51 protein-coding genes and 1 other annotated feature (1 of these 52 running past the window's edge) are annotated in these 57671 nt (G+C 49.9%); of the genes, 21 read left to right on the top strand and 30 right to left on the bottom strand.

The genetic code is table 11. The features are described from left to right. Window positions 1–598, bottom strand: partial view of a 4-aminobutyrate--2-oxoglutarate transaminase gene (gene gabT / locus AC3Y5R_RS18760; protein WP_489922580.1) — the beginning only. 701 nt of this gene lie to the left of the window's left edge; 598 of the gene's 1299 nt are visible here — the first part of the coding sequence; its start codon is at window positions 596–598; its stop codon lies off the left edge, out of view. A gap of 15 nt (window positions 599–613) precedes the next feature. After that, a complete protein-coding gene (locus AC3Y5R_RS18755) occupies window positions 614–2032 on the bottom strand; it encodes a glutamine synthetase family protein (protein WP_199257337.1) in 1419 nt (472 codons plus the stop codon). 222 nt (window positions 2033–2254) lie between these two features. On the opposite strand from AC3Y5R_RS18755, the gene puuD reads away from it, so the two are divergent. The 5 genes from puuD to AC3Y5R_RS18730 all read left to right on the top strand — a co-directional run bounded on the left by puuD (window position 2255) and on the right by AC3Y5R_RS18730 (window position 6587). Further along, the gene (gene puuD / locus AC3Y5R_RS18750; RefSeq protein WP_489922579.1) at window positions 2255–3019 is read left to right on the top strand and encodes a gamma-glutamyl-gamma-aminobutyrate hydrolase; all 765 of its coding nucleotides are present in this window, start codon (window positions 2255–2257) and stop codon (window positions 3017–3019) included. Next, complete coding sequence (gene puuR / locus AC3Y5R_RS18745; protein ID WP_489922578.1) at window positions 3016–3573, top strand: HTH-type transcriptional regulator PuuR; 558 nt, start codon at window positions 3016–3018, stop codon at window positions 3571–3573. Before puuD ends, puuR begins: the two co-directional genes overlap by 4 nt. A gap of 26 nt (window positions 3574–3599) precedes the next feature. After that, the gene (locus tag AC3Y5R_RS18740) at window positions 3600–4877 is read left to right on the top strand and encodes an NAD(P)/FAD-dependent oxidoreductase (RefSeq protein ID WP_489922577.1); all 1278 of its coding nucleotides are present in this window, start codon (window positions 3600–3602) and stop codon (window positions 4875–4877) included. A 395-nt stretch (window positions 4878–5272) separates the two neighbouring features. After that, window positions 5273–6229 (top strand): glycosyltransferase, encoded by a 957-nt coding sequence (locus tag AC3Y5R_RS18735; RefSeq protein WP_489922576.1) that lies wholly within the window; start codon window positions 5273–5275, stop codon window positions 6227–6229. 19 nt (window positions 6230–6248) lie between these two features. Further along, on the top strand, window positions 6249–6587 hold the full coding sequence (locus AC3Y5R_RS18730) for a DMT family transporter (RefSeq protein ID WP_489922575.1): 339 nt from the start codon (window positions 6249–6251) through the stop codon (window positions 6585–6587). 85 nt (window positions 6588–6672) lie between these two features. On the opposite strand, the gene AC3Y5R_RS18725 is transcribed toward AC3Y5R_RS18730, so the two are convergent. Beyond that, complete coding sequence (locus tag AC3Y5R_RS18725; protein ID WP_489922574.1) at window positions 6673–7500, bottom strand: SDR family oxidoreductase; 828 nt, start codon at window positions 7498–7500, stop codon at window positions 6673–6675. Between the two features lie 178 nt (window positions 7501–7678). Here AC3Y5R_RS18725 and hisL point away from each other — a divergent pair, with 178 nt between their 5' ends. The 13 genes from hisL to AC3Y5R_RS18660 all read left to right on the top strand — a co-directional run bounded on the left by hisL (window position 7679) and on the right by AC3Y5R_RS18660 (window position 19500). Next, window positions 7679–7726, top strand: coding sequence for a his operon leader peptide (gene hisL, locus AC3Y5R_RS18720; RefSeq protein ID WP_100396937.1), 48 nt, complete (start codon window positions 7679–7681; stop codon window positions 7724–7726). Then, window positions 7702–7824 (top strand) — a sequence feature (His leader region). Its footprint overlaps the gene before it by 25 nt. Window positions 7825–7895: 71 nt before the next feature. Beyond that, window positions 7896–8795: an ATP phosphoribosyltransferase gene (gene hisG, locus AC3Y5R_RS18715; RefSeq protein ID WP_158783516.1), complete on the top strand. Its 900-nt coding sequence runs from the start codon at window positions 7896–7898 to the stop codon at window positions 8793–8795. A gap of 3 nt (window positions 8796–8798) precedes the next feature. Further along, on the top strand, window positions 8799–10106 hold the full coding sequence (gene hisD, locus AC3Y5R_RS18710) for a histidinol dehydrogenase (RefSeq protein ID WP_489922573.1): 1308 nt from the start codon (window positions 8799–8801) through the stop codon (window positions 10104–10106). Further along, the gene (gene hisC, locus AC3Y5R_RS18705; RefSeq protein ID WP_489922572.1) at window positions 10103–11194 is read left to right on the top strand and encodes a histidinol-phosphate transaminase; all 1092 of its coding nucleotides are present in this window, start codon (window positions 10103–10105) and stop codon (window positions 11192–11194) included. Before hisD ends, hisC begins: the two co-directional genes overlap by 4 nt. Continuing rightward, window positions 11191–12258 (top strand): bifunctional histidinol-phosphatase/imidazoleglycerol-phosphate dehydratase HisB, encoded by a 1068-nt coding sequence (gene hisB / locus AC3Y5R_RS18700; RefSeq protein WP_489922571.1) that lies wholly within the window; start codon window positions 11191–11193, stop codon window positions 12256–12258. The genes hisC and hisB overlap by 4 nt, the downstream gene beginning before the upstream one ends. Further along, on the top strand, window positions 12259–12849 hold the full coding sequence (hisH, locus tag AC3Y5R_RS18695; RefSeq protein ID WP_489922570.1) for an imidazole glycerol phosphate synthase subunit HisH: 591 nt from the start codon (window positions 12259–12261) through the stop codon (window positions 12847–12849). A 5-nt stretch (window positions 12850–12854) separates the two neighbouring features. Continuing rightward, on the top strand, window positions 12855–13592 hold the full coding sequence (gene hisA / locus AC3Y5R_RS18690) for a 1-(5-phosphoribosyl)-5-[(5-phosphoribosylamino)methylideneamino]imidazole-4-carboxamide isomerase (RefSeq protein WP_489922569.1): 738 nt from the start codon (window positions 12855–12857) through the stop codon (window positions 13590–13592). Beyond that, the gene (gene hisF, locus AC3Y5R_RS18685) at window positions 13574–14350 is read left to right on the top strand and encodes an imidazole glycerol phosphate synthase subunit HisF (protein ID WP_158783522.1); all 777 of its coding nucleotides are present in this window, start codon (window positions 13574–13576) and stop codon (window positions 14348–14350) included. The genes hisA and hisF overlap by 19 nt, the downstream gene beginning before the upstream one ends. Next, window positions 14344–14955 carry a bifunctional phosphoribosyl-AMP cyclohydrolase/phosphoribosyl-ATP diphosphatase HisIE gene (hisIE, locus tag AC3Y5R_RS18680; RefSeq protein ID WP_489922568.1) on the top strand — a complete coding sequence of 204 codons (612 nt, stop codon included), beginning with the start codon at window positions 14344–14346 and terminating at the stop codon, window positions 14953–14955. The genes hisF and hisIE overlap by 7 nt, the downstream gene beginning before the upstream one ends. Window positions 14956–15049: 94 nt before the next feature. Next, window positions 15050–15526, top strand: a complete 477-nt coding sequence (locus AC3Y5R_RS18675) for a YbaK/prolyl-tRNA synthetase associated domain-containing protein (protein WP_489922567.1) — start codon at window positions 15050–15052, stop codon at window positions 15524–15526. A gap of 68 nt (window positions 15527–15594) precedes the next feature. Then, window positions 15595–16392 carry an ABC transporter substrate-binding protein gene (locus AC3Y5R_RS18670; RefSeq protein ID WP_489922566.1) on the top strand — a complete coding sequence of 266 codons (798 nt, stop codon included), beginning with the start codon at window positions 15595–15597 and terminating at the stop codon, window positions 16390–16392. A gap of 58 nt (window positions 16393–16450) precedes the next feature. Next, a complete protein-coding gene (locus AC3Y5R_RS18665) occupies window positions 16451–17566 on the top strand; it encodes a succinylglutamate desuccinylase/aspartoacylase family protein (RefSeq protein WP_489922565.1) in 1116 nt (371 codons plus the stop codon). A gap of 134 nt (window positions 17567–17700) precedes the next feature. Beyond that, the gene (locus AC3Y5R_RS18660; RefSeq protein ID WP_489922564.1) at window positions 17701–19500 is read left to right on the top strand and encodes a DUF2142 domain-containing protein; all 1800 of its coding nucleotides are present in this window, start codon (window positions 17701–17703) and stop codon (window positions 19498–19500) included. Between the two features lie 99 nt (window positions 19501–19599). Here AC3Y5R_RS18660 and gndA read toward each other — a convergent pair whose 3' ends face one another. The 24 genes from gndA to wbaP all read right to left on the bottom strand — a co-directional run bounded on the left by gndA (window position 19600) and on the right by wbaP (window position 50743). Next, a complete protein-coding gene (gndA, locus tag AC3Y5R_RS18655; protein WP_489922563.1) occupies window positions 19600–21006 on the bottom strand; it encodes an NADP-dependent phosphogluconate dehydrogenase in 1407 nt (468 codons plus the stop codon). Window positions 21007–21161: 155 nt separating this feature from the next. Beyond that, entirely contained in the window at window positions 21162–21968 is an 807-nt protein-coding gene (locus tag AC3Y5R_RS18650) for a glycosyltransferase (RefSeq protein ID WP_489922562.1), read from the bottom strand. A 26-nt stretch (window positions 21969–21994) separates the two neighbouring features. Continuing rightward, window positions 21995–22891 (bottom strand): glycosyltransferase family 2 protein, encoded by an 897-nt coding sequence (locus tag AC3Y5R_RS18645; RefSeq protein WP_489922561.1) that lies wholly within the window; start codon window positions 22889–22891, stop codon window positions 21995–21997. Between the two features lie 41 nt (window positions 22892–22932). Next, window positions 22933–26478: a glycosyltransferase gene (locus AC3Y5R_RS18640; RefSeq protein WP_489922560.1), complete on the bottom strand. Its 3546-nt coding sequence runs from the start codon at window positions 26476–26478 to the stop codon at window positions 22933–22935. Further along, window positions 26475–27815 (bottom strand): ABC transporter ATP-binding protein, encoded by a 1341-nt coding sequence (locus AC3Y5R_RS18635; protein WP_489922559.1) that lies wholly within the window; start codon window positions 27813–27815, stop codon window positions 26475–26477. Before AC3Y5R_RS18635 ends, AC3Y5R_RS18640 begins: the two co-directional genes overlap by 4 nt. Beyond that, window positions 27805–28623: an ABC transporter permease gene (locus tag AC3Y5R_RS18630; protein ID WP_158783532.1), complete on the bottom strand. Its 819-nt coding sequence runs from the start codon at window positions 28621–28623 to the stop codon at window positions 27805–27807. Before AC3Y5R_RS18630 ends, AC3Y5R_RS18635 begins: the two co-directional genes overlap by 11 nt. After that, the gene (gene rfbC / locus AC3Y5R_RS18625) at window positions 28620–29165 is read right to left on the bottom strand and encodes a dTDP-4-dehydrorhamnose 3,5-epimerase (protein WP_489922558.1); all 546 of its coding nucleotides are present in this window, start codon (window positions 29163–29165) and stop codon (window positions 28620–28622) included. The genes AC3Y5R_RS18630 and rfbC overlap by 4 nt, the downstream gene beginning before the upstream one ends. Window positions 29166–29196: 31 nt before the next feature. After that, a complete protein-coding gene (gene rfbA, locus AC3Y5R_RS18620; protein WP_489922557.1) occupies window positions 29197–30072 on the bottom strand; it encodes a glucose-1-phosphate thymidylyltransferase RfbA in 876 nt (291 codons plus the stop codon). A gap of 49 nt (window positions 30073–30121) precedes the next feature. Continuing rightward, window positions 30122–31009 (bottom strand): dTDP-4-dehydrorhamnose reductase, encoded by an 888-nt coding sequence (gene rfbD / locus AC3Y5R_RS18615; RefSeq protein ID WP_489922556.1) that lies wholly within the window; start codon window positions 31007–31009, stop codon window positions 30122–30124. Then, window positions 31009–32088 (bottom strand): dTDP-glucose 4,6-dehydratase, encoded by a 1080-nt coding sequence (gene rfbB, locus AC3Y5R_RS18610; RefSeq protein WP_489922555.1) that lies wholly within the window; start codon window positions 32086–32088, stop codon window positions 31009–31011. Before rfbB ends, rfbD begins: the two co-directional genes overlap by 1 nt. Window positions 32089–32646: 558 nt before the next feature. Then, on the bottom strand, window positions 32647–33660 hold the full coding sequence (gene galE / locus AC3Y5R_RS18605; RefSeq protein WP_158783537.1) for a UDP-glucose 4-epimerase GalE: 1014 nt from the start codon (window positions 33658–33660) through the stop codon (window positions 32647–32649). Window positions 33661–33711: 51 nt separating this feature from the next. Then, window positions 33712–34608 (bottom strand): UTP--glucose-1-phosphate uridylyltransferase GalF, encoded by an 897-nt coding sequence (galF, locus tag AC3Y5R_RS18600; protein ID WP_489922554.1) that lies wholly within the window; start codon window positions 34606–34608, stop codon window positions 33712–33714. Between the two features lie 208 nt (window positions 34609–34816). Beyond that, window positions 34817–36157 (bottom strand): lipopolysaccharide biosynthesis protein, encoded by a 1341-nt coding sequence (locus AC3Y5R_RS18595; protein WP_489922553.1) that lies wholly within the window; start codon window positions 36155–36157, stop codon window positions 34817–34819. After that, the gene (locus AC3Y5R_RS18590; RefSeq protein ID WP_489922552.1) at window positions 36154–37377 is read right to left on the bottom strand and encodes a glycosyltransferase; all 1224 of its coding nucleotides are present in this window, start codon (window positions 37375–37377) and stop codon (window positions 36154–36156) included. The genes AC3Y5R_RS18595 and AC3Y5R_RS18590 overlap by 4 nt, the downstream gene beginning before the upstream one ends. A gap of 9 nt (window positions 37378–37386) precedes the next feature. Continuing rightward, a complete protein-coding gene (wcaK, locus tag AC3Y5R_RS18585) occupies window positions 37387–38631 on the bottom strand; it encodes a colanic acid biosynthesis pyruvyl transferase WcaK (protein ID WP_489922551.1) in 1245 nt (414 codons plus the stop codon). Window positions 38632–38817: 186 nt separating this feature from the next. Further along, the gene (locus AC3Y5R_RS18580) at window positions 38818–41034 is read right to left on the bottom strand and encodes a phage tailspike protein (protein ID WP_489922550.1); all 2217 of its coding nucleotides are present in this window, start codon (window positions 41032–41034) and stop codon (window positions 38818–38820) included. Window positions 41035–41091: 57 nt separating this feature from the next. Further along, window positions 41092–42126, bottom strand: coding sequence for a glycosyltransferase (locus AC3Y5R_RS18575; RefSeq protein WP_489922549.1), 1035 nt, complete (start codon window positions 42124–42126; stop codon window positions 41092–41094). Between the two features lie 123 nt (window positions 42127–42249). After that, window positions 42250–43002, bottom strand: coding sequence for a glycosyltransferase family 2 protein (locus AC3Y5R_RS18570; protein WP_489922548.1), 753 nt, complete (start codon window positions 43000–43002; stop codon window positions 42250–42252). 72 nt (window positions 43003–43074) lie between these two features. Beyond that, the gene (locus AC3Y5R_RS18565; protein WP_489922547.1) at window positions 43075–44199 is read right to left on the bottom strand and encodes an EpsG family protein; all 1125 of its coding nucleotides are present in this window, start codon (window positions 44197–44199) and stop codon (window positions 43075–43077) included. A 42-nt stretch (window positions 44200–44241) separates the two neighbouring features. Beyond that, a complete protein-coding gene (locus AC3Y5R_RS18560) occupies window positions 44242–45141 on the bottom strand; it encodes a glycosyltransferase family 2 protein (protein ID WP_489922546.1) in 900 nt (299 codons plus the stop codon). Window positions 45142–45249: 108 nt separating this feature from the next. Then, window positions 45250–47433, bottom strand: a complete 2184-nt coding sequence (gene wzc / locus AC3Y5R_RS18555; protein ID WP_489922545.1) for a tyrosine-protein kinase Wzc — start codon at window positions 47431–47433, stop codon at window positions 45250–45252. A 12-nt stretch (window positions 47434–47445) separates the two neighbouring features. After that, window positions 47446–47880 (bottom strand): arsenate reductase/protein-tyrosine-phosphatase family protein, encoded by a 435-nt coding sequence (locus AC3Y5R_RS18550; RefSeq protein WP_489922544.1) that lies wholly within the window; start codon window positions 47878–47880, stop codon window positions 47446–47448. Between the two features lie 15 nt (window positions 47881–47895). Then, on the bottom strand, window positions 47896–49029 hold the full coding sequence (locus tag AC3Y5R_RS18545; protein ID WP_489922543.1) for a polysaccharide export protein: 1134 nt from the start codon (window positions 49027–49029) through the stop codon (window positions 47896–47898). Between the two features lie 280 nt (window positions 49030–49309). Further along, a complete protein-coding gene (wbaP, locus tag AC3Y5R_RS18540) occupies window positions 49310–50743 on the bottom strand; it encodes an undecaprenyl-phosphate galactose phosphotransferase WbaP (protein WP_489922542.1) in 1434 nt (477 codons plus the stop codon). 803 nt (window positions 50744–51546) lie between these two features. Between wbaP and AC3Y5R_RS18535 the strand changes: the two genes are divergently transcribed. Further along, the gene (locus AC3Y5R_RS18535) at window positions 51547–53127 is read left to right on the top strand and encodes a TerC family protein (protein WP_489922541.1); all 1581 of its coding nucleotides are present in this window, start codon (window positions 51547–51549) and stop codon (window positions 53125–53127) included. 42 nt (window positions 53128–53169) lie between these two features. On the opposite strand, the gene asmA is transcribed toward AC3Y5R_RS18535, so the two are convergent. From asmA to udk, 3 genes are all read right to left on the bottom strand, one after another. Then, window positions 53170–55011, bottom strand: coding sequence for an outer membrane assembly protein AsmA (gene asmA, locus AC3Y5R_RS18530; RefSeq protein ID WP_489922540.1), 1842 nt, complete (start codon window positions 55009–55011; stop codon window positions 53170–53172). A 13-nt stretch (window positions 55012–55024) separates the two neighbouring features. After that, window positions 55025–55606, bottom strand: coding sequence for a dCTP deaminase (dcd, locus tag AC3Y5R_RS18525; protein ID WP_158783552.1), 582 nt, complete (start codon window positions 55604–55606; stop codon window positions 55025–55027). A gap of 103 nt (window positions 55607–55709) precedes the next feature. Continuing rightward, on the bottom strand, window positions 55710–56351 hold the full coding sequence (gene udk / locus AC3Y5R_RS18520) for a uridine kinase (protein ID WP_158783553.1): 642 nt from the start codon (window positions 56349–56351) through the stop codon (window positions 55710–55712). 199 nt (window positions 56352–56550) lie between these two features. On the opposite strand from udk, the gene AC3Y5R_RS18515 reads away from it, so the two are divergent. Continuing rightward, window positions 56551–57171 (top strand): phosphatase PAP2 family protein, encoded by a 621-nt coding sequence (locus AC3Y5R_RS18515; protein WP_489922539.1) that lies wholly within the window; start codon window positions 56551–56553, stop codon window positions 57169–57171. A gap of 146 nt (window positions 57172–57317) precedes the next feature. Continuing rightward, window positions 57318–57578 carry a hypothetical protein gene (locus AC3Y5R_RS18510; RefSeq protein ID WP_489922538.1) on the top strand — a complete coding sequence of 87 codons (261 nt, stop codon included), beginning with the start codon at window positions 57318–57320 and terminating at the stop codon, window positions 57576–57578. Window positions 57579–57671: the final 93 nt, after the last annotated feature.

The raw sequence follows: 57671 nt of genomic DNA, 5'->3' as shown, positions 1-57671 counted from the left end.
CATCGGGTGCCACATCAGCTGCAAAGATCCCCTGTAGCGCAGCGATTGACTGCGTTTCAGTGATGCCGAGGTAAGCTGAAGGATAAGGCGCGTGGAAAATCCCGCCGGGAAACGGCCCGTAGCCTTTTTTATAAGGCTGCACTTTTCCGGTTAGCGCCATCCCCAACAGCGTGCGGCCATGAAAGCCGCCGCGAAAGGCGATAACCGCACTCCGGCCGGTCGCAATCCTCGCGACCTTGATGGCGTTCTCCACGGCTTCCGCACCTGTGGACATCAGCAGCGTCTGAGTGGCCTCCTTAATCGGCACCAGCGCATTTAATTTCTCAGCCAGTTCGACGTAGCTGCCATAAGGCGTGACCTGAAAGCAGGGATGCGTAAAGCATTCGAGCTGGGCCGCCACGGCCTGAATGACTTTGGGATGATTATGCCCGGTATTGACCACCGCAATCCCTGAGGCGAAATCGATGTAGCGCTTCCCTTCCACATCCCAAAGCTCAGCATTTAATGCCTTCTGAACATAAACTTGCAGGGAGTTCCCCACGCCGGGCGTAACCGCTGCTTCCCGTCTTGCCTGCCACTGCTGGTTCGATTGCGTCATGAGTCTTCTCCGGGATCAGGCGTTTTTCAGCATCCAGTCGATTTCCGTGGCGGTGATCAGCCGTTCAAAATGCATCAGCTCATGATGCTTGCAGCTGTGCCAGACAAAACCGAAACGCTCACCCAGTAACTTTTGCATCGGGTAGCTCTGCTCAAATTCATAAAGAGCATCGCTCTGGCGGATCGGTAGAGGATTGCCATCAGCTTCATGTCCATTGCCTTTCACCGCAGGTGGAAGAGGCAGCTGGTTGTCGATACCATGCAGAATACCTGCAAGAATAGCCGCCACCACCAGATAGGGGTTTGCATCCGCTCCCGCCACACGATACTCAACACGATGATTATCAAAATCACCACAGGGAATGCGCAGCGCCACAGTACGGTTGTTATGCCCCCAGGAAGCCTGCAATGGCACAAAAGCCTCCGGCAGGAAACGGCGGTAAGCATTAACGTTTGGCGCCAGCAGCGCCATTGAGGCAGGCATCAGATCAATCATCCCGGCCAGCGCCCTTTTCAGCAACGGGGAATCGCTGCCGTCATCAGTGATAAAAGCGTTGTGGTCCGCCGCATCCAGCATGCTGACATGCACGTGCATCCCGCTACCGGCATACTCCTCGTAAGGCTTGGCCATAAACGTGGCGTTCATGCCGTGGTTCTCAGCAACCTGACGGACAAGACGTTTAAGCTGAATGGCGTGATCGCAGGCGCTGAGCACATTACGGGTATGATGCAGGTTGATTTCGAACTGTCCGGGAGAGGCTTCCGCCAGCGCACCATCAGCAGGAATGCCCTGCTTCCTTGCCAGCGCGTCGATATCACTCAGCACGTCGGCAAAGTGGTCAAGATTATCGACGGAATAAACCTGGCTCTGCATGTTTCGCTCGTCGCTACCCGGCGCGCACGGAGGCTGAATATAGCCCTCCGGATCACGCTTTTTATCGACCAGATAGAACTCCAGCTCTACCGCTACCACCGGAAACAGTCCCCTGTTGCGCAATTGCTGCCACAGGTGATTCAGCACGTTCCGGGGTTCAACGTCAAAGGGAGTACCATCTTGATTGCGCATGGTCAGCAAGACCTGCGCCAGATGTTGAGGGTCGGCGGCAGAAGGGATAAGCGTGCCTTCGACGGGAATACAAATATTATCAGGTTCCCCCAGCGCCTGGCCTAAACCGGCTTCTTCTACGGTATTGCCGAGGATATCCATGGCGAACACTGAGGCGGGGAAATAGCAGCCTTTTTCCAGCTTGAGGAGACTAGCGACAGGAATGCGCTTACCGCGAAAGACACCGTTTAAATCGTTAAGAAGGATATCGACATACTGCGTTTCAGGGTGGCGTTCCAGATAAGCGTGCACTTCATGCTGGAACGCGCTGGTTCGTTTCTCTTCACTGTGCCTCGTGAAGTCTTCTACTTCTACAAGATTAGTCATGATCTCACCCGCTTCGTTAGTCGTTGTGCGTTGCTCAAAATAACAGCCACATTTCTAACATAGCGCCAACACAAAAAGGGATCAAATGTTACATTCAAGTTTATTTTGCCACCAAATCCGTTTGAATATTAAGCGGACCGTTGGTAGATTGAAAATAAATTGCACAAAATTGCGTCTCTGGCATCTTTTCTGGTTGATATATTGAACAACGCGGGGAGTAAATGAATGGGCAATATTTTTAACAAGCCCTTGATTGGCGTAGTAATGTGTCAGATTGACAAGGGTGGTCATCCTACACAGATGGTGCACGATAAGTACCTTGAAGCCATTCTGCTGGCAGGTGGTGTTCCTCTCGCTTTACCTCAGGGTTTGATGTCCTCACCCGAACTATTGGAAATTGCTATGACTCCGCTGGACGGCATTCTGCTGACCGGCAGTCCGAGCAATATCGAACCGCATCACTACGGTGAAGAAGGCGTTGAGGACTATGCCGATCCCGGGCGTGACACTCTGGCGTTTGCCTTAATAAAGGCGGCCACCGAAAAGAGAATGCCTGTTCTGGCCATCTGCCGCGGCTTACAGGAACTTGTGGTAGCCACGGGCGGCACCCTTCACCGCCAGTTGCATACCGTTCCCGGTTTTCAGGAGCATCGGGAAGATGAGGAACTCCCCCTCGACCAGCAGTACGCCCCTTCCCATGAGGTCTATGTTGAACCAGATGGCCTGCTGTCCGAACTGGTCGAAGGATGCAAGAAGTTCTGGGTTAATTCGCTTCACCAACAGGGGATCCGCTCACTAGGCTCTCCACTACGTATCGAAGCTCGCGCCGCAGATGGGCTGATTGAAGCCGTCAGCCTGCAGCAACATCCTTTTGCCCTTGCGGTGCAATGGCACCCCGAGTGGCAAAGCGACACGTCTGCCTTGTCCCGCCTGCTGTTCGATGGGTTTATCCACGCCTGCTACCGGCATCAGAAGGAAATACGGCTATGAGCGAAGCCACTCTGGCTCCCGGACGACGTTTATCGGAAATCCGGCAACAGATGAGATTGTCACAGCGGCGTGTCGCGGAGCTCTCCGGCCTGACACACAGTGCTATCAGCACCATAGAACAGGATAAAGTCAGTCCTGCAGTGAGCACGTTACAGAAATTACTGAAGGTTTATGGTCTCTCACTCTCCGAATTTTTCTCCGAGCCGGTAAAGGTGGAAACACCAAAAGTGGTAATTGACGAGCATGAGCTGATTGATATTGGCAGCCAGGGCGTGTCGTTAAGGTTAATTCATAACGGTAATCCGGAGCGAACGCTGGCGATGATGCTGGAGACTTATGAGCCTGGCGCGACAACCGGCGAAAAAATTCGCCACCAGGGCGAAGAGACCGGCACACTGTTGGAAGGGCAAATCACGCTGACTATCAGCGGTCAGAGCTATCACCTGAAGGCCGGGCAAAGTTACGTTATTAATACCGGCAATCCCCACAGCTTCACCAATTCTTCGGCACATCTGTGCCGGATTGTCAGTGCGCATACTCCGGCCACCTTCTAACCGGAGATAATTACATGGAGGGAGTTATGGAACATGTGAAGAGCTACTATGCCGCAACAGCTAATCCTCACGCTCCCTGGCCACAGCTTAATGACAGCATCCAGTGCGATGTGTGCATTATTGGCGGCGGTTTCACCGGCCTTTCATCTGCGCTGTATCTGACCGAAGCGGGTTACGACGTGGTGGTGCTGGAGGCGGCTAAAGTGGGGTTCGGGGCCAGCGGTCGCAATGGCGGCCAGGTGGTGAACTCCTACAGTCGGGATGTGGATGTCATTGAGCAGCGTTATGGCAAGGAGAGTGCCAGCCTGTTGGGCAGCATGATGTTTGAGGGTGCGGAGGTGATTCGCGACCGAATTAAACGTTATGCTATCGACTGTGATTACCGACCCGGAGGAATATTTGCCGCCCTGAATAAACGTCAGCTGCAACACCTGAAAGATCAGCATAAGCGCTGGCAACAGTATGGCAATAATCAGCTGGAGATCCTCGATCAGACCGGCATCAAAAGAGAGATTGCCAGCGATCGCTACGTTGGTGGCCTGTTGGATCACAGCGGCGGCCATATCCATTCGCTGAATCTGGCATTGGGCGAGGCTGAAGCTGTCAGGCGTCACGGCGGGCGGATTTATGAGCAATCAGAAGTCACTTCAGTAACCTACGGCCATTCTCATCAGGTAAGCACCGCAAAGGGCAATGTTTCAGCAAAATTCGTTATTTTCGCCGGAAACGCCTATCTTGCACCTCATCTTGAACCCAGATTGACACGAATGAGCATGCCCTGTGGCTCGCAAATTATCACTACTGAGCCACTGTCAGCCGACAAGGCACTGACCTTATTACCCAACAATCGCTGCGTGGAAGATTGTAATTATCTGCTCGATTACTTTCGTCTGACGGCGGATAACCGACTACTGTACGGCGGCGGCGTGATTTATGGTGCACGTGAGCCGGAAGACATCGATCGGTTGATCCGGCCAAAGCTGCTTAAAACTTTCCCATTGCTGGCAGGGATCAAATTCGATTACGCCTGGAGCGGCAATTTCCTGCTGACGCTCTCAAGAATGCCGCAGATTGGACGGCTGGAAAATGGCGTGTTCTATATTCAGGGCGACAGCGGGCATGGGGTGACTTTTACTCATCTGGCCGGAAAACTGGTTGCCGAAGCGCTGAAGGGCAACCCGCAACGCTTTGATGCTTTCGCGAAACTTCCTCACCTGCCCTTCCCTGGCGGCCGCCGTTTCCGTGTCCCACTGACGGCTATCGGCGCTGCCTGGTATTCGCTGAGGGATCGGTTGGGGGGGTAGGAATAAATTGGTCGTCATAATTTCATTGAGGATGATATTAAAAACAGGTTCAGCAAGTTATCATCAGGGATGATGATAAATGACTTACACAGTAAGACGTTACCAATAGTAAACCTGGAGAAAGGGCTAATACGTCATTTTTTATGATTGAAATGAGTATTTTTACTGTTATGCCCCCCTGTAAACTCTTTATTTTAGAATCACACCTCATATAAAACCTGATTGATTTTTGAACAAAAATCTGTTTAACACTGACATAAACATCTCGGGTAAACGCAATTCTTACAAAAACAAAAGGTTTACTGACAAATCAGTCATCAAATGATACAATGGGTTTATAGTGTTATAATAGACCCTTTGAAATTAATTATATTATTCGAATGAGTGTTTATGTGATGAGTAATAAAAAAGTTGCAGTCGTCATCCCAAGTTACAAAGTTAAAGATCATATTTTAAAAGTCATTTCCGACATTGGTGAAGAAGTTCATAAAATCTATGTTGTTGATGACTGCTGCCCTGTAGAAAGTGGTAAATACGTCACAGAGAACTGCACCGATCCACGTGTTAAAGTATTGACTCATAACGTGAATCAGGGCGTGGGTGGAGCAGTGATGACAGGCTATACCGCCGCACTTGAAGATGATATTGACATCATTGTTAAAATTGATGGTGATGGTCAAATGGATCCCGCATTAATATCAAAATTCATTACTCCAATTATCAAGGGCAGAGCGGATTATACGAAAGGAAATCGCTTTTTCGATCTTGAAAAAATAAATCAAATGCCCAAAATAAGATTATTTGGTAATGCGATACTTTCATTTATGACCAAAATTTCATCTGGCTATTGGGACTTATTCGATCCCACTAATGGCTATACAGCAATACACACAGATATCGTAAAACATCTTCCTCTCAAAAAAATCAGCAAACGCTATTTTTTTGAAACAGATATATTGTTCAGACTAAATACATTGCGTGCTGTTGTTGTTGATATTCCGATGGATGCAAAATATGATGACGAAGTCAGTAATTTAAAAATATCCAAAATAATGGGCGACTTCCTTTTCAAACACACCCGTAACTTCTCTAAAAGAATTTTCTATAATTATTATTTAAGAGATATGTCTCTGGCCTCTATTGAACTGCCTTTAGGTACATTACTCTTCCTCTTTGGTGCGATTTTTGGAATATCACACTGGGTAGAATCGATGTCCTCCGGAGTCCCAGCCACCGCGGGATCGGTGATGTTTTCGGCTTTACCATTGATAGTTGGAATCCAGCTAATACTGGCATTTATTGGCTATGATATCTCTAATGTACCTAAAACTGTCTTTTCCAGACGAGATTGATTTTGATTAAGAGGTTATTATGTTTTATTTAGTCGCTCTCATTTGTGTTCTGGGAATTGCAATAGGCCAGATTTTGTTCAAACTTAGTGCAATTAGTTTGAAAACCACAGGTAGCCTTTTCAATTTATCTACCTTATCAATAATTTTATCAGCTTTTGCTTTGTACGGTTTCACTACAATTGCATGGATTTGGGTTTTGCAAAAGATAGAATTAGGAAAGGCATACCCATTAATGGCACTTGCTTTTGCAATTGTTCCCATCGGAAGTTATTTTTTCTTGGGTGAAAAGTTTACTCATCAATATTTCTTTGGTGTCGTACTTATTATGTTGGGTATTGTGATTGCTATAAGATCTTAAAAAACAGATCACGGCCAGATTTCACTCTGGCCGTGTGTTCAGCAAAAAAACATCTGCTAATACGCTATGCTTATTAAACTAACAACTACTTCAAAGGCATCTTCGCCGGATCAGGATACTGATAAACAAACCCCAGCTCGCTACAGATCTTACTGCCATCAATAATCTTCCCTTCTCTGCCCCCCTCTTCAGACCGAAAAACAGGCGCTTGCAGGCCCAATTGCCGGGCAACAACAGGATAGAAATCCTGTCGGGCGGGATGCTCAGGCGCACTGAGGTTGTAGATATGGCCGCCCTGAGGGGTTTGCAGCAGCAGCGTAATTGCCTCCACCACATCTTCCAGATGCACCAGGTTCACGCCATGACTGCCGTCGGCCACATCGGTTTTCCCCGCAAGGAAGCGACCCGGGTGGCGCTCTGGCCCCACCAGCCCTGAAAGGCGCAGGATATCCACTGAGGTACCCGGCAGATGATGCAGCCAGGCTTCCAGCTCCTTCAGCGTCTTTCCCGCTTCCGTGACCGGCTCAAGCGGGCTGCTCTCTTTCATCACCCCTGCTCCACTGCCATAGACAGAAGTCGAACTGGTGAAGATAATTCGTGGGATATCGAAAGCCAGAGCGCTGTCGACTATTTGCTGTACCGCCAGAAGATAATTCTCGCCACCAGCAGCCGTGCGGCTGGCAGGCAGCGTGATCACCAGCGCATCCACATTCAGCAACGCACTGAGATCGTCAGGTTCACAAATCAGTTCAGGCGTCAGCGTCAGACAGTAGCTTTCAATCCCGCACATTCTCGCGGCTTCCACGCCATCCTCTGTCGTTTTGCTGCCAGTAACCTGCCAGCCTCGCGCGGTCAGTGCTAATCCCAGCGGCATGCCCAACCAGCCTAACCCGACTATCGCAACTCTTTTCATCCCGTGACTCCTGTGACGTTCCGTACTTTAGCCTTAAAACTACGCCAGCCTTTTGTCAGTAACAACCGACTGATGGTGAGAGAATCTTACATCATTGACAAAAAAGGGTTGCGTGCTGCGCTCATCCTGGTTAGGTTATTCCTCACGATATGAATAGACATTCATCCAAGAGAATTTTATGACTCGCGTTCAATTCAACCACCATCATCACCATCATCCTGACTAGTCTTTCAGGCGATGTGTGCTGGAAGACGTTTAGGATCTTCCAGTGGTGCAGAACGCAAGAGAAGCCCCCGGAAGATCACCTTCCGGGGGCTTTTTTTTGGACTGTTGTCCGGCCCGCAATGGATGAACTGCTGAGCCCATCAGGTCACAGGAAAAGAGGATTAGTACCGATGTTAGATAACACACGCTTACGCATAGCTATGCAGAAATCCGGTCGTTTAAGTGATGATTCACGCGAATTGCTGGCCCGCTGCGGGATCAAAATTAACCTGCAACAGCAGCGCCTGATTGCCTTTGCTGAGAACATGCCCATTGATATTCTGCGGGTGCGTGATGACGATATCCCGGGCCTGGTAATGGATGGCGTGGTGGATCTGGGCATTATCGGTGAAAACGTGCTGGAAGAAGAACTGTTGACCCGGCGTGCTCAGGGCGAAGATCCCCGTTATCTTACTCTGCGTCGCCTGGATTTTGGCGGCTGCCGCCTGTCGCTGGCTATGCCGGTTGACGATGAGTATACCGGGCCACAATGTTTACAAAACTCCCGTATCGCCACCTCTTATCCTCACCTGTTGAAGAAGTATCTCGACAAACAGGGTGTGGCTTTCAAATCCTGTCTGCTGAACGGCTCTGTTGAAGTTGCGCCGCGTGCTGGTCTCGCCGACGCCATCTGCGATCTGGTTTCAACCGGTGCCACGCTGGAAGCCAACGGCCTGCGTGAAGTGGAAGTGATCTACCGCTCTAAAGCCTGTCTGATCCAGCGCGATGGCGAAATGCCGGGTGCCAAGCAGGAACTGATCGACAAACTGATGACCCGTATTCAGGGCGTGATTCAGGCCCGCGAATCCAAATACATCATGCTGCACGCACCAAGCGAGCGCCTGGAAGACATCATCTCCCTGCTGCCGGGTGCCGAGCGCCCTACCGTGCTGCCACTGGCTGGCGACAAGAGCCGTGTAGCCATGCACATGGTCAGCAGCGAAACGCTGTTCTGGGAAACGATGGAAAAACTGAAGGCGCTGGGTGCCAGCTCCATTCTCGTGCTGCCTATTGAGAAGATGATGGAGTAACAGATGGCCAACTTCGCGACCCCCATCGACTGGCAGGCATGCAGCACGCAACAGCAGGAAACACTGCTGACACGTCCGGCGATCTCTGCATCGGAAAATATCACCGCCACCGTCCACAGCATCCTGGACAAGGTGAAAGCGGAAGGTGACGAGGCGCTGCGTTATTACAGTGGCGCCTTTGATAAAACGCAGGTTGATGCCCTGCGCGTGACGGATGATCAGATCGCTGCCGCCTCCGAGCGCCTAGGCGATCAAATTAAGCAGGCGATGGCCGTTGCCGTGAGCAATATCGAAACCTTCCACGTGGCACAGCAACTGCCAGCGGTTGATATTGAAACCCAGCCAGGCGTGCGCTGCCAACAGATCACCCGCCCGGTGGCTTCTGTGGGGTTGTACATCCCTGGTGGCTCTGCACCGCTGTTTTCTACCGTGCTGATGCTGGCAACCCCAGCCCGCATCGCTGGCTGCAAACGTGTTGTGCTGTGTTCGCCACCGCCGATTGCTGATGAAATTCTCTACGCAGCTAAGCTGTGCGGCGTGCAGGAAGTGTTTCAGGTTGGTGGGGCACAGGCGATTGCTGCTCTGGCACTGGGCACCGAATCGGTACCCAAAGTCGACAAAATTTTTGGACCGGGCAATGCTTACGTCACCGAAGCCAAACGCCAGGTCAGCCAGCGCCTCGATGGGGCCGCGATTGATATGCCGGCCGGGCCGTCTGAAGTTCTGGTGATTGCCGATGAAGGTGCCACACCGGATTTTGTTGCTTCCGATCTGCTGTCTCAGGCCGAACATGGCCCGGATTCACAGGTGATCCTGCTGACCCCTTCACAGGAGATGGCCGAAGCAGTCGCCGTGGCGGTTGAAAAACAGCTGGCTGCCCTTCCACGTGCGGAAACCGCGCGTAAAGCCCTGGAAAGCAGCCGCCTGATCGTGGCGAAAGATCTGCAACAGTGTGTGGAAATCAGCAACCGTTATGGCCCTGAGCACCTGATTATTCAGACCCGCAAGGCACGCGAGCTGGTCGACAGTATCACCAGCGCCGGTTCAGTTTTCCTCGGTGACTGGTCACCGGAATCTGCGGGTGACTATGCTTCCGGTACCAACCACGTGCTGCCGACTTATGGCTTTACTTCGACCTGTTCCAGCCTGGGCCTCGCCGATTTCCAGAAGCGCATGACGGTGCAGGAACTCTCACAGCAGGGCTTTATGAATCTGGCTTCAACGATTGAAATACTGGCCGCCGCCGAGCAGCTTACCGCCCACAAAAATGCCGTTACCCTGCGCGTTGCCGCGCTCAAGGAGAAGCCATGAGTAGCAAGATTGAAGAGCTGGCACGGGCTAACGTCCGCGCTCTGACCCCCTATCTGTCTGCCCGCCGCCTGGGTGGCAATGGCGATGTGTGGCTGAACGCTAATGAATATCCGCTGGCCGTGCCGTTTGAGCTGAGCCAGCAAACGTTGAATCGCTATCCGGAATGCCAGCCGAAGCTGGTTATCGAGCGCTATGCCGCCTATGCTGGCCTGGCTGCCGATCAGGTACTGGTCTGTCGTGGCGCCGACGAAGGGATTGAACTGTTGATCCGTGCCTTCTGCGAACCGGGCAAAGATGCCGTGCTGTTCTGCCCGCCAACCTACGGCATGTACAGCGTGAGTGCGGAAACTATCGGCGTGGAATACCGCACGGTGGAAGCGCATGAAGACTGGCAGCTCAATCTGCCAGCTATTGCTGAAAAACTGGACGGCGTGAAGGTTGTGTATGTCTGCAGCCCAAATAACCCGACCGGTAACGTGATCAATCCGGATGACATTCGTCAACTGCTGGAAATGACTCGCGGTAAAGCACTGGTGGTGGCCGATGAAGCCTATATCGAGTTCTGCCCGCAGGCTTCACTGACTGGCTGGCTGAAAGAGTATCCACACCTGGTGATCCTGCGCACCCTATCCAAAGCTTTTGCGCTGGCCGGTCTGCGCTGCGGCTTTACGCTGGCCAACGCCGAAGTGATTGCGCTGCTGATGAAGGTAATTGCCCCTTATCCACTCTCCACACCGGTGGCCGATATCGCCGGGCAGGCGCTGAGCGACCAGGGCCTGGCGCTGATGAGGCAGCACGTCGCTACCCTTATCGCCAACCGTGAGAAGCTGATCGCCGACCTGCGCAAATGCGATTTTGTTGAAGAAGTCTACAACAGCGACTCTAACTACGTCCTTGCGCGGTTTACCGCCTCCAGCCAGGTCTTTAAAACACTTTGGGATCAGGGCATTATTTTGCGTGATCAGAACAAGCAGCCAGGACTGTCAGGCTGTCTGCGCATTACTGTCGGTACCGCTGAAGAGTGTGACCGCGTTATATCCGCGCTGAAGGCCTTATCCGGCGCGTCCGTTTCCAGGGAGCAAGCATGAGCCAGAAAGTTCTTTTTATCGATCGTGACGGTACGATCATTTCTGAGCCACCGGAAGATTTCCAGGTGGATCGTATGGACAAACTGGCTTTTGAGCCGGACGTCATTCCCACCCTGCTGGCGCTGCAGACAGCCGGTTTCAAACTGGTGATGATCACCAACCAGGATGGACTGGGCACCGACAGCTTCCCGCAGGCGGATTTTGATGGCCCGCACGACCTGATGATGCAGGTACTGACTTCGCAGGGCATCCAGTTTGACGAAGTGCTGATTTGCCCGCACAAACCGGAAGACAACTGCGACTGCCGCAAGCCTAAAACCAAAATGGTTACCGCCTGGCTGGCCGAAGGCGTACTGGATACGACCAACAGCTACGTGATTGGTGACCGCACCACCGATCTGCAATTAGCCAGCAATATGGGCATTCAGGGGCTGCACTATTCGAAGTCAGGCCTGAACTGGCAGACGATTGGTCAGCAGCTGACCAAACGCGATCGCCACGCAGTGGTTAACCGCAACACCAAAGAAACCCAGATCCACGTGGAAGTCTGGCTGGATCGCGAGGGCAACAGCCAGCTCAACACTGGCGTTGGCTTCTTCGACCATATGCTCGACCAGATCGCCACCCACGGTGGTTTCCGCATGAATATCGATGTGAAGGGCGACCTGTATATCGACGATCACCACACGGTTGAAGATACCGGCCTGACGCTGGGTGAAGCATTGCTGAAAGCGCTTGGCGACAAACGCGGCATTGGCCGATTTGGCTTCGTGCTGCCGATGGATGAGTGCCTGGCCCGCTGTGCGCTGGATATCTCCGGCCGTCCGCACCTGGAATACAAAGCTGAATTCAACTATCAGCGCGTGGGCGATCTGAGCACCGAGATGGTCGAACACTTTTTCCGTTCCCTTTCCTACTCAATGGCCAGCACTCTGCACCTGAAAACCAAAGGCAAGAACGACCATCACCGCGTGGAGAGCCTGTTTAAAGTCTTTGGCCGCACCCTGCGCCAGGCGATTCGCGTTGACGGCAACACGCTGCCCAGCTCGAAAGGAGTGCTCTGAATGAATGTGGTGATCCTGGATACCGGTTGTGCCAACCTCTCCTCAGTGAAGTGGGCAATACAGCGTCTGGGTTATGACCCGGTGGTCAGTCGCGAGTCCGATATTGTGCTGCAGGCGGATAAACTCTTTCTCCCTGGTGTGGGCACGGCTCATGCTGCGATGGATCAGTTACAGGAGCGTGGGCTGGTCGATTTGATCAAAGCCTGTATCCAGCCAGTGTTGGGTATCTGCCTCGGCATGCAGCTGCTTGGCTCTGAGAGTGATGAAAGTGGTGGCGTGAAGACACTCGGCATTATCGACAACCCCGTATTGCGCATGCATGACCATGGTTTGCCTCTGCCGCACATGGGCTGGAACCAGATCACCTCGCAAGCCGGTAACCACCTGTTTCGCGGCATCCCGGACGGATCTTATTTCTACTTCGTCCACAGCTATGCTATGCCGGTGAATGAGTACACCATCGCGCAATGCAGCTATGGTGAGCCGTTTACCGCTGCGGTGCAGAAAGACAATTTCTTCGGCGTGCAGTTCCACCCGGAACGTTCCGGCGCGGCTGGCGCACAGCTGATGAAAAACTTCCTGGAGATGTAACGGGCATGATTATTCCCGCATTAGATTTGATTGAAGGCAAAGTCGTGCGTCTGCATCAGGGCGACTACGGGCAGCAACGTGATTACGGCAGCGATCCTCTGCCCCGGCTGCAGGATTATGAAGCTCAGGGCGCAGAAATCCTGCACCTGGTTGACCTGACCGGCGCGAAAGATCCTGCAGCACGTCAGATCCCACTGCTGAAAAAACTGTTAGCAGGCGTCAGCGTGCCGGTGCAGGTTGGCGGCGGTATCCGAACTAAAGAAGACGTGGAAGCTCTGTTGGCGGCAGGAGCAACACGGGTGGTGGTTGGATCCACTGCGGTTAAACAGCCAGAAGAAGTGCAAAGCTGGTTCAGACAGTATGGCGCAGAAGCAATAGTGCTGGCGCTGGATGTCAGAATCGATGCCAGCAACCGTAAGGAAGTGGCGATCAGCGGCTGGCAGGAAGCGGCTGGCGTCACGCTGGAAGAAGTGATTGAACAGTTTAAGCCGCTTGGCCTGAAGCACGTGCTCTGCACCGATATCTCCCGCGATGGCACGCTGAGCGGCTCCAATGTTGAGCTGTACCGCGAAGTCTCTGCCCGTTATCCGGAGATTGCCTTTCAGTCTTCCGGTGGCATCGGCTCACTGGCCGATATCAATGCCCTTCGCGGCTCTGGCGCACAAGGCGTGATCGTTGGCCGCGCCTTGCTGGAAGGAAAATTCACCGTGTCGGAGGCTATAACATGCTGGCAAAACGGATAATTCCCTGCCTGGACGTCCGCGACGGCCAGGTGGTCAAAGGCGTTCAGTTCCGTAATCACGAGATCATCGGAGATATTGTGCCGCTGGCACAGCGTTATGCGCAGGAGGGGGCTGATGAACTGGTCTTTTATGACATCACCGCCTCTTCTGACGGGCGCGTGGTGGATAAGAGCTGGGTGTCGCGCGTGGCAGAAGTGATTGATATTCCATTCTGCGTGGCGGGTGGGATCAAAACGGCGGAAGACGCTGCACAAATCCTCTCCTTCGGCGCAGATAAAATTTCCATCAACTCCCCGGCGCTGGCCGATCCTGAGTTGATCACCCGCCTGGCCGACCGCTTTGGCGTGCAGTGCATCGTGGTGGGGATTGATACCTGGTATGACAGTGAAACCGGCAAATATCACGTTAACCAGTACACTGGTGATGAAAGCCGCACTAAAGTGACAACCTGGGAAACGCTGGACTGGGTACAGGAAGTGCAAAAGCGTGGTGCGGGCGAAATCGTGCTGAATATGATGAATCAGGATGGCGTACGCAACGGCTACGACCTGATTCAGCTGCAAAAGGTGCGTGAAGTCTGCAAAGTGCCGCTGATCGCTTCCGGCGGCGCAGGCACCATGGACCACTTCCATGAGGCGTTCCGCGATGCGGATGTGGATGGTGCGCTGGCTGCTTCCGTCTTCCATAAGCAGATTATCAATATTGGCGAGCTGAAAACGTTCCTGATCGAAAAAGGTGTGGAGATTCGCGCGTGTTAACAGAACAACAGCTGGCCCAGCTGGACTGGGTAAAAACCGACGGCATGATGCCGGCCATCGTGCAGCATGCCGTTTCTGGCGAAGTGCTGATGCACGGTTATATGAACGAAGAAGCGCTGCAGAAGACGCTGGACACCGGAAAGGTCACCTTCTGGTCACGCACCAAACAGCGTCTTTGGACCAAAGGCGAAACGTCTGAGCATTACCTTAACGTGGTCAGTATCACGCCGGACTGCGATAACGACACGCTGCTGGTGCTGGTCAATCCTGTTGGCCCAACCTGCCATCTGGGGACTTCCAGCTGCTTCTCGCCTGCGGCCCCGGACTGGACGTTCCTTTACCAGCTGGAACAACTGCTGGCTGAGCGTAAGCATGCCGATCCGAAAAGTTCCTACACTGCCAGCCTTTACGCCAGCGGAACCAAGCGTATCGCGCAGAAAGTAGGAGAAGAAGGCGTGGAAACTGCGCTGGCAGCAACCGTCAACGATCGGTTCGAGCTGACCAACGAAGCGTCAGACCTGATCTATCACCTGCTGGTTCTGCTGCAGGACCAGAAGTTAGACCTGAGCGCGGTGATCAATAATTTGCGTCAGCGTCACAAGTAACTCGCTCGTCATTCACAGGCCGGGAAATAAGCCTCCCGCGCCTGCACTATCGTTACGGGCCGGTTATTCCGGCCTGTTGCATTTGGGAGAAACCATGACCACCTTCGAAAAACTGACCGCCCTGCTCGACAATCAGCAGGCCAGCTACAAGCTGATGGAACATGAACCTACCGGCAAATGTGAAGAGGTTGCAGCCATTCGCGGCACGGCTGTCGGTCAGGGAGCCAAAGCGCTGGTTTGCCATGTGAAGGGCAACGGTCTGAAACAGTATGTCCTGGCGGTGCTCCCTGCGGATCAGCAAGCTGACTTAAGTAAAGTTGCTCAGGCGGTTGGCGGCTTGCGGGCTTCGCTGGCCAGCCCGGCGGAAGTGGATCGCCTGACCGGTTGCGTGTTCGGTGCCATTCCCCCGTTCAGCTTCCATGAAGAGCTGAAACTGATCGTTGACCCAACGCTGTGTGAACGTAACAGTGAAATTGCCTTCAATGCCGGACTGCTGGAAAAGTCGATGGTACTGGATACACAGGATTACCAGCGGATTTGCGCCTTCGAAGCGGCGAATATCCTCAAATAGTGATTCACAGGGATAAGGTGAGAAGGTACTCTGTCATCTTGTGTAAAGCTATTGAGATGAAAGGAATTATGGCTAAAATGACTTTTTCCACCCGCTTGCGTCAGGCCGCGACTCTGGCGCTGCTGGCGGGCTGTGCCTTCGGTGCCCAGGCGAAAATCGACCAGGTCCGCTTCGCTGTTGACCCGACCTATCCCCCTTTTGAATCAAAAACGCCGCAGGGCAAACTGGTCGGTTTTGATATCGATCTGGGCAATGCGTTGTGCACACAAATGCAGGCGAAATGCGTCTGGGTTGAAAGCCAGTTCGACGGGATGATCCCGGCGCTGAAGGCCCGTAAATTTGATGCAATCCTGTCAGATATGGGCATCACCGAAGAGCGCCTGAAACAGATCGACTTTACCGTGCCGCTTTATGATACCCATACCCAGCTGATCGCCCGTAAAGGTTCTGGTCTGCTGCCAACCCCGGAATCCCTGAAAGGGAAAACTGTGGGTGTGGAACAGGGTACGGTGCAGGAGCGTTATGCGCTGGCCAAATGGCAGCCACATGGCGTAAACATTGTTCCTTACGGCGATCAGGCACAGGTTGAAAGCGACCTGGTTTCCGGCCGTCTGGAGGCGGTCTTCACCGACGCAGCGCAGGCTGCTATTGGTTTCCTGAAGCATCCGCAGGGCAAAGACTTTGAGCTGGCCGGTCCGATTATTCAGGATCCGATCATTGGCCCGGGCACGGCGATTGGTCTGCGTAAAGGGGATACGGAACTGAAAACCGCGCTGGATAATGCCTTCGCTGAAATCAAAAAGAACGGCACGTTTGACAAGATCCAGAAGCAATATTTTGCCACAGACATCTCCATCAAGCAGTAATGCCGGAGCCGTACCTGCGGGTACGGCTTTTTTATGCCGCAAGTAAAGTGACCCGACGATGCAACTACGCCAACATCCCCTGCTCAGCGCCTCGCTGGGAACACAACGTGAAATCATCAGCTATCACTACGGTGAACAAGCCTCATGCCAGGTTTACATCCAGGCAGCGCTGCACGGCGATGAACTGCCCGGCGTGGCTGTTGCCTGGTATCTGAAAAAGAAATTCTCTGAGCTGGAAGCGGCAGGCAGGTTGAAAGCCCGGATTACGCTGGTGCCGGTGGCAAATCCGCTGGCACTGGGACAACACTGGCACGGTACCCACCTTGGCCGCTTTGATACGCATTCAGGGCAGGATTTTAACCGACAGTTTCCCTCTCTTGGCCCGGATCTGGCCCAAACGCTGGCAAAAGTATTAACGCAGGATGCGGAGCAAAACCGCAGGCTTATCTGCGAGGCCATAAATCACTATTTTGATACTCATCAGCCAGTCACCGAGCTGGAGTCACAGCGTCATATCCTGATGCGCATGGCCTGTCAGGCAGATTTGATGATTGATCTGCATTGCGACTGGGAAGCCACAACGCACCTCTACACCACGCCACAGGCCTGGCCAGACATTGAGCCGCTCGCCCGCTATATGGGCAGTGAAGTCCAGTTGATTGCAGAAATCTCCGGGGGAGAACCTTTTGACGAAGCCTGCTGCGAGCCGTGGCAACATCTTCAACGTACCTTTGGCGACCGTTTCCCACTACCGCAAGGGCTGAAACCAGTCACGCTGGAGCTGCGTGGCGTGATGGATGTCAGCCATGCACAGGCGGAGGAAGATGCTGATGCGATCGTCAATGCACTGATTAAAGGTGGCTACATCGCCGGCGCCGCTACCGCATTACCGCCGCTGGTTAATCCTGCCGTCCCACTGGCCGCCTGTGAGTACATCTCATCGCCCCATTCTGGCGTCATTCTGCATCGTCGAGGTATTGGCGAGTGGATTAACCCTGGCGAAGTGGTGGCCGACATTCTCGACCCGCTGACCGACAAGCTGACGCCACTGGTAGCAGAGCACGGTGGATTGCTGTATGCCCGCCACTGGGTACGCTTTGCCACTGCCGGAATGCTGATAGTCCGGCTGGCCGGAAAAGAAGCACACAGAAGTGGATCCTTACTCGTGCCATGAAAATTTATCAAGACCAGGATATAGTTCACCGGGTAACAGATGACACTGGGCTGCCGCTACTTCAGGAACACAAAGCTGGTTTCAGTTGTTTGAACAGAGCAGTATCTTCATGAAATTATTGAGAGTTATAAAAAATGGATAGTTTGCCTCAGGTAACACATAATACCTCTGAGAATGCCAGCAAAAAATATATTTATCTCGCCATTGCACTGCTTGGCTTTCTGCTGATGTCATGGATTTTTTTTATTAAACCCCCTTTCAGTTCACCAGATGAAGCAACGCATCTTTTCAGGGCAAACAGCCTTGTACATGGCTATTTGATGCTTGAACCAATAGGCAAAAATGGCACAACCGGGGGCGAGGTAAATAAAAACCTGGGAAAAGCAGTCCTTGCCTTCAATGACTACATTCCAAATTATTCATATAACGGATACAAAAACTACAGAAAGCAGCTCTCTGAAATGTACTGGAGTGACCAAAGTTCAGTCATAGGGTTGCCAACCACAGCGTTTTATATTCCCGCTATATATATCCCTCAAGCCCTGTCTTTTTTCATAGGAGAAAAACTTGACCTAAGCGTTTATTCAACATACATCTTATTAAGCTATGTGACATTAGGTCTTTGCCTTACTTTAATTCTGATATCCTATAAGATATTTCCTATCCCTTTGTTTTCAATGGCAATTATTTTATTGCCAATGTCATTATACCAGCTTTATTCTCCAACAATTGATGGACTCAGCCTTTCGTTTACTCTGTTAGCAATGTCAATATTTATGAAGTTGTTAACTGAAAATAATGAAGATATCAAAAAACACCTGCTTATTGCCCTGTCAGCTTCAATTATTATTGCAGCGGGTAGTCGTGCTAATTTGGTGTTTATGATATTTATTCCGCTGTGGTTATTTATCATTAACAGAGACAAATCGAGTCTGTTATCATTCGCCCTGGTTTCTGTGTTAACACTGGCGTGGATAGCCTTCAGCGTCGCCCACAGTCATGATAATGACTTGTCACGACATGAAGGATTGAGCAATGGTCAGTTAATTTCTTATTACATTAAAAACCCGCTCATACTAATAACTATCCTGCTGAACACGCTCACCGACCCTGAAAAAATTCAATTTTATTATCAATCAATGATAGGGAATTTCGGTCGATTAGAGGCACCTGTAAGCAACTTGATTCGAAATATCATTGCTTTATTAACGGCGGGTGTTTTCGTTGCATGCATTATATTCGGACGAATGAAAATCAGGTTAAGGTCAGCCTTTTTTATACTCGCCTTATCATTTATTTCTTTAGGACTTGTATTCGCTGCTTTATTGGTTCAATGGTCCCCTTTCCCCACCAATATTATAGACGGTGTTCAGGGGCGTTACTTCTTGATCCCTCTGGTCATTCTTGGTTATGCCTTACCAGATTTTAATAAAGGCAATAGAATGTTAATTGTTGCTCTGGTTACGGCAGCCATCTGTTCGACGTATGTTGTCCGTATAACGTTAATCGATCGCTACCGAAACACGATCAATGTACCTCTTGAAGAAAGCCTCAAACAGGAATCTACGATTTATAACATCGGTGACACTGATAGTTATAAAATCTCGACAGTTTCACCAAATGGTGGGTTAAAGTCCATCTCTCTGTTAATGGCTAACTACAGAAATACGGCCAAAGGTAATGTGCAGTTGAAGGTATGTTCAGGGAACAACTGTAGTATATCCGTGGTTGATATAACTGAACGTCCTGATAACTTCTATTATAAGTTTGAACTTTCACCTATTTTGAAAGTGACGGACAAATCTGTAGATATTGAAGTTAAATTTAAAAAACAAGCCAAGTCTAACCCGGTTGCTTTATGGCTTTTCCCCGAAAAAGACAACACTAAGGTTTCCTCTCCCAAGATGCAGTTTACATTTGAGAGTATTGAATAAATTCCAGATAACTTCTCTGGAAGAGGATACATCTTGTAAAGATGACTCACTCAAAAAAAAGGCTTCCAACAGGAAGCCTTTTTTATTACCGGAGAAAAATTATTCAAGCCACTCGGTGTGGAACACGCCGTCTTTGTCAGTGCGTTTGTAAGTGTGCGCACCAAAGTAATCACGCTGAGCCTGAATCAGGTTCGCTGGCAGTACCGCTGAACGGTAGCTGTCGTAGTAAGCGATAGCAGCGGAGAACGTTGGCGTCGGAATACCGTTCTGCACGGCATAAGCCACAACGTCACGCAGCGCCTGCTGGTATTCGTCAGCAATATTTTTGAAGTAAGGCGCCAGCAGCAGGTTAGCGATGTCAGCGTTATCGGCATAAGCATCGGTAATTTTCTGCAGGAACTGAGCTCGGATGATGCAACCCGCGCGGAAGATTTTAGCAATCTCACCGTAATGCAGGTTCCAGTTGTTCTCAGTTGAAGCCGCTTTCAGCTGTGAGAAGCCCTGAGCATAGGAAACGATTTTACCCAGGTACAGCGCGCGACGCACTTTCTCGATGAATGCAGCTTTGTCACCAGAAATGGTTTTGACAGCCGGGCCGCTCAGCACTTTAGAAGCTGCAACACGCTGAGTTTTCAGCGAAGAGAGGTAGCGGGCGAACACAGACTCGGTGATCAGAGACAGCGGCTCGCCAAGATCCAGAGAGCTCTGGCTGGTCCATTTACCAGTACCTTTGTTGGCGGCTTCATCCAGAATCACATCAACCAGGTATTTACCGTCTTCATCTTTTTTGGTGAAGATATCTTTAGTGATGTCGATCAGGTAGCTGCTCAGTTCACCTTCGTTCCACTCGCTGAAGGTCTTAGCCAGATCTTCGTTACTCAGGTTCAGGGCATTTTTCAGCAGAGAATAAGCTTCAGCAATCAGCTGCATATCGCCGTATTCGATACCGTTGTGCACCATTTTTACATAGTGACCAGCGCCGTCCGGACCAATGTAGGCAACGCAAGCTTCACCTTCAGCGCGGGCAGCAATCTTGTCCAGAATCGGTGCAACCAGCTCGTACGCTTCTTTTTGACCGCCAGGCATAATAGATGGACCTTTCAGGGCACCCTCTTCACCGCCGGAAACGCCGGTACCGATAAAGTTAAAGCCTTGCTCAGAAAGTTCGCGGTTACGGCGAATGGTGTCTTTATAGAAGGTGTTGCCGCCGTCGATCAGGATATCGCCTTTGTCGAGGTGTGGGGTCAGGGAAGCAATGGTTTTATCGGTTGCTTCACCGGCCTGTACCATCAGCAGAATACGACGCGGTTTCTCAAGGGAATCAACAAACTCTTCGATGGTGTAGTAAGGAGCCAGCTTTTTACCTTCGTTCTCGGCGATAACTTCATCAGTCTTCTCGCGAGAGCGGTTAAAGATGGAAACGGTATAGCCGCGGCTCTCAATGTTAAGAGCCAGGTTACGGCCCATTACTGCCATACCTACAACGCCGATCTGTTGCTTGGACATTACATACTCCTGTCTTTGGAAAACGTAGACTCATAGTCTGAAGTCAGAACATATTAACTGAAGAGCATTGCCTGAGGGTAGCAATAGGTGTGATAGGTTATCAAAATGTTTTAATGACTGAGCATTTATTCTTCAGTCGGAAGAATCTGACAAAATCAGAACAATCTCCAGCCATTTTTATTAAAAAATTTCAACATTGACGATGAGAACATAAGAATATGCTTAAGTCCTTTTTTTGAAGCGTTACCACCGTGATGAATAACTTGCACTTGAGGAACATAAGCAACATCTGTCTGTTGAACAGCACGATAGCTGAGATCGGTATCTTCGAAGTAGAGAAAAAAATCAGGGTCGAACCCTTTAAGTTCTTGCAAAACCGAATTCCGGAAAAACATGAAACACCCACTTACAATCGGGGGATTCCAGTAGACGTTTATACCATCAATCTGGTCAACCATATTGTATAAATCTAACTTATGTTTTAGGAATTTCTTTATCCAAGTTGGCGCAAAGCCGCGGACTAAAAGCGTCAGGACGCTTGGATAGCGTTTACAAAGAAATTGTCGTTGACCGTCTTCCCACCGCGCAAGAGGTGAGAGCAGACCACAATTTGGATGCAAGTTGAAAAATTGGAGTGCCTGTTCTAATGAGGATTCGTCTAAGATAATATCGGGATTAAGGATGAGGTGATAATCAACATCGTTAGTCATAGCAAGATTATGTGCTCTGCCATATCCTAAATTTTTTCCGGTGATAATCACGGAGCAAAATGAATAATTCTCTTCAAGTTGAAAATGAATCTGTTGTTTTTCGTTGAATCCATTTTCAATAAGAATGATCTGTACTGAGATATCCTGACAACGTTCAAGCGCCTTAATAAGTGAATCCATTAAATTGAAAATATCATCATCTATAAAGAACGTCACCACAGAAATACGTATTATTCGTGCACTTTCGATCATAGCATATGCTTCTTTATGGATACGATTTATTTTGGTATGTATTTGCCCGATCTGTTGATAATACCATGATAAAGACCGCGAGTAACTGCTGAAATATTTTTCTTTTTACTTTCTGAAAACAATATAAGAATGGATATTTTAGAAATTAGTTTAATAGCGTCTATCAATTTCCAACTTATCGGTATATAACTTCTCTTATAAAGAAGTAATGCATTACGTACCATATAGTAATGCCGCAAAGGGGAATGAACTGCAACATGCCTGCCAAATACATTGATATGGTCGTCACCTAAAGCATGATGCATTTTTGCTGAAAAACAACCATATGAGCGATATCCTTCAGAGCGAGCGCGTAATGCCCATTCTATATCGACATAATCGATAAAAAGACTTCCGTCCATCATCCCTATAACGGGTAAATGACAAACAGGCAGTAAGGAACCTGAAGCAATAACATGGTCGACCTCAACAATATTTTCACTGCCATGTTCTGACATTTTTACAATACTGAACTGCTCAACACGTATGAAACGTGCTCTGGAGCGGTGCTCATTATCAATAAAGTTAGGCCCAATGGCAGCCGCTTCAGGGTATTTTTTGATAGCTGTGAGGAGCTCGGAAACCATGTTACTCTCAGGTATACTGTCCTGATCCATTAAAAGTATATAGTCATATTTTCTGAAGATGGCAATCTCAATGCCATGGTTCTGAGCTGATGCTATACCAACATTTTCATTGAATGAAAATAATTCTATAGTGGGGCAATATGTGGTTAATCGTTCCGCTATTTCGCCAACATTAACAGAATTATTATCTACAACCAGGATATCTACATGGCTTGATGTCAGAATATCAAACTGTTCAAAAAGTGTCGTAATATCCGGTTGATAAGTAACAGTAATAGCTAAAACTCTACTTTTCACTCCACTCCATCCTGAGTTAAAAGGGCCACAGGCCCTTTTTTTTAGTGAGTTGTGAGATAAATATCTACTAATTCATTATATTGTTCATCAAAAGAACGAATATGAGCATGTGGGGAAGCCTCCAATTTGCCCTGTGGCATACTTTTGAAGTGCGCCAGGGTTTGGTTAATGGCAACTTTCAATCTCTCAGCGTCATTGTCAAACGGGATAACAAGTCCGTTCTGGCCCTCAATGATATCTTCAGCCGCCCCACCCGCATCAGAAGTAATAACCCATACATTACGAATCAAAGCTTCCCTGACTGTCAGACCAAAACTTTCTTTAGACTGAGTCGGGTAAAGCAAAACGTCAATACTACTGTAAAATGCGTCCATGTCTTGTTGAGTAAATGCGGGTACGACTGTATAACTCGGAAAGTTTTCCAAATCATTTTTACTGAAAGAGGAAAAACCTAAATTTAAAGTGTTATCAACAATGACTAATTCCACATCAGCAGAGGAAAAGCCCTTAAAAGCAGCCTGAATTAAATGGAAACCTTTTATATGTGTATTACCACCAATGTACCCAAAACGAATTTTAGTTGGGACCTGACGATCGGGCATGACCACGGGATAATTAACGCCATTCTTATTCAATATCGTGTTACTAAAACCTTCATTCACATAAAGATCATGAGTGAATTGGCTTGGTGCCAGGATTTTATGTACCAGAGACAATGCGTTACGCTTCTTGATAACATAGTATCTACCCTCTTCTTTATCAAAGATAGGTTTAGTCTCATGCCCCGTTAGCACACCTCGTTCTTTATGTTTATCATCATAACTGAGTATGAATTGATTTTCATAAAGCCACCAAAAATCATGAGCCGTCATAATGACAGGTATATTTCTGCTCTTGCAGAGATCAACCATAGAAAGGCCTAATCCCTGAATGGAATGAAGATGCACAATATCTGGTTTTACAATATCCAGCACTTGTTGGAAGGGAATATCAATTTTTTTGTTTAAAATCTGATCGGTTTCAGATACAAAAGAAGGCAGCCCGATACCAAAACATTCATGCTTATAAGCACCATAACGACGAAGTTGATAAGGTGCTGCATATTCTTCAGATAAAGATGTCAAAACATGAATATTGATATCTTGATTCTGATCGAAACGTTTATTCATCTCCTCAGCAACAACGGTCGCACCACCAAATGAACGGGGATTATAATAGCAGTTAACAGAAAGGACATTCTTCCGTTCGTTTGCGTGAATACGGATAAAGTCATCAGTTAAATGTGAAACTTGCTGATGCGCTATATTTTCTGGTGAATAGTGATGAAGAACCGTATTCTGAGCCTTATGCCCGGTATCATGGCGAAGTTCAGCAGAATCGATCAGTTGGTTCAGTACAGATTCCCATTCCCCGGTCGACTCACACAGGAAGCCGTTCTCCCCATGTTCAATCACTCTGCTGAATGTTGGTCGCGGAGAACAAACACTTGGAAGACCCAATATCGATGCTTCAATATATTTAATATTACTTTTTGAGTAATTAAATACGTAATCTTCCAGGGGAGCAAGGTTAATATCACATTCTGCCAGCACCCTCAGATAATCCTGATAAGGACAAAGCGCCACTCGTTCTATTTGAGACTGTACATCATCAAAAGAAGAAGGAAGATCGAGTTCTCCAATTAATCTGAAATGAACATTTTGGTTCGCCTTGAGGACATTCAAAATCGCCTGGGAAGCTTCAAGAAAATCAATATTATGAGTCGTTGTTCCCGAACCATACACAATACGAATGATGCCGTCCGTCTCGCTGAGACGACTTGAAGATATCCCCTGAGCAGTAATGATTGTTTCAGGGTCCAGTGCATTCTCAATAACGTATGCATAAGGTGCACCAGCGGCGACCATTGCGTCAGCAAGATGCTGTGTTGAAGCAATAACACCTCTGCATTTCAACATCGCTCTTTTATACAGCGCCGCACCATCAAGAAGAGCATTATAGGTATGTTTGTCTAATGCCTGTAGAGTTTTGCTATGGCGCATCACTTCCTGATCAAAAATGAGGTCATCGACTTCCCAGAATGTTGGCAGATTAAGTCGTTCACATTCAGCAAAAACAGGGTCCATAGTCTCATAACCAGGAACCCGGTAAAAAATGACCAAAGAATGACTCTGCAACGCTTCAATGCACTCATTTTGTTGACTCCAGTGCAATACAGTCGTTGGTATACCCAATTTCTTGAAAAGTTCAACTTTTTGATCGACACGATATTTTTTGCACTGCGGAATAGATAACTCCGAAATAAGTAAAATCTTCGGCATCAACAAATCTTGTGCAAGCACGTCCACCGCTCCAAGGCTCTTTCTTTCAACAATAGTTGATGAATGATGCAATTGATTCAGGAACCTGACTTTATCGATAATACCACGCAAGCCTTTCTGTTGATAAATTATTTTCGCTCGGGAAATACTACTTTTAATACCATAAGTGCTTACCACACGCTTAGAAACCTCTAATCCTTTCTTTATTTTTCTTAATTCAGTCACAGATTTACGTAAAGGTAAGGTCAGTTTCCAACTGGTTGATGTTCTTAGAGCATTATTATCATATGAAAGACGTTGAATTAATTGGTCCTTCTCATTGATGTCTTTATTTTTAATTTCTATTTCTAGTCTTAAGGTATCTTCGATACTTTTATAAAAAACCACATCTCGTTCAAGTTGTTCGATTGTGGCAGTATCATTACGATTAGTTTCAACTAATCGGGACCATTCCATTTCAGGAAATGTTGGCATATCACGCCATGGATTATTACTTTGATCTTGCGGAGTATTGAAAGAACCATTAATCTTTTGATGACCTTCAACTACGGTTTCAATTTCACCGGAGATGACACGTGGCCCCAAAACATTACTCTCTTTCTTTCTTTTTTGAATAATACACAGGGAATTAATAAATTGCACTGAATGAATTTCAGTATAATCGACATTATCAAATTCGTCACATTGATAATATTCATAAAACGGTTTCAGGTATTCATGTTCACTTTTTGCAGTGCCCCAGTGTTCATAATTTGGGATATCACCAAGTTTTTTAAGGAAAGCCATGGAAGAGTATGGGTCGTAAAGCCCACCCTCAAAATTCTGCCAGTAACTGCAGTGAAGATCCTCAATGATATAATATCCATCTTCCTTAATTAAAGGAAAATAGAGTAGAAAAGACTTTATGATGTCTGATGAATCATGAGATCCATCATCAATGATCACATCAAATTCCGGTGATATTTTTTCAATTCGTTCTTTAACTTCTTGAGTTGATGAATCACCAATGACCACACTGATATTATTTTTATCATAGGTCAGCAGTGAACACTTCTCATCAATATCACAGCCAATGATGTTAACCGCATTTGGAAAATATTGAGACCAAATGTCCAGTGAACCACCGTTCTGTACACCTATCTCTAGAAAACTAACGGGTAAAGGTTGTAGTTTTGATAAAGTTTCATGGTAAGTATTTAAATAAATAGACCATTTATCCGAAGATTTACCGTGATGATTCTCATAAAGTTCAAATAGTGTTTTCATTTAATATCCAGCTTCACTTCATCAAATTTAATACCAACAAGACCCCATCGTACTTCACTCGATGAAACATTTATAATTAACGCATCATGCAACCAGTGATGCTGAACATGATTGTTGATGTCACCATTAGCCAGGGAAATCATCATCGAGTATTCACCATTAGGCAACATGGGCAGCGTGAAAATATATTCAGCTTTGAATTTTTCACCGGCGGCAACTTGAACAGTATGGGTATTAGTGAAAGGAAGTGTATTTTCACCAAACAGTACCTGTCCCAAACGGTCTTTTACCAAAAAGCCAATGATTGGAGAGCCAAAAGCTTCATGTGCCTGAGCTTCTATGGTTAATTTTACCTTCTCTCCGCCTTTGAATACGTGTAGCGTATTTCCCGTCATTATTTCAGCGAAATTGACTGTAATAATCTCTCCCGCCCCGGTTTTCCAACCATTGGCATTGTTCAGATTATCTTCAATTCCGTATTGAGACCGGTAATCGATTACAGTGGTCTTTGAACCATCAACCTCATTTTCGACAATCGTCAGTTCTTCATCACTGACTGTCTCATCTTTCAAACTCTGTAACTTAGCATCATCTCCATAGACTTCCTGCAAAGTGTACTGGAGATATTTCTCGGCAACATTTTTTGCTTTACCTGAGGTAATCATCTCTCCCTGATGAAGCCAGATCGCTTTATCACAAAGATTTATAACTGAATTGGTATCATGGCTGACAAACAAAAGCGTGCCGTTTTCTTTAAATTTCCGTATAAAACGCATGCATTTTTGAGTAAATACAGCATCTCCTACAGCCAGAGCTTCATCGACGACTAATATCTCAGCATCAACATGAGCAATAACAGCAAATGCGAGACGAACATACATCCCGCTTGAATATGTTTTTACAGGTTGATTAATATAATCGCCTATTTCAGCGAAGGCTAAAATATCATCATAACGATCTCTGATTTGCTCATTACTCAGCCCATAAAGCGATGCAGCCATAAAAACGTTTTCATGGCCAGTAAACTCGGGGTTGAACCCGGCACCAAGTTCAAGCAGGGCGGCAATTTTCCCATTAACTTTAATCTGACCATCCGTTGGGTTTAACGTCCCACAAATCATTTGTAAAAGAGTAGATTTACCGGAGCCGTTTCTGCCAATGATACCTACCGTTTCTCCCTTTTTCAGGCTGAATGAAACATCTTTTAGTGCCCAGAATTCACGGTATAACTGTTTACGGCTGCGGAAAAACATCTGGAGCAGTCGATCTTTCGGGGTATCATAAATCTGATAACACTTACTCAGTCCCTTTACTTCAATGATATTATCAGATGACATCAGCAAACCCCTTACGCGTCTTCTGGAACCAGTAGAAGCCGAACCACGCAACAACAGTGCTTATCACCATGCCTCTTACCCAGGGGTACCATTCAGGAATTCTTCCCCAATACATCACATCGCGAGCTTGTTCAATGAACAACGCCAGTGGATTTAGCAGAAGCAACGGCCGGACACTGGCGGGTAATGCCGACGTGGGAAAGAAAATAGGCGAGAGGAACATCAACACCATGGTGATAATACCGACTAACTGGCTGACATCACGGAGATAAACGCCCAATGAAGCCAGCAACCAACTCAGACCTAACGTCATTAATATGAGAGGTAGCATGACCAGAGGTAATAAAATAAGCGTTACATGAGGTAAGCCTACCTCGACGAGATAAAACACCAGCCAGACAATACAGCTGATAAAGAAGTGAAAAAGAGCGGCACCCATATTTACCAACGGTAGTATTTCTAAGGGGAAAATGACTTTTTTTACATAGTTAGCGTTGGCAATGATCGTCGTTGGCGCTCTGTTAACACATTCTGAAAATAAATTAAATATTATCAAGCCTGAAAAAAGAACCAATGCAAAGGCTGATTTTGACGTACTTCCTTCACTCCACTTAGCCTGAAAGACCACACTGAATACAAAAGTGTAAACCACTAACATCAAAATAGGCGTAAAAAATGACCACAGTAAACCTAATACAGACCCGCGATACCGGCTGATAACTTCACGTTTAGTTAAAGAATATATTAATCGCCGATTATTAAATGTGTTTCTAAACACATCGCCCGTGGTTTTAACAAGGGTGTTCATTCAAAAACCTCAGCATTATCGAAACCTGGTGCAAGCTGGTCTTTCTCAGAGAGAAGTGCGTCTGTCACTCCCCAGTCAATGCCAATACGTTCATCATTCCACAGAATTGAACGCTCGCTTTCTTTGGCATAATAATTAGTAGTTTTATAGACGAATTCGGCTGTTTCACTTAGCGTGACAAAGCCATGGGCAAATCCCTCAGGAATCCATAGCTGACGTTTGTTATCTGCACTAAGATTGACACCAACCCATTTTCCAAAAGAAGGTGAGCTACGACGAATATCGACCGCAATATCTAATACCGCACCTTCAACGCAACGCACCAATTTCCCTTGCGCGCTAGGGTTTAATTGATAATGCAGACCACGCAAAACACCTTTAGTGGATTTAGAATGGTTGTCCTGAACGAAGTCGACATGATACCCTACCGCTTCGTCAAAAGTTTTTTGGCTGAAACTTTCAAAAAAGAAACCCCGATGATCACCAAAAACGTTAGGTTCAAATATAAGTACTTCTGCTAAAGACGTTTTAATAACCTTCACAATTAATTCCTTTATTTCATTACAACCGGATTTACTTTTTAATCAAATTAAGCAAATACTTACCGTAGTCATTTTTACTCAGCGGTTTAGCCAGCGTTTTCAACTGTTCGGCGTCAATAAACTTCATACGGTAGGCAATCTCTTCAGGGCAGCATACTTTGAGGCCCTGACGGGTTTCGATCGTCTGGATAAAATTGTTGGCTTCCATCATGCTCTGATGGGTGCCGGTATCCAGCCAGGCATGACCACGCCCCATAATCGAAACGGAGAGTTTGCCTTTTTCCATGTAAATACGGTTTACATCGGTAATTTCCAGTTCACCACGTGGTGATGGCTTCAGCGATTTAGCAATTTCCACAACGCTATTATCGTAAAAATACAGGCCGGTTACCGCGTAATTGCTCTTCGGATGCTCAGGTTTCTCCACCAGAGAAATTGCTTTACCATTATCATCGAACTCAACCACACCGTAACGTTCCGGATCCTGGACGTGATAGGCAAACACAGTTGCGCCCTGCTTTTTATTGCAGGCTTCTTCAAGCTGTTTCGTCAGGTCATGTCCGTAGAAAATATTATCACCAAGGATTAGCGCACAGGCATCATCACCAATAAATTCTTCGCCAAGAATAAATGCCTGAGCCAGACCGTCAGGACTTTCCTGAACTTTATACTGGATTGTCAGGCCCCACTGTGAACCATCACCGAGCAGGCTTTCAAAACGTGGGGTATCCTGAGGAGTGCTGATGATCAGAATGTCACGAATGCCTGCCATCATCAGCGTACTCAGCGGGTAATAAATCATGGGCTTATCATAGATAGGCAGAAGTTGCTTACTGACTGCCATCGTTACAGGATAGAGCCTGGTCCCGGATCCGCCCGCTAAGATAATACCTTTATTCTTTGTCATAATGCATTGCACCAATTTAGCCGCATTTTTCAATGCTGAATTTTAGAATTTATCCAATGATTTCAGTGAGCATACGCTCTACACCAACACGCCAGTCTGGCAATGTTAGTTCAAAATTCTGCTGGAATTTCGTGATATCCAGTCGTGAATTAGCAGGTCGCTTAGCCGGGGTCGGGAAGGCAGATGTGGCAACTGGATTGATTTTGCTAACCTGCAGTTCAAGCCCTTTTTCACGGCCTGAACTGATAACATAGGAAGCATATTCATGCCAGGTTGTCGTGCCACTGGCGATAAGGTGGTATATGCCTGTAAGCCCGGATTGTGCTTTTGCTTTACGAATGGCATGAGCGGTGCAATCTGCAATCAGCTCAGCCCCCGTGGGAGCACCAAACTGGTCATTAATCACCGAGAGTTCATCTCTGTCTTTTGCCAGCTTCAACATGGTCTTCGCAAAATTATTGCCTTTTGCGGCATAGACCCAGCTGGTACGAAAGATCAAGTAGTTACTGCAGGCTGCTGAAATGGCTTCTTCACCGTCACGCTTGGTTTTGCCGTAAACGCTGAGAGGCTCAGTGGCATCGGTTTCAGCCCATGGCTTATTGCCCTGACCGTTGAAAACATAATCCGTTGAGTAATGAACCAGCAGAGCCCCCACTTTTTCTGCAGCTTCAGCCATTGAGGCCACAGCAACAGTGTTCAGAACGGCCGCGACTTCCGGTTCTGATTCAGCTTTATCAACTGCGGTATGCGCGGCAGCGTTAACGATGACATCAGGTTTAACGGCCAGAATGGTGGCAGCAATACCGGCAGGGTCCGATAAGTCACCACAGTATTCTGTTGAATGACGATCCAGAGCAATCAGGTTGCCCAGAGGAGCCAGCGCTCGCTGCAACTCCCAGCCAACCTGACCATTTTTACCCAGTAAAAGAATCTTCATCAGTCACGCTTCTCGTAGTTTTGTTCAATCCAGCTCTGATAGGCGCCGCTTTTAACGTTATCAATCCATTCATTATTGGTCAGATACCACTGAACAGTTTTACGTAATCCGCTTTCAAAGGTCTCCTGAGGTTTCCACCCAAGATCTTTCTGGATTTTGCTCGAATCGATGGCGTAACGTCGGTCATGGCCAGGACGATCGTTAACATAAGTAATCAAGTCCGCGTAACGGCCCTCTGTCGGCCTCAGCTCATCGAGCAGTTCACAGACAATTTCAACAACCTCAAGGTTTTTCTTCTCGTTATGGCCGCCAATATTATAGGTGCTGCCCACTTCCGCTTCAGTAACCACTTTATACAGTGCACGAGCATGATCTTCGACATAGAGCCAGTCGCGGATCTGATCGCCTTTGCCGTAGACAGGCAATGGCTTTTTCTCCAGCGCGTTGATGATAATCAGCGGAATCAATTTTTCCGGGAAGTGATAGGGACCGTAGTTATTGGAACAGTTGGTAATGATGACAGGCAGCTTGTAGGTGCGCCCCCATGCCCGAACCAGATGGTCGCTCGCTGCTTTAGTGGAAGAGTATGGGCTACTTGGTGCATAGGGGGTTGTCTCGGTAAACAACGGAAGCTCGCCACTCATCTCATCCGGATGGGGCAAATCGCCATAGACTTCATCCGTCGAGATATGGTGGAAACGGAACGCCTGTTTTTTTTCATCGCTGAGAGCGTTCCAGTACTGACGAGTGGCTTCCAGCAGGCTATAAGTGCCCACCACGTTGGTCTGTACAAAATCCGCCGGGCCGGTAATGGACCGGTCAACATGGCTTTCCGCCGCCAGGTGCATGATGGCATCCGGTTTTAACTCGTTCATCACTTTGATCAGGCCGTTGGTGTCACAAATATCCAACTGGACGAACTGATAACGCTCACTGTCGCTGACATTTTTAATGGATTCAAGGTTGCCAGCATAGGTCAACTTGTCCACGTTGATAACGGAATCCTGCGTATCCTGGATGATATGTCTTACAACTGCTGAACCAATGAATCCAGCGCCACCAGTGATCAAAATCTTCATATCAGGTCTCTAAACGGAAGTGATTTGGAACAATAACCGTAGATTATTGGGCTATCAGGTCATGTTGATTGAATAAATTTCAGCCATGCTACCGCCCCTGGGTTAGCGGCCCCAGTGTGCAGTCTGAAATTTTAAGCTGAATCCCTGCTTACTTTTCATCTCACTATGGTATGAACAAGCCGCCCTGCTTGTCTAACACTATGAATATAAATTCATTTATTTACCACACCTGAGACAACATGACTCAGAGGTACAACCTGTAATTGTATCATTCAGCAATTATGAAAACTAACTAAAATAAGAATTATCCGGACAGACCCAGTGCGCATAATCAATTATTAGCTCTGTAGCCCCCTGCTGCCTGAACCCGACGGATAAGTGAACAACTCTCCAGATTACAAACGCGACGAAATAAAAAATGCTATATACCATGCATATTTTTTAATCTTTTTAAATTCAATTTTAATGTAGTCGCTTTACCTGAGCTTCTCCTGCGCCAGACAGACAAAAGCCCAGCATTTAGCTGGGCTTATATTGTAGTCATAGCATGGATAACTGCTATTTATACCCATTTGGATTATGGCTCTGCCAGTTCCAGGTATCGCGCATCATCTCGTCGATGCCGCGGGAGACACGCCAGTTCAGCTCTTTATCAGCCAGAGAGGCGTCGGCCCAGAACGCGGCGAGGTCGCCATCACGACGTGGAGAGATCTGGTAAGGCACCGGACGGCCGGAGGCTTTTTCAAACGCCTTAACCATTTCCAGCACTGAGTACCCTTCCCCGGCTCCCAGATTATAGGCTTTATAACCGTTGATGGCAGGCAGGTGGTCCAGTGCTTTCAGGTGGCCTTCGGCCAGGTCCATCACGTGGATGTAATCACGCACGCCGGTGCCGTCTTTAGTGGGATAGTCATCACCGAAGATGCCCAACTTCTCCAGACGGCCAATCGCGACCTGAGCAATATAAGGCAGCAGGTTGTTTGGAATACCGTTCGGATCTTCACCAATCTGGCCTGACTCATGCGCACCAACCGGGTTGAAGTAACGCAGGGCGATAACTTTGAAGTCAGGGTTCGCTTTGGCGTAGTCGCGCAGAATAAATTCCACCATCAGCTTCGACGTGCCGTATGGGCTGGTGGTGCCGCCGATCTGCGTGGTTTCCACATAAGGAACAGGTGCATCCGCACCGTACACGGTGGCAGAAGAACTGAAGATAAACTGGTTCACACCTGCCGCACGCATCTCTTCCAACAGCACCAGTGTGCCGGTGACGTTGTTCTGGTAATATTCCAGCGGCATGCGGGTGGATTCACCCACGGCTTTCAGGCCCGCGAAGTGGATAACAGCAGAGATATCGTGCTGGGCGAACAGGTCGCGCAGGCAGGAACGGTCGAGGATATCACCTTCACAAAAAACCGCTTTTTTGCCGGTCAGCTGTTCTACACGGTTGACCGACTCGCGTGAAGCATTGCTCAGATTGTCCAGTACCACTACGTCATCGCCGCGCTCAAGCAGCGTCAGAACAGTGTGTGAACCGATGTAGCCCGCACCACCCGTTACTAAAATGGCCATTTTGACTCCTTACCACCGCGCGGCTGCCGCGCGGTCATCGTGAGATTGGGATTATTTAGCGAGGATTTTCTGGATTTCTTCGCGGAACTCACGTCCCTGCGCGTTGTTTCTCAGACCCCATGAAACGAAGGCTTTCATATAACCCAGCTTACGGCCACAGTCAAAACTTGTGCCACTCAGCAGATGAGCGTCAACCGGCTGTTTTTTCGCAAGAGCAGCAATGGCATCGGTCAGCTGGTAACGACCCCATGCTCCCGGCTCCAGGTTTTCCAGCTCTGCCCAGATATCAGCAGAAAGCACATAACGGCCCACGGCAGCCAGGTCTGAACCCAGCGCCTGAGCATTTTCAGGTTTCTCAACGAAGTCAACGATCTGGCTGGTCTGGCCCGGGTTATCCATCACATCCTGAGTTTTGATCACCGAGTACTCAGACAGATCCGCTTCTGGCATATGATGAGCCAGCACCTGGCTACGGTGGGTCTCTTCGAAACGCGCCACCATGGCGGCCAGGTTATAACGCAGTGGATCGGCAGTAGAGTCATCCAGCAGCACATCTGGCAGGACCACAACAAAAGCTTCATCGTGCAGCATCGGGCGTGCGCACAGGATGGAGTTGGCCAGGCCCAGCGGCTGTGGCTGGCGGACGTTCATGATAGTCACGCCCGGTGGGCAGATAGACTGAACCTCGCTCAGCAGCGAACGCTTAACGCGCGCTTCCAGCAGGGCTTCCAGCTCGTAAGAGGTGTCAAAGTGGTTTTCAACTGCATTCTTGGACGCATGAGTGACCAGCACAATTTCCTTGATACCTGCCGCCACGCACTCGTCGATGATGTACTGAATCATCGGCTTGTCCACGACTGGCAGCATCTCTTTAGGAATGGCTTTTGTAGCAGGGAGCATGTGCATACCCAGACCCGCAACGGGGATAACTGCTTTAAGCTTGGTCATATTTTTTCCATATAAATGAAGTAAAAAACGTTCAACGATTATGCATTAAAGAGATGATTAGCAAGTATAATCTTAATCTGAAAATTTAGCAGCGCTGGCCTTCAAATTAGCGACAGATCACAGACAATCGCCACGAAATCTGTTTTATCCCGGCAATAAAAAAAGGCAACCTCCTGAGAGGTCACCTTTTTATTTTCTGGCTTTCAGATTATAACCAACCGGTAAACCATTCCGGCATCACAAATAAATTGTAATAACTGACCAGCCCCATGATCCCGGCAAACGCCACCGAGACGGAAACCCACTGACGGGCATAAGGCAGGAAGCGAATGCCAATCACCGGTTTGATAAAGAACGGGTGGGCAAAGGCTGAAATCAGCACCTGAGAGATCGACAGCGTCAGCGCCACGTACCAGACATTTGGATAAATCCAGGTGGTCGCCAGCACCAGCACCACAATGATGCTCGCCACGATATTCCAGTAGAACTCGACGTTGGTCCGGCCGTTTGCCTGCGATATCGCCCCGGTCAGGCCGCCCATCGGACGCAGCATACCAAACAGCAGCATCAGAGGGATCAGGTGTCCTACCGCCTCGTGCGAGGAGCCGTACAGCACCCGGACAATCACCGGCGACAGAATACCGATAGCCAGATACATCAGGCTGCTGAACAGCATAATCGCCAGCGTGCCTTTCAGGAATAGCTTCTGCAACTGCTCCGGTTCGTGTTGTTTCTCAGCAAAGCGTGGCAGCGCCAGACGGTTGATCACCGGTGAGACCAGCTTCAGCGGCTGCAGCACCAGCTCCTTCGCCAGCGAGTAAATCCCCAGCATTTCCGCGCCCATCACTTTACCGACGATCAGGGAGTCAGCCTGAGTACGCAGCTGGTTAATTGTCTGGGAACCCAACTGATAAACGCCATATTTGATCGAGCTGAAGAACGTGGCCTTATCAAATTCAAAGGTAGGCCGCCAGGATTTTTCACCAAACCAGATCATACAAAGAATACGCATAGCGGCGTTGGAAAATAATCCGAGAATTACAGCTGAAACATTGAGCGAAGAGTAATAAAGCATTCCGACGGTGAATGCAAACGCCAGGAATTTCGTCACCATCTCTATTTTAGCCAGCAGAACCATCTTCTTGGCTTTGATAAAGTGTGCCTGATATTGCGACAGTGAGCCGAGCACCAGGAAATTCAGGCTGGTCAGCATAATCAGTCCGGTCAGCTGCGGGATATGGTAGAAATAAGCAATCGGCCAGGCAATGGCGATTAACAGCAAACCAGTCAGCAGGCTGAGCAGAACATTCACCCAGTAGATGGTGCTCTGTTCTTTACGGGTGATGTTCTGGCGGTGAACGATATAGCTGCTCATCCCCATATCCTGTAGCACCATGGCCACCGCGAGAATAGCGTTGATAATGGCGAGGATACCCAGTTCATGGACTTCCAGTTTTCGTGCCAGCACGCCTAACTGCACCACCTGTAACGCGGCGGCAAAACAGGTACCGCCAAACAGCCATACGGCCTGGGACTTTAAACTACTCACGCAAGTTGCTCCAGAAGTTCAGCCAGCTGGCGGTAAGCAATGTGCTGGTTGAATTCCGTTTCCACCTTTTGACGTGCTGCCGCCACCACTGGTGCGATATCCACATCGCTTTTAGCCAGTTTTAACAGGATCTCTGAAAGCGCACGGGCATCGCCCTCTGGCGCCAGCCAGCCTGAAACATTATTTTCGATCAGTTCAGGAATACCGCTGTGGTCGCTGGAGACCACTGGCAGGCCCACGGCCATCGCTTCCATCAGCGCCACCGGGATCCCCTCCATATCACCGTCCGCTGCGGTCAACGAAGGCAGCAGGAAAATATCCGCTTCGTCAAGGTAGCGTTTGATCTCTTCCTGCGGCCTGAAGCCCACCATTTTCACGCAGTCTTCCAGATTGGCTGAGCGAATGGTATTGCGCAGCTCCTCTTCCATATCACCGTTACCAACAATGGTGTATTCGAAGTTAGCGCCCTGCTCTTTCAGGTGCTTGCAGGCTTCTACCGCCACACCTAACCCTTTCTTCTCGGTCAGACGGGCCACCGAAACGATACGCAGCGGCGAATGCAGACCATCCCGAACTTTGAGATTGAATTTCTCCGGCTCGATACCCATCCGCGTCACGTGGATCTTCTCCGGCGGACAACCCATGGCGATCAGTTTATTTTCCCACAGATGGCTGATCGGCAGCAGCAGTTCGGTCTGGCGGAACAGGTTGGTGTAGTCCAGCTTATGCTCCTCCAGAATATGGCGGCGGGAAATATCCGCGCCATGGAACACCGTGGCCTGCTTGCCGCGCAGCACGTTCAGTTCGCGCAGCTTGTTCGCCAGCGCACCGGCATAACCAAAATGCACGAGAAATACGTCAGCGGTGAAGGTCTGCTTCGCCCCGGCCACAATGGCCGGTAGCAGAAGTTTGCTGGACTGGGCGCCGTAGCGCCCGATGTTCAGCGATCGTATGGTGGTCGGACTGAGCATTTTTGGCAGCACAATCTTCAGACGCTGCTTGAGCTTCTCGGCGTTGGAAGAAGTATCTTCCGGCAGCAGATAGTGGGTTTTCTCAGCCAGATTGTAGCTGTCAAACGCACCATGTCGGTTATCCAGGTCGCCCGGGAAGACGGAGATGATCTCCACGTCATAGCCCTGATCGATAAAATACGTTACCTGATTCAGGACAAAGGTCTCGGACGCCACCGGAAAACGCATTGTGAAAAACGTAAGTTTCATCTGTTCACCCTAAACTCTGACGACGTCTTCAGTTATGTTGTTGCCAAGCACCCGCTCCTGAGCGACAGCGCTGTCAACCTGTTGTTTAACCGCTTCATAATTTTCAAGAATGCCGTAAACTTTGCTGATAATCGTTCCGTCCATCAGGCTTTTTACGTCCGAAGCCATTTCTGGCAGTCCAAGCTGGTTCATCACGCCCAGAGATTTGTGTTCATAGTTGATGGCCACAGCCGGCGTACCGAAATTCATCGAAATAATTGCCGAGTGGAGGCGGGTACCGATGGTGAGGTGACTCTCGCCCAGCAGAATGCCCAGCTCAAGGTCGTTAAACTCATCCATAACCACGTGGTATTTGTCTTTTTGTACCACGCGATCGCGCAGCGTCATCGCCACCATCCGGTCATCTTTATTGTAGCTGTCGATGCCCGTGCAGGTAGACAGGGCCACAACCTGATAGCCCTTGTCGATCATTGCGTTGATCACCTTACCAAACGCCATCTCATATTCCTGCTGGGTGACCCCAAGACGCTTGTCAAAAGGTGCCAGCTCGCGGACGGTGATCGCAATGGTTTTTGTTGAGGCGATCAGCTTCTGCCAGTGCAGCAGGTTATGGCCCGGCTGCTCTACAGAGCGGGCGCGAACCAGGAAGGCCGTATCCGCACCGGAAATCACTTTTTCCGTGGTGATATTACCCTGCTTCATCATCTCCAGACTCACGCTCTCGCGCAGCACCAGGCTGTTAACGCGGGAGAAGACGAAGTTGGCAATCTCGTTAAATCTTTCCTTCTGGAAAGGCCCCACGCTGTGCCCTACCAGATAAATGGGCTTCTTTGCCAGTAACGCGCAAAGGGAATGCTCAAACTGTAACGGACCATACAGGTCAACAAAGAATGAGCCACCAACCTGAATGACCGCATCATACTGCTTCAGCTTGTGGGTAAAATCCTGCAGGTATTTCGGCACGGAGAAAAACTTAAAGATGCCCTTGCCGCTGATATGCGCCATCATGATCTTCGGCATCAGACGACGTTTGACCTTATCGGTCAGTTTGTTCTTTCCCTTTTTGGTTTCGAGGAAAAGTTCGTCCGGCATAATTTCCTGCTGAAGCAGATAGCCTGAACTGGTTGGGTAGCGACTGATGACATCAATTTCCAGATCGTTCCTTGCAAGGTTAAGCGAGTCAATGAGGCCACGTAATATGGCACCATCACCACGGTTACCACAGGTATGATTGCCAACTAATAAAATCTTCATAAGAACTCCAGAAAAAAGCTTTTCATCCCACAGGACTAAGCCACCCATAACAGACTGATAAACATATATTTTTAACTAATGTATTCACCCGGTGAAAACTTTTAGCATCATTCGGAGCGCCCCCTGTCAGAGAGACCCGAGAATAGTCAGGAGCGGCTGACCCTGTCAGGCACCGCCCCCAAATTTTTACTTCCTGATAGCAAAATAGGGCACAGCAACCTGCTGGCCGTTTATGACCATCGAAATGTAGCCTTCCGCTTTGGAGGTATCGACCTCTTCTACTTTCAGCACACGTGACTGCATCAGCAGATCGCCCTGCTCATTGGCACCGATACCGGCTTTGCCGTTGTGCAGGGTAAAACGCTGAACGGCGCGGTGAGCGTTATCGCCAGATGGCTGTTTGACTTCCGCCATTTTGCTGTCGAAACGAGCACAGGAACCGGTCAGAAAACGATCTTTCGCGGTGGACTTCATCAGTACGCCAGCAGACGCTAACCAGCCTGCCAGTTTGACGTAGACGCGAACGTCGGTGTCATGCGGTGTCTCAATCATCACATCAACGATCGGACTGGCGCCTTCCGCGTGCCAGCTCGCTTCAAACTTATGCGTTTTACGCTGCAGGTTGATGATCGCCTTGCCACCGGTGGAGATGCCATCGACCACCTTCTCCAGCGTATTTTTACCGGTGCCATTGCTGAAACCGGCCTGACCGAAGATCTCGACTTCCCAGTTATCCCCCACTTCGGGGCTGTAGATATTGCCGAGTTCGTACCACTTTTCCTGGTTGGTGTTGTTCACCAGACGGAAACGTGAGGTCAGGTAGTTGTACTTCATGCTGCCATCAACGGCGACGCCATAGGATTCAACGCGCGTTGACCCCTGCTCGAAGGCGCTCAGCCAGGCACCGTCGGCGCGTGAGTTATCAATCCAGCTCCCGGCCTGCAGATTAGTCTGGCGCATGTTCAGTCGTGAGTTGTGCGCAATCAGCGGGTTTTTGCAGGTCTCCAGGCTCAGCGCATCGATAATCCACTGGCCGTTGGAGATATTGCCCGGATTCTCCGAGTGTTCAATCCAGCCGTTATGGATCAGCGACTGGCTGCAGCGATCGAGGTTCAGCACCATGCCTTTTGAACAGTGCTGCGCGTTAAAGTTGGACAGCTCGATAGCCGTGCTGTGATCCCACTTGCCGGTCTTCTGACCTGACCAGACTGACTTGATCACATCGCCGGTACACTTGCTGGCGTACCATTGATCGATCTTACAGTCGAGGGTATCCATCAGGCTCAGTGCGGTGCCACCCAGCGCATTGAAGCGCAGACAGGCCCCGCGGAAGAACTGGCCGCCCGGACATTTATTATCAAAGAAGCCCTGCTCATTCGGGCGGCCGTCGGTCTGGCCATTAACAATCAGGTTGCTAATTTCCACCCATCGGGCGTTGACCTGGAAAATGAAATCAGACTTGCCGTCTGAGATAATGGTGGTCGCCGGGAAGTAACCGAAGTTGACCATTGCCCCGGAGATACGGAAGAAGCGGGTTGTCTCTTTCGCAAAATTACAGCCGCTGACGAAGAAGGTTCCCGCCGGGAACTGCACACAAATCTGCTGGTTAGACTTCTGAGACCACTCATACATTGCCCGGATAGCCGGTGCAGCATCGGTCTTACCGTCATCAATGGCACCGAAATCAAACAGGGTCAGATGGTTAAAGTCCTGTACCACACGACGCCAGTGGAAATCAGCCCCTGAGAAGATCACACCGCCATCGTCCGGCGCGGCGCTGAGGCTGCCGACAAATTCGCCGCCACCCTCTTCCTGACCGTCGTGCCAGCTGCTGAGCTTCACCTTCGCACCTTCAAAAAGTGGGCGGGTCTGGCGTAATTCAGCGACCGAACCAATTTCACCAATCAGCTGATAGCCTGCGGGCTGCGCGAGGCGCTGACTGAAGTTATTGGCCCCCGGACGGCTGACGTCCGGAATGTTGAACAGCACGTGGCCATTGTCATCCACCACCGCCATTGAGTGGGCCGGATTGGCGATCAACGCAGCGTTATCTGAGATAAAATGCTGGAAATTACCCCGGTTCAGCGTCACCGGCTGTTCAATTTTCGATAACTTACCGCTGGCGTTACGCAGGAACAGATCGGTCAGGTTACCCGGTCGGGTTGGGTCTGTACCGGCCTTGCCGATATAGAGTTTGCCGTTGAAATTCTTCCAGAAACGATCCGGCATGGTATAGATATTTTCCGGTGTCAGGATCGGCACATCTTCCTTTGGTATATCACCCGCATTGACGTCCGTCAGTGAAACGGAAGCATTCTTTTTCGCGGCCTGGCTGGAAAACGAACTCACAGAAAGGGCTGCAAGAATCGATGAGAACCCGGTAATTAATTCTCTTCTTTTCATTCATGTAATCCCATAGTCATTAGTGTGGCGTGAATGTGTTTCCAGAGGATTAATTTTTTAAACAAGCGAGAGCCAGGTTTCTTTGATGACCTTGCCGTCAAATTTCAGGGCTGTGGTTTTAGTTTTTTCGCTCATGGCGTGGAACAGCTCATCGTTGTGCGCGAGCTGGTTCATTTTTTCGATAAAGCTGGCGCGATCGTTCATTGCCACCAGGAAACCATCTTCGTTGTTGTTGATGATCTCCTGCGGGCCGGTCGGGCAGTCATAGGCTACCACCGGTAACGACCATGATTTCGCTTCAAGCAGGACCAGCGGCAACCCTTCATAACGAGAGGTCATCAGGGCCATATCACTGTCGCGATAATAGTCGTTGATGTTGGAAACTCGCCCGACGAAGGACACGCTGTCCGAGATATTCAGCGAAGCGGCTTTAGCAATCAGCTCATCTTTCAGCTCGCCGTCACCGGCAATCGCCAGCTTCCATTGTGGATTGGTGGCCTGGAACCCCTGCCAGACATCCAGCAGAAGGTCGAAACCTTTCTGGAAGTCGAGACGGCCCACGGCCAGCGCCTGATAATTACGCTGAGTACGCTGGAAATTTTTGTACACCACCGGGTTGGGGATAGTTTTACTTGGCATGCCCCACTGCGTGAACACCGAGTCATCTTTGTCGGTCAGAACGATGACGCGGTCGTAATAGCGCAGAAAGAGATATTTGAGGAACTTAATTGGTTTGCTGAAGGAGTTGATCGCAATGTGCTCGCAGGCGTAGGTTTTCGCCTTTTTCTTTTTCAGCGACAGCAGGCTGTGCAGCGCAAACATCACGCTCAGACGCCCCATGCTGATCAGAAAAACAGCGTCAAAACCTTGCTGATTAATCTGCTTTACGGCACTGCGGATCGGATTGCTGTCACCGGCAAAACTGACAATCTGTTTCACCTTTTCGAACGGGTAAAACGGCTTGCCTGAGCCTTCCAGTGAATAGACCGTCACTTCATGTTCATCGCCCAGACACTCGGACATGAAGTTACAAATGTTCTCGGTTCCGGCATAGGAATAGGCGTCTTTAATCACCAGCACTATCTTTTTCATCGCGGACTCGCCACCTCAATCACTTCAATGTTAAAAACCTGCGCTACCGGGCAAACAGTGCCAGCGGTCAGCCCAGGCTACGGCGTTTGTCATTGCAAGACTGAAACGTTTCAAGCCGGCAGGTTATCTGTGCTTCAACGTGAACAGAACCCCGTTAACCATGTACCAGAGATAATAGTAATACACTTTCAGAGGATTGTTTTTATAGATAAATCTTAATAAATCGAGATGCCACTTCGCCGCTTTATTTTTATTGCGCGACAGGGAATCACCCAGCTCATAATAAATAACCAGGTTTCGGTCAATAACCCGGGCCTGTTTGTACTGATCGAATAATTCATAGAGAAAAAGGAAGTCTTCGTGGCCCTTTTTCTGAAAGAAAATCTGGCGGGCCGGACGACGGTAGCAGACGGAAGAGAAGCAGATACGGAACTGCTTTTTCACAAAGTTCTCTTTCATCAGATAAGGTTTGCCGTAGGTGACGTCATAGGCTTTGGTACGCGATTTATAGCCGTAATGAGAGATCACCAGGTCGTCACCGGCGGCCAGCGCCTGCACCTGTAGCATCAGCTTGTCTTTTTCCCACTCATCATCGCTGTCAAGGAAGGCAATAAACTCCTCGGTCGCGGCCTTCAGCCCCACGTTGCGGGTTTCTGCGGCACCAAGGTTCACCTCGTTGCTGAGAATGGTGATACGCGGATCGCGGCAGTGTTCCTGCACGAAGGCCAGCGAATCGTCGGTTGATTTATCGTTTATCAGATATATCCGCCAGCCCGTCCAGGTTTGATCAAGTACCGACTGTACCGCGCGTAAAACTGTGTTACGGGCGTTATACATAGGGATGACAATGCCTACTGTGCCGATTTGATTATTCATCTGAAATCCTGCATGTGAATCGTGGAAGACCAAAATTGGGAATAAAAAAGGCCAGATTACCTGGCCAGTGACTCAAAAAATTCGGAAGAGCGGCGCAATACTGTAACCGTCTATCGACTGAACGGAGAGGATAGTGTTGTACGCCAGGTAATAGGTCGTCATGGCGAACAGCAAACCGAAGTTGAGCAGCGGGTTTCTGATGCGCAGCATGAGAAACGACAGCAGCAGCGGTTCCGTGTGCAGGAACAGGTTACCCACCCTTCCTCCGAGAATTGAGAAGTCGGAGAAGACGATACGCACGGCCGCACCGGCAGAATACGCAATGAGCAGCATGTACGCCAGCCGGTCTTTGGGTTCGATTGGCTTGTTAAAATAGACCACAGTGAAGAACATAATAAACGCTATATTCTTCAGGTTAGCCAGACCGAACACCGGTGACGCCACGTCAAAGGTGGTCCCGCTGTAGCCCATTGCCCTGTCACCGATTGCCGGGACTATCCCCAACGAATCAAGGAACAGCTTTTTGCCGCCGATCAGTCCAAGTGGAATAGCCGCAATTACCATCGCAATACCGAAGTACTTGCGCTCTTTCAGGAACAGGAATGGCGTCACCATCAACACGGCATAACCGGTAGAGTGTGACTGGCTGCTCAGCACAAGGAAGATGACCGCCAGCAGGTATTTTCTGCCCGCCGCGGTACAGATACAGGCCACGGCAAAGGCACTCGACAGACCAAAACGGATCTGGTTCATGTCTTTGTTGATAAACAGGTGCGCGGAGTAGAGACACAGCGAGCACAGAATCAACGGCGAATATTTTTTATAGATAAAGGCGTTGGTAGTTACCGCAATAAAAGCCACAAACAGCAGGAAATAGTAGCTGTTATGCGTAAACCAACCCAGCACCCAGGCCAGAATCATGAACAGGTTTTCGTAGCGATAGACATCCGCTACCGTTGAGTACCCTTCCATGCTGGTCTGTCGTGAAAAGTCATGGAAGAACCCAAGATACTGCCAGTCATCTATCCCTGAGCCCGGCCCACGCATCCCGGCGAACAGGATCAGAACCACGGTTCCTATAAAGAAAAAATAGGTAATGACACGTTGGGTTTTCGGCTGTGCTGACTGGTTAATGGTGGCCAGTTCAAAAAGACAAAAAACGAGCAGTGTGTAGCTTATTATCCAGTATATGGCCATTCTTATCCCCACAAGGCTAGTTTTCCGGGACGAAAACTAACGCTATTTACCACCTAATCGCTCTCTGACCTTATCCTTGAGACGATTGATAAAGTAGGTGCGGTTATCTTTATTTGTTAAGAAGAAATAACGGATAAAACTGACGCTGGCCTGCAGTGATTTTCCATCCATTTTATAGCGCAACGGCAGTTTATACGCTTTGTAGGTGTTGATATCGCGCTGCGTCAGGTGAGGCTTCATCTTATCAAGCCAGAAGAAGGAGTATTTCACCGACTCGCCTTTGTGTTTGGAGCCAAACGAGGAAACCAGGTGATAGTTTGCCAGCGGCTGAGCAATCATCACAAACTCGTAGCCTTTTTTATCTGCCCGGATACAGAAGTCATAGTCCTGATGACGGATATATTGCGGATCGAATTTGATGTCTTCCGCATATTCCCGCTTCAGTACAATGGTGCTGGTCTGGATAAAGCCGTAGCAGCCAAACAGATACTCGGCCACGGTTTCATTGCGTGCGACCGGCTGCATCGGCATCACCTTCAGGAATTTGCCATCCTGAATGATATTGACCTGGCTGAAAATGATGGTTTTCTGTTTACCCTGCGCTTCCAGCTCACGAATGGTTTTCAGTGATTCCGCCAGCTTGTCCTTGTGCCACTCATCGTCAGCATCCAGGAAGCAGATATAGTCCCCTGTCGCCAGATCGATCCCTTTATTACGGGCAGCAGAACCAAACAACTTCTCCTGTGAAAGCACCAGCTGGATCTTCAGCTGGCTGTAATTTTTCACCACTTCGGCAAGCTGTTCAGCATCAGCGGACTTATCGTCAATGATGATCACTTCAAAATTCTGATAAGTCTGCGCGGCCACACAATCCAGCGTGGTCACAATAGAGTCGGATGCATTGTATGCAGGAATAACAATCGAGAAGAAAATATCCTTCATTACCAGCTACCTTTTTTACGTCCAGTTGAAACGGCCTGGAACACTCAAAACCGCAGAAAAGTCAGCCAGGAACTCTTCACGTAAGGCGAAAGGTTCCCGCCTGTTTAGTTAGCTTTTTGCATTCTGCTTGTAGTTGTAATCGTAATAGTCATAACCGTAGCCATAGGCATTGGCTGCTTTACGCACCACGGCGTTCAGGATAACGCCTTTCACTTCGATACCATTCTGAGCAAAGCGGCGATAGCTGAACTCAACCTCACGCAGGGTGTTAGTCTCGAAGCGAGCCACCATCAGTGAGGTTCCCGCCAGCTTGCCGATAATGGAGGCGTCCGTTACCGCCAGGATTGGTGGCGTATCGATCAACACCAAATCGTAGTTTTTGCTCGCCCATTCCAGCAGCTCGCCCAGACGGCTGTGCATCAGCAGTTCGGATGGGTTCGGTGGAACCTGACCGCGTGGGATAAAGTCGAAGCCGTACGGCCCGCTCTGAATCATCTCAGTGCTGAAAGTTTTTTTACCGGACAGCACGTCGGACAGACCGGTTTTATTCGCGGCACCCAGCAGCTCATGGGTATAACCACGGCGCATGTCACCATCGATAAACAGCACTTTCTGATCGGCTTTCGCCACCAGCGTCGCCAGGTTGGAACAGATAAAGGTTTTACCAATCCCCGGGCTGGCACCGGTAATCATCAGAATGTTGTTTTTCGCTTCCATCATCGCGAAGTGCAGGCTGGTACGCAGACTGCGAATAGCTTCGATAGACAGGTCAGTTGGGTTACCCAATGCCAGCAGCGAGTTATGCGGATCAACTTTTATCTGCGAACCACGGCGGGCCAGCGCTTCAGCATCACGCTTACGCTGCCATTCGGACAGAGGGACGCTGGCGTAGACGTTGATGCCACGCTCTTCCAGCTGATCCGGACGGTCGATGCCGTGGTGGAACAGCGCTTTCAGCAGGATATAACCCACCGACACCACGCCACCCAGAATCATGCTGGCCAGGATCACCAGCAGCTTTTTCGGTGCGACCGGAGCAGCAGCTGTCTCAGCATGGTCAACGATGCGCACATCGCCCACGGTACTGGCTTTACTGATGTTCAGTTCCTGCTGACGGTTCAGCAGCTGCATGTAAATTTCCTGACCGGACTGAACGTCACGGGTCAGACGCACGATTTCCTGCTGAGTAGCTGGCATCTGACCAATTTTCTGATTCAGACGTTTCTGCTCATCTTCCAGCGTCTGGCGTTTTTCCAGCAGCGCCCGGTAGGTGGGGTGATCTTTCTTGAACAACTGCGACACTTCCGCTTCACGGAAGGTCAGTTCGTTCAGCTGGCTCTGGATGCTGACTGAAGAGTCCAGCGCAGATTTCGCTTCCAGTGACATATCCACGGAATCATTCTGACGACGATAGGCGTTCAGCTTATCTTCTGCGGCATCCAGTTTGGAGCGCACATCCGGCAGCTGCTTCTTCAGGAACACCAGGCTTTTTTGGGCTTCAGCCGATTTACGGTCAATGTTCTGGTCAACGTAGTTGTTGATAATCTGATTCAGCACGGTGCTGATCTGCACCGGATCTTCACCCAGATAGGTCAGGCCCAGTACACCGGTGTCTTTTCCTTTATCGGCAACAGTCAGGTTATTGGTCACCATACTGATAGCCTGCAGCTGGGTCAGTTTGGTCACGGTGAAATCCGTACCCGGATCGGCCTGCTGAATGCTGTTAACCTTCATGGTCACACCATTGTGGTTTTCCAGCTGCCCGACTTTACCTTTGAACAATTCATTACCATCTTTGCTGACGGTATAACTGTCCGGTCCGGTAACTTCCAGCTGCATAACCGGCTTTTCCCAGCTGACCGGGATACTCAGTTGTGAAACGGACACCTGACCCGGTTTGTTACCCATCAGACGGGACAGGCCCTTACCGATGACCGGCAGATAGTTCTGCTGCACCAGCGCATCCAGGCCCAGGTCCTGCACAGTTTTGCCAATAACCAGACGGGAGGTCACGATTTCCACTTCTGTCGCAGACATCGGCTGCGCGTTCGGCATCATCTGGCTAAGGTCATTCAGCACGGTATTGGCGTTTTTGTCTTCCACCTGCACCATCGCATCCGAACTGTAAATCGGCGTGGCGAACAGAACGTACAGGGTGCCGAGCAGCATAAACAGAGCCGTAACAGCAACAATTACCCAACGATGATCAACAAGCTGTCCCACGAGATGCGCCAGGTCCCATCCGGATGAGTCCTCTTGCGACGCTGACGGTGCCTTACTTTTTATATTCATGGATAATCCCAACTATCGGCTTAATGCGTTGACCCATTTCTGGGCAGCGTTTTCGAGTAATCCGTACGTGGCTTCATAGGCATCGCGGCTTTTCTTGTAGGGATCCGCTATTTCCTGTTGGTTGAGCCAGTGGCCAAATAACATGGTCTTGCCACGAACGGAGGGGTTGATGCGGTTAACCAGATCGACATGTTTTTTTTCCATTACCAGGAGCAGATCGTAATCCCGGCACATGCCTGAGGTCAGCTGGCGGGCGATATGCCCATCCAGCGAGAGCCCGTGTTCACTGGCAACGCTGCTTGCGGTGTCGTCAGCCGCGTGACCCACCACGGCACTCAATCCGGCTGAGGCGATGTCCTTGCCTGGCAGAGCCGTTTTGAGCATCCGCTCCGCGGTAGGAGAGCGGCAGATATTGCCGACGCAGACCACTAAGATTGAATTAATCATAATGTTCTCCGGTGGTTACCAGTTATGAATAATCTGGGCGTTTTCGCTGGCGTTGTAGATACCGGTGATGGTTGGGACCAGCTGAGAAACGACACGGTTCCAGCGTGCCAGAGGCGTCGCCGTCACGTAGACGATGTCATACGGCTGCAGCTGGAACTCTGAGCCCATGACCATGGCCGATGCGTCTTTGACGTTCAGCTGGTAAATGTTGGCAATCTTCTTACGGTTCGGTCCTTTGGTCGGACGAATAACGAACACGCCGGTCGCATCCGCCACGGCCTGGTCCATACCCTGCGCGTTACCCAGTGCTTCAGCCAGTGTCATACCGGCGCGGTCCATCTTCAGCGTCGCCTGCTGTTTTACTTCGCCCATCACGAACACTTTCAGGTCGTCGTTACGCGGAATATAGAGAATGTCGCTTGGGTACAGCAGGTGGTTCTGCGACAGATCGCCGTTCTGCATCAGAGCCTGTAAGGAGATTGGAATTTCGCGACCATTATGGGTCAGCACCACATTACGCCAGTCGGCGTTAGCAGTCAGGCCGCCCGCGGCGTTAACCGCATCAAGGATAGTCAGCGGCACGTTGGTTATTGGCTGCTGGCCGGAGGTGGTCACTTCGCCCGTCACGTAAGCTTTCTGTGACTTAAAGGAAGCCACGCTGACGTCAACCTGAGGGCTTTCGATGTACTGTGCCAGACGATTAGCAATCTCGTTACGCACTTCCTGAACGGTACGCCCTGCCACGCGAACACGGCCGATGTACGGATAGAAAATGGTGCCATCGGAGTGGACCCAGTTACCCGTATCGCTGGCGCTACGGTACTGACCTGCCGGGGTGGTTAATTCCGGGTGATCCCAGACGGTCACGGTCAGTACGTCGCCGATACCAATCCGGTATTCGTAGCTCTGCAGCTCGGTTTGCAGCTCAGGGTTAGGCTGGGCCACAACGGGTTTTGGTTTCAGTTGCTCAACCAGGCCTGGGGTGAGTGGAAAGACGTTGACGTACTTATCGATATCGAAATCGCTATCCTGCTGCTTGATAACATCTTTTCCGCTGGTCGAAATCGTTGAGCCAGGCACCACGGTACAGCCGGAAAGCAGGGTAGCCGTTATCAACAAGGGTAATACTTTCGTTTTGATTGTAATCATCTATATCATCGCTATCAGTAATTTGATTGATAGTGGCGAATCCGCCGCTGTGTAGCGTCATGCAAAAGTAATAAGGTGAATCACTTGATCAGGCACTGTAACTGTCGGTCATTATCTTAAACTCCCTATCCTTTTTTATGCCTTGCCGGTTTGATTAAAGCCGACGCTTAACATTCGTCAAAAAAAAGTTTGTTTAGCACGCAAGTCAATGACAGTTAACAGTCAATAGACGCCAGCACTGCCGGTACATCAGCACCGGCAGGACAGAAAAACGCTTCTGTCAGTAAGCGCCATCGCGCTTCAAAACTACCCCAACCGTTTTGAACAGGATGGCGATATCGTTCCACAGTGACCAGTTTTTCACATACCAGGAGTCAAAGTAGACGCGAGTTTCGTAATCCACATCATTACGGCCACTGACCTGCCACAGGCCAGTCATACCCGGTTTAGCCATGAAGTAGTAATCCACATCACCGGCATAACGCTCCAGCTCATCTTCAATCACCGGACGCGGACCGACCAGGCTCATCTCGCCGCGCACCACATTCCATAGCTGTGGCAACTCGTCGAGACTGGTTTTTCGGATAAAGTGACCAATACGTGTAATACGCGGGTCGTTTTTCAGTTTGAAATCTTTGTCCCACTCCGCCCGGGCAACCGGGTCGGTACGCAGAACTTCTTCCAACACTTCTTTCGAGTTCACAACCATCGAGCGGAACTTCAGGCATTTAAACTTGCGCCCGTTCAGCCCCACACGTTCGTGACCATAAATTGGGTTACCGCCGTCGCGGGCGACCATAAAGATCAGTACCGCCAGCGCAGGCATCAGCATGATGATAATCCCCAGTGCGCCGACAATATCAAACGCCCTTTTGACAAAGCGTGAAGTCCGCTTGGCAAGATTGTTGCTGACCCGCAGGATCATCACTTCATGGCTGAAAATATATGCCATATCCGTGCCATAAAGCGGAACGCCGCGTAATGAAGGTATCACGGAAACGGAGCGGCAGTTATGTTTAGCCAGATTCTTCAGCCACAGATCGCGGTGATGGCTCTGTTCAAATTCAACCGCAACGATAAATTGCGTGTCGCCGTTAACCATCTGCCATAAGGCGTCTTCTTCACGGATCACCGGAATACCGAACAGGGCAGGAGCAGGAGTAGTACCATCCACATCGTAGAATGCCACCACGTCAAAGCCCATCACCTCTTCACTCTGCAGCGCCATATAGGCTTCTTCCGCATTTTTACCGCTGCCGATAATGATCGACTGACGCTTCCACAGACCATAATGATTCAGCAGGCGTTTGATCACCGCACGGCCAACCGGAATAAATACCAGTGCCAGTAACCAGGTCAGGATCCAAATCCATCGGGAAAGTTCCCATTTAGATAAAGCGGTAATTGACAAATCGATAACGGAAAAAATCAGGACACTTCTGAATATTTCCTTAAGCTCAAACCAGAATGGTTTGCGATAGGTATAGTGGCGCAGGCGAACCCAGAACCAGCCGATACAAATCACAGAGAGGATAATATGTGTAGCAATTTTCAAATGCAGATCTTGTGCAGGAATATCATCAAGCAAATTACCTGGTAATGCATTCATCAATAAGATTGCAATAAACAAAGAGGCATTAAAAAAAATCAGGTCTGAAAGTGCCAGTGACAGTTTAATTAACAGCCCTTTAAAGGTGAATTCTATATCGCGCATAGTTAACTCTTAATTTTTTCTTCGGAAGCCTGTGATTTATTAATTTCCACCGCTGAAAATAATTGCGTGTTTTCTCATCACGTCATTTATTACACAGGAAACGTATTTGGGAGTCGTGCTAAAAGGTCATCGTAACTGGCGGTGCGGCGTGAAATTAGACATGTAAAATCAACAACAAAGAGGGTGAAAAATGCAGCGAAACGGACCAGACCCGCCCTTTCGTGACACGCTACCGCCCCTGGCTTGTAGCTGCCAATGTGCTGTAACGCGCTTTCACCTTGTTGCTTTTATCCTGTCCTCTCCGATCGGCAGGCTCATGCATTAGCCATCTTACGCATCCTGCAACCGGACGAAAAAGACGCGCCTTGCTAATCGTTACATTAACGCAGACATTTACTAACACGTTGCTATACTAGTTATTACTGGCCTGTTTACAAGAGTCTGCCCGCACCCGCACTGTCTTTTAGGATTAAGACTACCTTTCGCTCCAGTCTATACCGTGCATTTCATCTTTTGCCTCCGGATAAAATTCAGAATAATTCGATCTAAAAATAAGAATAATCCTGAACGCTTCGTCTTCACGCTATAAGTATCCCTCAGTTCACAGCTCTGACCTATGCGAATTGTCCTGAAAATAAAACGGCGGATATTCCCCAGATTTATCCTGGTAATTTCAAATGATGATAATCCCGTGGCTGGCGATAATCTGAGCCTGGGTCAGCCCGCACGGCTATTATTTGTTGAATCGCGCTGCGTTCACTATCATCATGAGCATTCCTGTAACCTGTAGTGGTGAGCGTGTGATGTTCGAATGGATCGCCGATCCGTCAATCTGGGCTGGGCTGGTCACCCTGATCGTGTTAGAGCTGGTGCTGGGCATTGATAACCTTGTGTTCATTGCCATTCTGGCAGAGAAACTTCCCCCCTCGCAGCGCGACCGGGCCAGGATAACGGGTCTGATGCTGGCGCTGGTCATGCGTCTGCTGCTGCTGGCTTCTATCTCCTGGCTCTCTTCCTTAACCTCTCCCCTCTTCACACTGGCTGGGCACCCTTTCAGTGCACGTGACCTGATCATGCTGGTTGGCGGCGTGTTTCTGCTGTTCAAGGCCACCATGGAACTGAACGAACGGCTGGAAGGAAAGGACGAGGATGAAAATCCACAAAAGCGTGGTGCTAAATTCTGGCCGGTAGTCGCGCAAATAGTGGTCCTGGACGCGGTGTTCTCGCTGGACTCGGTAATTACTGCGGTTGGGATGGTGGATAACCTTGCGGTGATGATGGCAGCGGTGATTGCCGCCATCCTGCTGATGCTGCTGGCCAGCAAGGCGCTGACCCGATTTGTTAACGAACACCCGACGATTGTGATCCTCTGCCTCAGTTTCCTGCTGATGATTGGCTTCAGCCTGGTGGCGGATGGCTTTGGCTACCATATTCCGAAAGGCTATCTCTACGCCGCGATCGGTTTCTCGGTGATTATCGAGGCACTTAATCAGCTGGCGCAGTTTAACCGCAGGCGTTTTCTCTCGGCGAAGTCGCCCCTGCGTAAGCGCACTGCCGAAGCCGTGCTGCGCTTACTGCGCGGCAGCCATGAACAGGCAGAGCTGGATGCTGAAACCTCCTCGCTGGTAGCTGACAACGCAGAGGATCGCGCGATCTTCAATAAGCAGGAGCGGATGATGATTGCCCGGGTGCTGAGGATGGGACAGCGCACCGTCAGCAGCATCATGACTTCGCGTCACGATATTGAGCACATTGACCTGAGTGAATCGCCGGAGAAAATCATGGCGCTGCTCGACAACAACCAGCACACGCGACTGGTGGTGACGGAGAACAGCGACGATCCTCTTGGCGTGGTGCACGTGATCGATCTGCTGAAGCAGGCGCTGCATGGCGACAGCCTGGATATCCGTGCACTGATCCGCCAGCCCCTGGTCTTTCCGGAGCAGCTCACTCTGCTCCCTGCCCTTGAACAGTTCCGCACAGCCCGCACCCATTTTGCTTTTGTGGTGGATGAGTTTGGCTCGGTGGAAGGGGTAGTGACATTAAGTGACGTGATGGAGACGATTGCCGGTAATCTGCCCAACGAAGGAGAAGCGATCGATCCGCGCTATGACATTCAGCAAAATGTTGATGGCAGCTGGACAGCGAACGGGCATATGCCTCTGGAAGATTTGGTAATGTACGTTGAACTGCCGCTGGATGAGAAACGCGAATTCCACACGCTGGCCGGTCTGCTGATGGAGCATATGCAGCGGGTGCCGCAGGAAGGAGAAGAGATTCAGGTCGGCGAGTACCTGTTCCGTACTCTGCAGGTGGAGAGTCACCGTGTGCAGAAGGTGCAGATTATTCCACTGAAGGTGGAAGAACCGGATTACGAAGTTTAAAAAAGTCGCTGTTAAGGATATCAGCGACTCTTTTTCTTACGGTTATAAATCCTTGATCAGCTTCTGCACCGAACTGTTCTTGTCGCTGCTCTGATTACGGTCCGACCACTGCTTCAGCCGTTTCTTCGCTTCGTCCTGCAATTGCTGACGCAGAACCTGATCGACCTGCAGCGAGTAGTTCAGCGACGACCACGGACCGTAGATCCTCAGCGGCACCGGCGTTTGCTGCAATCGGCTTACCAGTGCATCATCGCCCTGCCAGCCTTTGGTCACCGTCACGCCAAAGGTAATATCCGCCTGCTGATCCACCAGGTTCACACCGCCCTTCCCGCTGTAGTCCAGCATTGAGGAGTGCCCCTGCAAATCACCAAACGTCAGTTGGCCGTTGTTGAGCTTCGCGCTGCCTTTAATCTGCTGCAGATTGCTGCCATCTTCCGTTTTCGACGGACCACGAACCCGGCTGCTGTTACGTTCAACTGCGCGCTGGATCATCTGCTGGAAGTTCAGACCGGCCATCTGCGCATTGTTCAGACTCAGCTCTGCACTCCCCTGCCAGGCGCGCTTGAATGACGGTACCGTCAGGCCGGTCCCGGTGAAATTACCGGTCAGCGACAGATCGCCACTTAAGGATTGCGGCATATCAAAGGCCTTCAACAGCGGCGCAACAGCAATATTCTGCAGTGAGGGTTGAAGAGCAACCTGCGTTTGCGGGCTGCGAATATTCACCGTGCCCGGCAGCGAGAAAGTCCCGTTACCGGCTTTACCGCTCAGCGTGGCTAACTTCAGCAGACCATCAGTACTGCTGGCATTCAGCGCCACCTGGTCAAAGTCCATCCCGCGCCAGCGCATCTTGTCAACCGCCAGCGCCAGACTTCCGTCCAGCGCATTCAGCGGCGAATCGGCATTGTCATGCTCCGTCGGCTGTGAAATCACCGGTCCCGGGCCGGAGCGTTGTGCCTCCACGCCTTGCGTGTCGCTGACGTTCGCGGTTTCCAGCCCCAGCAGCGAATCCATATTCAGCATTGCCGAGTGCAGAGCAATCTTCAGTTGTGGCCGCCCGGCCAGCGTGCCGCTTGCGCTGCCTTCAAGCTGGCTGTCATTGGCGCTGACCGCCATCTCTTTCAGGCTGAAGGCCTGGTTATCACCCCGCCAGTCGGCCTGCATTTTCGCCTGCCCCTTCAGCCCCTCGGTGGGCAAATCGGCCCCGGTCAATTGGTAATCCAGCTGGTTAATCATCGCAGAAAGGTGCTGTGGATAACGGCTGAGATCCGCATCAGCATTGATACTGACCAGCAGTTCACGCTGATCGCGGCTGATACGGCTGCTCATTTCAATGTGTGCCTGCCGCCGCTGATTCTGCGAAAGCTGTAGGTTCAGATCGCGCACGTTAAGCTGCTCGCCGTTGCTCTGCTGCCAGATCAACAGGCTGTCAGCCACGCGCAGCTGGTCGATATCGAATTTCCAGCCGTGGCTGCTTTCCGGCGGAGCTGAATCAGCAGGCCCGACCGGCGCATTGGCAGGGCTTTGTGCTTCGCTGTCTGGCGTCAGGCGGACCACCGCCCCTTTTAACATCACCTGTTTTACCGCCAGTTGATGGGAAAGCAGAGGAAGCAGCTTGACATCCAGCCGCATGTTGCTGGCGCTGACCAGCGGCTGCTGTGCACCCGGGGCGGTCAGGGTCATCTGGCCAGAGAGAATGCTGAGCTGCGGCCAGACGTGCCAGCGGAGATCGCCATTGAGCGCCAGGCGGTAACCGCTGCGCTGTTCAACCTGCTGGGTCATATAGGCGCGAAAATCATTGGGATTGACCAACAGCACCAGCGCAGTCATTCCGGCCACAATTACCACCAGCAGAATCGCCAGCGTGGTAATGAATCTTCTCATGCCTTCCCCTTAATCAATCCTTATCAATCCTGCTGGCGTCCGCGCCCTGCTGTCCTTTGTACTTCGCGTCCTGACGACGGTTATAAGGACGGGCGGCAGGCCCGGAAAGCGGCTCAAAACTCAGCGCGCCAATCAGCATGCCCGGACGCAGCGCCAGCGGCAACTTACCTGAATTATAGAACTCCAGCACAATCCGGCCCTGCCAGCCCGGATCAATGCGGTGCGCGGTAACGTGAACCATCAGTCCCAGACGGGCCAGCGACGATCGCCCATCCAGCCAGCCAACAAGGTTATCGGGCAGCGTAACGGACTCCAGCGTCACGGCCAGCGCCAGTTCTCCCGGGTGCAGGAAAAAGGCCTCGCCTTCGGCCAGCACAATCTCATCGCTCATCACGCGATCCAGCGCGGCGCTGACTTCATCCTTCGGGCCACTCAGGTCAATAAAGGCCGCAGTATGACCGCGGAAGGTTCTGAACAGGTTGCCCAGACGCACGTCAACAGTCGCGCCATTGATTCGTTCAACCGGCGGACGAGGGGAAATCTCCAGCTGACCATTATCCAGCCAGGCTTCAATATCGCGGTCGCATAATCTCATCGGGGGTACTCCATAAAAGTCAAAGTGAGCTATCCGGCTCTGCACCACTGCACATCCTGTACAGGGACCGGCAACCTCTCAGCGGCTACCGGAGTCAGCCGGGCTATTCGAAGAACTGATTGATTTTCGCCTTGAGAATATCAATCGCAATGCGGTTTTTACCGCCGCGAGGCACGATGATGTCGGCGTACTGTTTGGAAGGTTCAATAAACTGTAAGAACATCGGGCGGACGGTCTTCTGGTACTGAGCCATTACCGAATCCATTGAGCGGCCTCGCTCGTTAACGTCCCGCTTCATGCGGCGCATCAGGCAAATATCCAGTGGCGTGTCGACAAAAATAGAGAAATTCATTTCCTGACGGAGGCGCGCATCGGTCAGCAGAAGGATCCCTTCCAGAATAATCACTTTTTTAGGCTTCAGCTGCAGAGTTTGCCCGGTACGGGTATGCTCAACATAGCTGTAAACTGGCAGATCAATCGGCTTCCCGGCTTTCAGCATCTGCAGGTGTTGCAGCAGCAGACTGTGATCCATCGCGCTGGGGTGATCGTAGTTAGTTTTTACCCGCTCATCCATAGTCAGGTGACTTTGATCTTTGTAATACGCATCCTCGGGGATGACACCAATATTTTCGTCGCCCACCCGCTCGCGTACTTCGCGATAGAGGGTACTGGCAATAAGACTTTTTCCCGAAGCTGAGGCGCCGGCAATACCTACGATGACGCACTGATGCGACTTATCAGTCATAAATTAAAGACCTGGTTACGGATTGTCAGAGACAATGGAGAGGATGAATTCGCGCGTAATTATAAGGATTTCGGGGGGTTGATGCCAGTGAAATGGAGTGAAAAAGCTTTTCAGACTTTACCGTTATACGCCCCTGCAGATGAAGGTTAAACTGATGTTAATGAGACTGACTTCACGTTTTTAGTCATAAGGAATTCTGGTGTCCTGGCATATTTTGACCTACTTCGGCGACAGCATGTTGCTTATCCCTACCGCGGTGATTATGGCTCTGCTGATCACCTGGAAAAACAGCGACCGCCGTGCCGTCTGGTACTGGGCGCTGGTTTTCTGCACCGCTGGCGCTATTGTCAGCCTGTCTAAAATTGCTTTCCTGGGTTTCGGCATCGGCAGCGCCCGCTTCAACTTTACCGGCTTCAGCGGCCATAGCGCGATGTCCGCCACCCTGTGGCCGGTGATGCTGTGGCTGATCAGCGGACGCCTCTCCAGTTTCTGGCGGTTCGTGGCCATTGGTATTGGCTACCTGATCCCTTTGATGGTGGGTGTTTCCCGCCTGATCCTCAACTATCACTCCAAAAGCGAAGTGATTACCGGTCTGATCCTCGGCTTTACTCTTAGTACTGCATTCCTGGTCAGCCAGCGCCGTTCGGAGTTGAAAGGCTTCTCCACCGGCCAGCTGTGCGTAGCGTTGCTGGTGCCGATTGTACTGATGGGCCACGGCCGGATTGCCACCACCCAACAATTTCTGCAACGCCTTTCGGTGCAGATTGCCGGCATCGACCATGCCTGGACGCGCTCCGAACTGCTGAATCTGCGTCAGTAAGCCCGCGCTTCGCGGCAGAACAGGTCGTCAATCGTCCGAATACAGGGGTAAATTGAATTACCACAAGCATTCCGGGGTGGTTATGTTAGCATGCCAAAAATAACTTGGATCGAGCTGACATAACCGTTGCCCTGCTGGATTTGTGAATGACGACTGAGACCTTTTTAGCCCCCGATCACACCTCTTCTCCGTGGGCCAACGCGATGATGTTTGGCGTACTCTCTTTCGCCTTGACGCTGTTCCGTGTTGAGTTAATAAAAGTCAGCGGACAGATTTCTCCTTTGTGGTTTTCCACCGCCCTGATGACCATTCTGGTCTTCCGCCAGCCCAATAAATTACTCCCCCTGCAGCTGGCCTGCTGCTCCGCGCTTTACTGGACCGAAAAACTCCGCTGGACTCGCTGCTGAGCTGGAGCAAAATGTTTGTAGTGATGTTATGGACGCCCCTCCCTGAAGTAGCCAGTGCCATACTCTATTGACTGCAATTAATTCAGGAGTGAT

It is taken from the genome of Erwinia sp. 009765445 (assembly GCF_058137865.1).
The sequence above is the reverse complement of the archived record's forward strand: the minus strand, read 5'-3'. Positions and strand labels throughout refer to the sequence as shown.

Coding starts and splice junctions, on each gene's coding strand:
- puuD (WP_489922579.1), top strand. CDS start 2,255: ATGGGCAATATTTTTAACAAGCCCTTGATTGGCGTAGTAATGTGTCAG.
- puuR (WP_489922578.1), top strand. CDS start 3,016: ATGAGCGAAGCCACTCTGGCTCCCGGACGACGTTTATCGGAAATCCGG.
- AC3Y5R_RS18740 (WP_489922577.1), top strand. CDS start 3,600: ATGGAACATGTGAAGAGCTACTATGCCGCAACAGCTAATCCTCACGCT.
- AC3Y5R_RS18735 (WP_489922576.1), top strand. CDS start 5,273: ATGAGTAATAAAAAAGTTGCAGTCGTCATCCCAAGTTACAAAGTTAAA.
- AC3Y5R_RS18730 (WP_489922575.1), top strand. CDS start 6,249: ATGTTTTATTTAGTCGCTCTCATTTGTGTTCTGGGAATTGCAATAGGC.
- AC3Y5R_RS18725 (WP_489922574.1), bottom strand. CDS start 7,500: ATGAAAAGAGTTGCGATAGTCGGGTTAGGCTGGTTGGGCATGCCGCTG.
- hisG (WP_158783516.1), top strand. CDS start 7,896: ATGTTAGATAACACACGCTTACGCATAGCTATGCAGAAATCCGGTCGT.
- hisD (WP_489922573.1), top strand. CDS start 8,799: ATGGCCAACTTCGCGACCCCCATCGACTGGCAGGCATGCAGCACGCAA.
- hisC (WP_489922572.1), top strand. CDS start 10,103: ATGAGTAGCAAGATTGAAGAGCTGGCACGGGCTAACGTCCGCGCTCTG.
- hisB (WP_489922571.1), top strand. CDS start 11,191: ATGAGCCAGAAAGTTCTTTTTATCGATCGTGACGGTACGATCATTTCT.
- hisH (WP_489922570.1), top strand. CDS start 12,259: ATGAATGTGGTGATCCTGGATACCGGTTGTGCCAACCTCTCCTCAGTG.
- hisA (WP_489922569.1), top strand. CDS start 12,855: ATGATTATTCCCGCATTAGATTTGATTGAAGGCAAAGTCGTGCGTCTG.
- hisF (WP_158783522.1), top strand. CDS start 13,574: ATGCTGGCAAAACGGATAATTCCCTGCCTGGACGTCCGCGACGGCCAG.
- AC3Y5R_RS18675 (WP_489922567.1), top strand. CDS start 15,050: ATGACCACCTTCGAAAAACTGACCGCCCTGCTCGACAATCAGCAGGCC.
- AC3Y5R_RS18670 (WP_489922566.1), top strand. CDS start 15,595: ATGGCTAAAATGACTTTTTCCACCCGCTTGCGTCAGGCCGCGACTCTG.
- AC3Y5R_RS18665 (WP_489922565.1), top strand. CDS start 16,451: ATGCAACTACGCCAACATCCCCTGCTCAGCGCCTCGCTGGGAACACAA.
- AC3Y5R_RS18660 (WP_489922564.1), top strand. CDS start 17,701: ATGGATAGTTTGCCTCAGGTAACACATAATACCTCTGAGAATGCCAGC.
- gndA (WP_489922563.1), bottom strand. CDS start 21,006: ATGTCCAAGCAACAGATCGGCGTTGTAGGTATGGCAGTAATGGGCCGT.
- AC3Y5R_RS18650 (WP_489922562.1), bottom strand. CDS start 21,968: ATGATCGAAAGTGCACGAATAATACGTATTTCTGTGGTGACGTTCTTT.
- AC3Y5R_RS18640 (WP_489922560.1), bottom strand. CDS start 26,478: ATGAAAACACTATTTGAACTTTATGAGAATCATCACGGTAAATCTTCG.
- AC3Y5R_RS18635 (WP_489922559.1), bottom strand. CDS start 27,815: ATGTCATCTGATAATATCATTGAAGTAAAGGGACTGAGTAAGTGTTAT.
- AC3Y5R_RS18630 (WP_158783532.1), bottom strand. CDS start 28,623: ATGAACACCCTTGTTAAAACCACGGGCGATGTGTTTAGAAACACATTT.
- rfbA (WP_489922557.1), bottom strand. CDS start 30,072: ATGACAAAGAATAAAGGTATTATCTTAGCGGGCGGATCCGGGACCAGG.
- rfbD (WP_489922556.1), bottom strand. CDS start 31,009: ATGAAGATTCTTTTACTGGGTAAAAATGGTCAGGTTGGCTGGGAGTTG.
- rfbB (WP_489922555.1), bottom strand. CDS start 32,088: ATGAAGATTTTGATCACTGGTGGCGCTGGATTCATTGGTTCAGCAGTT.
- galE (WP_158783537.1), bottom strand. CDS start 33,660: ATGGCCATTTTAGTAACGGGTGGTGCGGGCTACATCGGTTCACACACT.
- galF (WP_489922554.1), bottom strand. CDS start 34,608: ATGACCAAGCTTAAAGCAGTTATCCCCGTTGCGGGTCTGGGTATGCAC.
- AC3Y5R_RS18590 (WP_489922552.1), bottom strand. CDS start 37,377: ATGAAACTTACGTTTTTCACAATGCGTTTTCCGGTGGCGTCCGAGACC.
- wcaK (WP_489922551.1), bottom strand. CDS start 38,631: ATGAAGATTTTATTAGTTGGCAATCATACCTGTGGTAACCGTGGTGAT.
- AC3Y5R_RS18580 (WP_489922550.1), bottom strand. CDS start 41,034: ATGAAAAGAAGAGAATTAATTACCGGGTTCTCATCGATTCTTGCAGCC.
- AC3Y5R_RS18575 (WP_489922549.1), bottom strand. CDS start 42,126: ATGAAAAAGATAGTGCTGGTGATTAAAGACGCCTATTCCTATGCCGGA.
- AC3Y5R_RS18570 (WP_489922548.1), bottom strand. CDS start 43,002: ATGAATAATCAAATCGGCACAGTAGGCATTGTCATCCCTATGTATAAC.
- AC3Y5R_RS18565 (WP_489922547.1), bottom strand. CDS start 44,199: ATGGCCATATACTGGATAATAAGCTACACACTGCTCGTTTTTTGTCTT.
- AC3Y5R_RS18560 (WP_489922546.1), bottom strand. CDS start 45,141: ATGAAGGATATTTTCTTCTCGATTGTTATTCCTGCATACAATGCATCC.
- wzc (WP_489922545.1), bottom strand. CDS start 47,433: ATGAATATAAAAAGTAAGGCACCGTCAGCGTCGCAAGAGGACTCATCC.
- AC3Y5R_RS18550 (WP_489922544.1), bottom strand. CDS start 47,880: ATGATTAATTCAATCTTAGTGGTCTGCGTCGGCAATATCTGCCGCTCT.
- AC3Y5R_RS18545 (WP_489922543.1), bottom strand. CDS start 49,029: ATGATTACAATCAAAACGAAAGTATTACCCTTGTTGATAACGGCTACC.
- wbaP (WP_489922542.1), bottom strand. CDS start 50,743: ATGCGCGATATAGAATTCACCTTTAAAGGGCTGTTAATTAAACTGTCA.
- AC3Y5R_RS18535 (WP_489922541.1), top strand. CDS start 51,547: ATGTTCGAATGGATCGCCGATCCGTCAATCTGGGCTGGGCTGGTCACC.
- asmA (WP_489922540.1), bottom strand. CDS start 55,011: ATGAGAAGATTCATTACCACGCTGGCGATTCTGCTGGTGGTAATTGTG.
- dcd (WP_158783552.1), bottom strand. CDS start 55,606: ATGAGATTATGCGACCGCGATATTGAAGCCTGGCTGGATAATGGTCAG.
- udk (WP_158783553.1), bottom strand. CDS start 56,351: ATGACTGATAAGTCGCATCAGTGCGTCATCGTAGGTATTGCCGGCGCC.
- AC3Y5R_RS18510 (WP_489922538.1), top strand. CDS start 57,318: ATGACGACTGAGACCTTTTTAGCCCCCGATCACACCTCTTCTCCGTGG.